The sequence below is a fragment of the Xenophilus azovorans DSM 13620 genome, assembly GCF_000745855.1.
GTDB lineage: Bacteria > Pseudomonadota > Gammaproteobacteria > Burkholderiales > Burkholderiaceae_C > Xenophilus > Xenophilus azovorans.
In genome coordinates this window covers 1-56871 of record NZ_JQKD01000033.1, presented here as the reverse complement: position 1 = coordinate 56871, position 56871 = coordinate 1, and the positions used below count along the sequence as shown (strand labels likewise).

Sequence of the window (56871 nt, the reverse complement as noted above, 5' to 3'; positions counted from 1 at the left end):
CGCCGCCTGGTTCGCCCAGTGGCTGGAGTCGCCCGAGTGCGCCCGCCAGCTCGCCTTCTGGAAGCAGCGCTTCGCCCAGGCGCCGCGGCCCGCGCCGCTGCCGACCGACCTGCCCCGCCGCGCCGGCATGACCGGCGCCGGCGGCAACCTGTGGGTGCGCGTCGACCAGCCGCTGGCCGAGCGGCTGCGCGAGGCGGCGCGCGGGCACGACGTGACCCTCAGCATGCTGTGCCTGGGCGTCTACGTGCTGATGATGGCGTCGCTCAGCCCGAACGGCTCGATCGTCGTCGCCACGCCGGTGCGCGGACGCGAGCAGCCGGGGCTGGAGCCGGTGATGGGCTTCTTCAACAACGTCCTGCCCCTGCCCTTCACGCTCGACCGCAGCCTGGACCTGGGCGCCTTCGTGCAGCAGCTCAAGCGCGAGCTGGTGGCGGCGATGGACCACCAGCAGGTGCCCTTCGAGCGCGTGGCCACCGAGCCCGAGTTCGCGGAGCGGATGCAGGGCGCCGGGCTGTACCAGGCGCTGTTCTCCTTCCAGGACGCGCGCGCCCGCCCGGCCGACATCGGCGGCCTGGGGCACCGCCAGATCCACCTGCGCCAGCAGGCCGCGACCGACGACCTGGGCCTGTGGCTGATGGACAAGCCCAATGGCCTGGAAGGCGCCATCAACTACAACGCCGACATCTACCTGCCCGAGACCGGCGAGGCCCTGTGCCAGCGCTACATGGAGCTGCTCGCCGCCGTGGCGGCCGACCCGCGCGCCCCGCTGGCGGCGCTGCTGGACGCGCCCGCCTCGCGCGCCGCGGCGCACCTGCGGGCGCTGGCCGAACGTTCGGCCGAGGCGCCGGCAGCCGCCGAGGCCGCCCCGGCGCAGGCCGCGCAGGCCGCGGCGCTGCTGCAGCCCGAGCAGGCCGAGCTGGCCCAGGTCTGGGCGAGCGTCATCGGCATCGACGTGAACGAGATCCGGCCCTCCGACACCTTCTTCGACCTGGGCGGCGACTCGCTGATGGCCATGCGGGTGATCCAGCAGGCGGAGGCAGCCATGGGCCTGCGCATCGAGCCGCGGCGCTACGTCTTCGAGACGCTGGCGCAACTGGCGGCCACGCCGCGCACCGCGGTGCCGGCAGCGGCAGCCGCCGTGGCGGCGCCCGGCGCGGCGAAGCGGGGCCTGCTGTCCCGCCTGTTCGCGGGCCGCGGCCAGTGAACGGCATGCACCGTCTCGCGACATCGATCGACAGCCCCTGGCCGGGTTGCCGGCTCTGGCGCATCGACCTGGCGCAGCCGGTGCCGGCCGAGGCGATCGCCCGGCTGTCGGCGCAGGAGCGTGCGCGCGCCGATGCCTTCGCCTTCGAGCAGGACCGCCGGCGCTACCTGTGCGCCCATGCGGCGCTGCACGGCATCCTCTGCGCGGTACGCGGCCCTCGCCGTGCCGCCCTGGCCGCCGAATGGCGCACCGGTCCCTTCGGCAAGCCGGCGCTGGCCGACGCGGCAACGCCGCACTTCAACCTCAGCCACAGCGGCGCGACGGGCGTGGTGGCGGTGTCCGACACGCACGAGGTGGGCGTCGACATCGAGCTGCTGCGGCCGGTGCCGGACGCGCTGGACCTGTCCGCCGCGTATTTCCGTGCCGCGGAGCACGCGGCGCTGCAGGCCCTGCCGCCCGCCCTGCGCGCGACGGCCTTCCTGCGCGCCTGGACCCGCAAGGAGGCCGTGCTCAAGGCCGTGGGCACCGGCCTCGGGCTGGACCCGCAGACGCCGTACACCGGCCTCGACGGCGACCTCGCGCGCGTGCAGGTCCCGGGCCCGTCGGGCCGGCAGGCCACGGTGGAACTGGCCACGCTCGACCTGCCCGGTGCCATCGTGTCCGTGGCGCGCTGCGCCGTCCGCGCGCCGGCACCCGTCTTCGCGGAGGCCGTGCCCGCATGACGCCGCTGACCTTCGGCCCCGCCGGGCGCCGCCTGTTCGGCATCTTCCATGCGCCGGCGACCGGCCTGGCACCGGCCTCGGCGGTGCTGCTGTGCCCGCCGATGGGGCAGGAGCTGTTCCGCGCGCAGCGCTTCCTGCGCGTGCTGTCGGACCGGCTGGCGCGCGCCGGCGTGGCCGTGCTGCGCTTCGACTACCACGGCACCGGCGACTCGCCCGGCGACGACGAGGACGGCGACATGGCGGGCTGGCAGGGCGACGTCGCGGCCGCCCATGCCGAGCTGCGGCGCCGCGCCGGCGCCGTCCCGGTGGCTTGGTGCGGCGCACGGCTCGGCGCCACGCTCGCCGCCGCGGCCGCGCACGCCGCGGCGCAGGGCCCGCAGCACCTGCTGATGTGGGACCCGGTCCTCGATGGCGCGGCCTATCTGCGCGCGCTGCGCGAGGCCCATGCCTCGGTGCTGATCAAGAGCTTCTGCCTGCCGGTGCCCGGGCTGCGCCGGCGCCTGGCCGCCGAGCCCGACGCCTACACCGAGGGACCGCTGGGCTACGGGCTGTCCGCACGCCTGCGCCAGGAGCTGCGCGAGCTCGTGCCGCAGCGCGTCGCGCTCTCGCCCGCGCACGGCACGACGGTGCTGGCGATGCCGCAGGACGCGACGGCGCAGGCCTGGGCCGAGGCGCAGCGCGCGCTGGCGCGGCCGGTGCAGCGGGTGCCCTTCGCCCACACCTGGGGCTGGACGGAAGACCAGCAGCGGCCCGGCCAGGCGACGATGGTGCCGGCCGAACCGCTGCAGCAACTGCTGCAGCGGCTGCGCGCCCCCGCGGAAGCGACGGCATGACCGAGACCCCCGTCCGCTTCGGCCCCGAGGACGCCCGGCTGATGGGCGTGCTGACCGTGCCCGACGCCCTGCCGGCCGCGCCGCTGGCCTGCCTGCTGATCAACCAGGGCGCCGGCCACCGCACCGGCCCCGCCCGCATCAACGTCAAGCTGGCCCGCCGGCTGGCGCAGCAGGGCATCGCCAGCCTGCGCCTGGACCTCGCCGGCCTCGGCGACAGCGACGCCCCGCGCGGCAACGGCGGCCACGTCGAGCAGGGCGTGGCCGACCTGCTGGCCGCCATGCAGCTGGTCGAGACGATGACCGGCATCCGCCGCTTCCTGCACATCGGGCTGTGCATGGGCGGGGTGTACGGCGCGGCGCTGGCGCAGCAGGACCCGCGCGTGGCGGGGCTGCTGCTGTTCGACAGCTTCGCCTTCCCGCGCCGCCGCGCCGCCCTGGCGCTGGCGCTGCGCCGGATCGTGGCGCTGCCCTTCAACGCCTCGCTGCGCGAGAAGATCGCCAACGCCCTGCGCGGCCGCATCCACGGGCGCGGCGCACAGCTCGCCGACGCGCCGACGCCGGAAGACCACGCGCAGCGCTTCCGCGCCGCCATGTCGGCCCTGGCCGCGCGCGGCACCCCGGTCCTCATGCTGTCCTCCGGGAGCCTGCACGTGGCCGACCGCGGACACGACCAGCTCGGCGAGATGGCCGGCGAGCCCTTCGCGCAGCACATCGAGTACCGCTTCGAGCCGGCGATCGAGCACACCCTGGTGACGCTGGCGTCGCAACGCGTCTTCCTCGACCTGGCCTGCGACTGGGCCCGACGCGTGCAGCAGCGCACGGCCGTGGCGCCGGCGGGCGCGGCGGCCGGCCGGGCCGCCCGGCCCGCCCCTGCGCTGGCCGGCTGCTGAGGGCGCCGCGGCGGAACGCGTCGCCCTCCTAGAATCGCGGGTTGCCAGCCTCTGGATGTACCCCATGAACCGCTGCCCCGCCCCCCACGATTCCCCTGCCCGTCCGACCCGCGCCGCCGTCCTGGCGGCGGCTGCCGCACTGGTGCTGGCCGCTGCGCCGGCGCATGCGCAGTTCCAGGTCCAGACCCAGAACGAGGCCGCCGTGGGCGGCCGCAACTTCCCCGTCAACACGCTGCGCGGCAGGCTGGTCATCACCGGCTTCCCGGAGGCCGCGCTGGACGGCCGGCCCGAGCGCCTGGCGCCGGGCGCGCGCATCCGCAACCCGCAGAACATGATCGTGCCGCCGGCCACCCTCACGGGGCAGGACCTGGCGGTCAACTACCGGCGCGACGCGGCCGGCCTGGTCAGCGAGGTGTGGATCCTCACGCCGACCGAGGCCGCCGCCGAGCGCGAGGCGGCGAACAAGCCCTTCCTGAACTTCTGGCCCTTCACCACGAAGGCGCAGAACGAGTAGCCGCGCCGGCTGGGGCCGTGCCCGCCGCTCGCCCCGCGGGCGGCGCACGCCATGGACTTTCACCGCAACCGCCACGGGAGTTGCCGCATGACCCGCAAAGTTTTCATCAAGACCTTCGGCTGCCAGATGAACGAGTACGACTCGGACAAGATGGCCGACCTGCTGGCCGCCGCCGAGGGCTACGAGCCCACGCAGGACGTCGAGGAAGCCGACCTGATCCTCTTCAACACCTGCTCGGTGCGCGAGAAGGCGCAGGAGAAGGTGTTCTCCGACCTCGGCCGCGTGCAGCACCTGAAGGCGCGCGGCGTGAAGATCGGCGTGGGCGGCTGCGTCGCCAGCCAGGAGGGCGCGGCCATCATCGAGCGCGCGCCCTACGTGGACGTGGTGTTCGGCCCGCAGACGCTGCATCGCCTGCCCGAGATGCTGGCGCGGCGCGACGCCGAGAAGCGCCCGCAGGTCGACATCTCCTTCCCCGAGATCGAGAAGTTCGACCATCTGCCGCCGGCGCGGGTGGAGGGCGCCACCGCCTTCGTCTCGATCATGGAGGGCTGCTCCAAGTACTGCAGCTACTGCGTGGTGCCCTACACCCGCGGCGAGGAGGTCAACCGCCCGCTGGACGACGTGCTGGTGGAAGTGGCCGGCCTGGCCGACCAGGGCGTGAAGGAGGTGACGCTGCTGGGCCAGAACGTGAACGCCTACCGCGGCAGGATGGGCGACACCAGCGAGATCGCCGACTTCGCGCTGCTGATCGAGTACATCGCCGAGATCCCGGGCATCGAGCGCATCCGCTACACCACCAGCCACCCGAACGAGTTCACGCCGCGCCTGATCGAGGTGTACGGCAGGGTGCCGCAGCTCGTGAGCCACCTGCACCTGCCGGTGCAGCACGGCAGCGACCGCATCCTGATGGCGATGAAGCGCGGCTACACGGCCATGGAATACAAGAGCACGATCCGCAGGCTGCGCGCCGTGCGTCCGCAGCTCGCGCTGTCGAGCGACTTCATCGTCGGCTTCCCCGGCGAGACGGAGGAGGACTTCGCGAAGATGATGAAGCTCATCGACGACGTGGGCTTCGACTCGAGCTTCTCCTTCATCTTCAGCCCGCGCCCCGGCACGCCGGCCGCCCAGTTCCCCGACGACACGCCGCACGCGGTGAAGCTCGCGCGCCTGCAGCACCTGCAGAAGACCATCGACGACAACGTGAAGCGCCTGTCGGAAGCGCTGGTGGGCACCACCCAGCGCGTGCTGGTGGAAGGCCCGTCGAAGAAGAACCCGGCCGAGCTGATGGGCCGCACCGACTGCCACCGCGTCGTCAATTTCGAGGCGCCGCCGCGGTTGACGGGGCAGATGGTGGAGGTGCGGATCACCCGTGCGCTGTCGCACACGCTGCGCGGCGAGGTCGTCACGCGCGTGACGGGCGCCGCGGACGAAAGCGAGCCGCTGGCCGCATGACCACTCCGCGCCGCGCCCGCGGCTCGTTCCAGCAGTTGCTGCTGTTCGCCTTCCTGCTCATCACGGCGCTGCTGGTGGGCGTGTCGCTGCGCGCGCTGGTGCAGTACGACCGGCTGATGGTGCAGAGCCGCGACGCCGCCAAGCGCGCGCTGCAACTGTCGGGCGCGGCACAGTCGCTGGCCGAGCGCAGCGCGGTGATGGAGCGGTCCGGGCGCCAGTCGCTGGTGCTCAACGACGCCGTGCTGCGCCGCCGCTTCGGCGAGGCCGCGCACGATGCGCAGGGCGTGGTGCAGCAACTGGTGGACAACGGCATGCTGCCGCAGTCGGCCGAGGCCTGGCGCACGCAACTGGACGTGATCGAGGGGCTGATGAACGGCCCGTCCGACACCGCCCTCACGCGCGAGACCTCGATGGCGGTGCAGTTCCGCGAGCTGGACGCGCTGAACACGCAGATCGCGCAGCAGGCGCAGTTCCTCATCGAGACGCAGAACAACGCCCTGGCCGAGCGGCTGGAGCGCGCGCGCCGGCGCCTGATGCAGCAGGTGCTGGCCGCCAGCGCGCTGGCGGTGGCGATGGCGCTGGCCTTCGGCATCTGGCTGGCGCGGCCCTTCAAGCGGCTGGAGCGCGCCATCCACGGCCTGGGCGAGAACCGCCTGGACGAGCCCATCGACATCCGCGGCCCGGCCGACGTGCGCCGCGTGGCGCAGGAGCTGGACTGGCTGCGCCTGCGGCTGACCGAACTGGACGCGGACAAGGCACGCTTCCTGCGGCACGTCTCGCATGAACTCAAGACCCCGCTGGCCGCACTGCGCGAGGGCGTCTCGCTGCTGGAGGAAGGCGTGACCGGCCAGCTCAGCCCGGCGCAGCGCGAGGTGGTGCAGATCCTGCAGCAGAACACGGTGGCGCTGCAGGGGCAGATCGAGGCGCTGCTGCGCTTCAACGCGGCCGCCTTCGAGGCGCGCCAGCTCAACCGCCAGCGCACGCCGCTGCTGCCGCTGATCGAGCAGCAGATCGAGGCGCAGCGCCTGCAGTGGCAGGCCGGCGGCCTCACGGTGCACGCCGAGGGCGAGCCGGTGGCGGTGTCGGTCGACCCGGTGAAGCTCGGCACGGCGCTGGGCAACCTGCTGTCCAACGCGATCCGCTTCTCGGCGCGCGGCGGCACCATCGCCTTCCACGTCTCCAGCACGCCCTCGCTGGCCGTCATCGAGGTGGCCGACGCCGGCCCCGGCGTGTCGGAGCAGGACCGCGACCGCATCTTCGAGCCCTTCTTCCGCGGCGAACGCCAGCCCGAGCACGCGGTCAAGGGCACGGGCATCGGGCTTTCGATCGTGCAGGAGTACATTGCGGCCCATGGTGGGCGCATCGAACTGCTGCCCAGCGGCCCCGGCGCGCGCTTCCGCATCGAGCTGCCGCGCAACGCTTGACATGACACACCCCCAGACTTCGCGGACCCCGCTCCGCTTCGCCGCTGCATCGGCCGCCGCCCTGGCGCTGATGCTGGCCGCCTGCACCACGCCGGCGCCGGCACCCGCGCCGCCGACACCCCCGCCGCGGATCAGCGTCCCGCCGCCGCCCCCGCCGGTGATGCCGGTCGAGGCCGAGCCGCAGGCGCCCGCCACGCAACTGATGCCGCCGCTGCCCGGCCCGATCGGCGCCATGCTCGCCTACGCCGACCGGGTGCGCGGCTTGCCGGGCGGCGAGCTGAACGCCGAGATCGCGCGCCTGGGCGAGCCGAACGACCCCGCCACCCAGATGCAATTGGGCCTGGCGCTGGCGCAGACGCGCAACCCGCCCGACCTGGCGCGCGCCGCCGGCCTGATGCAGCGGGTGGCCGGCAATGCCTCGCCCGAGGGGCTGTCGCTGGCGCCGCTGGCGCGGCTGCTGGCCGCGCGCTACCTGGAGCAGCGCCGCGTGGAGGACGACCGCGACCGCCAGGTGCAGCAGCTCAAGGACGCGCAGCGCCGCATCGACCAGCTCAACGACCGCATCGAGGCGCTGCGCGCCATCGAACGCAGCTTCGCGCGCCCGCCCGCGCCGCCGCCACCGCCCGTCAACGGAGGGCCCAGGCCATGAGCGCCGCCCGGCCGTTCCGAAGGCGCTCGCACCCGCAGTGCGAAGCACGGAGGGCAGTTCAGTGAGCGAAGCCACGGCCAAGGGCGCCCGCATCCTGGTCGTCGACGACGACCCGGACCTGCTGCGGCTGCTGTCGCTGCGGCTGACCGGCGCCGGCTACCAGGTCACGGCCGTCACCTCGGCCGAATCGGCGCTCACCCAACTGGAGATCGAGCACCCGCGCCTGGTGCTCAGCGACGTGCGGCTGCCCGGGCGCGACGGCCTGCAGCTCTTCGACGAGATCCGCAAGCGCCACCCCGCGCTGCCGGTGATCCTGCTGACCGCGCACGGCACCATCCCCGACGCGGTGGAGGCCACCTCGCGCGGCGTCTTCACCTACCTGACCAAGCCCTACGAGCCGCGCGAGCTGCTCGACAAGATCGGCCAGGCGCTGGCCCTGGGCGCGCCGGCGGCCACGCCCGCCGCCGCCGGCGACGAGACCTGGCGCAGCGAGATCGTCAGCCGCTCCAGCCGCATGGCCGAGGTGCTGGCCGAGGCGCGCATGGTTGCCCAGTCCGACGCCAGCGTGCTGCTGCGCGGCGACTCCGGCACCGGCAAGGAAGTGCTGGCGCGCGCCATCCACAAGGCCAGCGCGCGGGCGAAGAAGCCCTTCGTCGCCGTCAACTGCGGCGCGATCCCCGAGGCGTTGCTCGAGTCCGAGCTGTTCGGCCACGTCAAGGGCGCCTTCACCGACGCGCACGCCAACCACAAGGGCCTGTTCCAGCAGGCCGACGGCGGCACGCTGATGCTCGACGAGATCGGCGACATGCCGCCTGCTCTGCAGGTCAAGCTGCTGCGCGTGCTGCAGGAACGCGCGGTGCGCCCGGTGGGCGCCACCCAGGCCATCGCGGTGGACGTGCGCATCATCTCCGCCACCCACCGCGACCTGGACGCCGCCATGGCGGCCGGCCAGTTCCGCGAGGACCTGTACTACCGCCTGAACGTCGTCACCCTGACGCTGCCCTCGCTGGCCGACCGGCGCGAGGACATCCCGCTCCTGGCCAACCACTTCCTGCACAAGCTGGCCGGCAAGTACGGCAAGCGCCTCTCGGGCTTCGCGCCCGAGGCGCTGAAGGCGCTGACCACCGCGCCCTGGCCGGGCAACGTGCGGCAGCTCTTCAACGTGGTGGAGCAGGTGTGCGCCCTGTCCAGTTCGCCGCTGATCCCGCTGGCGCTGGTGCAGCGGGCGCTGCGGGTGCCCACCGTGGAAGTGCTCACCTATGCGGACGCCAAGCAGCGCTTCGAGCGCGAGTACCTGGTGGGCCTGCTCAAGCTGACCGACGGCAACGTCGCCGACGCCGCGCGGCTGGCGGACCGCAACCGCACCGAGTTCTATCGCCTGCTGCAGAAGCATGCGCTCACCCCCGGCCACTTCAAGGCCGAGGCCGGATCGCCCCCCGGCGACCCTGTCGCCGAGTAGCGACAGGGCTAAGTGCTTGATTTGATTCAGTTTCATCACCACCCGCCCCCCACCTGTCGGGCGGCGGCGACAGAAACAGGGGTTTTCCGGGCCGGGGGCCCGGAAACAGCCGTCGAAGCCTCTCGAAAATCGACCTAAGTCGTTGAGGTGAAATAAGATTTTCATGCTGGCACGGGCTTTGCCCCATAGCCGGCATGAACCACCTGATCAGCCCCTCTTCCGCACTGCGTCCGCAGCGCGGCGGTCTGCGTCAAAAACCCCATTTCGCCGCCGCGCGCCCGCGCGCCGCCGGCCATGCAGCCCCCTCCGGCGCCCTGAACGCCGCCGGCGCCGCCGCGGACTGCGTCTTCAAGCGCATGCCCTCCATCGGCGACACCGCCGCCCACGCCGTGTCGGCCCGCTGGTAAGGAGAAAGCCGTCCATGAAGCCGAACGACTTCTCCCACCTGAAGGTGCTCACCCCGGCCGACTTCGAGGCCGCGCCCGTGCCCTCCACCCGCAGCCCGCTGCGCGAGGAGCGCCATCCCAACGCCGTCACCGCGCCGCCGATCCACCGCGGCTCGATGACGCCCCGCCCCTGGCGCGGCTTCTGGAACAGCATCGGCACCGCCCTGCTGCTGAAGCTGGGCGTCGGCGGCGAGCCCGCGCCCGAGGCCGTGCACTTCCCGAAGCAGGCCTGGGAGCGCGCCGCGCGCCAGCGCCGCGCCGTCTTCATCCTGCTGGCCGTGCTCAGCACGGTGGTCGCCTCCACCCTGTTCGCGCAGGTGCAGCCCGACTACGACAACAAGTTCCTCGAATGGGGCCAGATCGCCCTGTACGGCCTGCTCTCGGGCTGGGTCGTGACCGGCTTCGTGACGGCGCTGATGGGCTTCTACGTCTCGCTCTTCGGTGACAGGCACGCCCTCTCGGCCAAGCAGGTGGCACACCACCCGATGAACCCCGAGGCGCGCACCGCCATCATCATGCCGATCTGCAACGAGGACGTGGCCACCGTCTTCGCCGGCCTGCGCGCCACCTGCGAGTCGGTCGCCAACACCGGCCACGCGCAGCAGTTCGACGTGTTCGTGCTCTCGGACAGCTACGACCCCGAGATCGCCAGGGCCGAGCGCGCCGCCTGGGAAGACCTGCGCGCCGCGCTGGCCGAGAACGGGAACCAGCCGCAGGTCGAGGTCTACTACCGCCTGCGCACCCGCCGCACGCACCGCAAGGCCGGCAATGTGGCCGACTTCTGCCGCCGCTGGGGCAAGGACTACCGCTACATGATCGTGCTGGACGCCGACTCGGTGATGAGCGGCGACTGCCTGGCGAACATGGTCAAGCTGATGGAGGCGAACCCCTCCGCCGGCATCATCCAGACCGCCACCCAGGCCATCGGCCACGTGACGCTGCACGCCCGCGCGCAGCAGTTCGCCAGCCGCGTGACGGGGCGCCTCTTTACCCTGGGCATGCAGTTCTGGCAGCTGGGCGAATCGCACTACTGGGGCCACAACGCCATCATCCGCGTCGAGCCCTTCATGCAGCACTGCGCGCTGGCCCCGATCAAGGGTACGGGCGGCATGTCGGGCGGCATCATGAGCCACGACTTCGTCGAGGCCGCGCTGATGCGCCGCGCCGGCTACCACGTGTGGCTGTGCGCCGACCTGGTCGGCAGCTACGAGCAGCAGCCGCCGGACCTGCTGGCCGAGCTGCAGCGCGACCGCCGCTGGTGCCAGGGCAACCTGCAGAACGCCCGCCTGATGGCCGAGCCCGGCATCCATTCCGTGCACCGCGCGATGTTCGTGACCGGCACCATGGCCTACGTCTCGGCGCCGCTGTGGCTGGCCTTCATGACCCTGGGCACCGCCCTGTGGCTGTCGGGCTCCAGCCTGGTGGACTACTGGATGGTGATGCCGATGGAACTGGCCGGCCTGTGGCTGTGGACGCTGTGCCTGCTGTTCCTGCCCCGCGTGCTGGGCCTGGTGGCCGTGCTGCTGCGCAAGGAGCAGCGCCAGTTCGGCGGCCTGTTCGCGCTCTTCAAGAGCTCGGTGCTGGAAGCCGGCATGGCGATCGTGCAGGCGCCGGTGCGCATGCTGGCCCATTCGCTGTTCGTCGTGGTGGCGCTGACCGGCATCAAGCTGGACTGGAAGTCGCCCCCGCGGGAAGCCGCCGCCGTGCCGTGGCGCGAGGCCGCCGCCCGCCTGCTGCCGATGAGCGGGATCGTCGCCGTGCTGGCCGCCGCCGTGGCCCTGGTCGACGCCAGCGCGCTGGTGTGGCTGATGCCGGTGGGCCTGCCGCTGCTGCTGGCCATCCCGATGGCCGTGGTCACCAGCCAGATCGCCCTGGGCAGCGCGATGCGCGAGCGCAGCTACCTGCTGATCCCCGAGGAATCGCGCTCGCCGGCCGTGCTGCGCCGCGCCTGGATGCACGCCGACCGCCTCTCGCAGCCCAAGGCGCTGCTGGCTGCCTGATCGAGAAAACTGCTGTCACACCCCCTGAAAAGGCCCGCCTCGGCGGGCCTTTTCCTTTGCGGGCGGCGTTCAGGCGTTGCCGGCCGCCAGGATGCTGCGGATGACGCTTGCGCGCGTCGCCTCGTCGTCGTCGAAGCCGCCGTGCGTGGTGCTGTTCGTCTCGCGGCTTTGCGCCGCCCACAGCTGCACGTTGGCACGGGCGGCCAGTTCGAGCGGCACGTACTTCGCCATGCCCACGACGGGCGTGCGCTTGCCGCCTTCGAAGGACTCGGACACCAGGTACAGCAGCGAACGCCCGTAGCCCAGGATCGGCCGGCAGGTGGCGTCGGCGCTTTCCAGCGGATCGGACAGGTGCCACTGGTTGTACTGGCGCACCTTGCCGCTCGTGATGTGCGGCAGCATCTTCTGCTCGAACAGGTCCACCCGCGCGGCCGGCGCCATCAGGTTGACGCTGTGGAAGCGCCAGCCCAGGCCGGCCAGCAGGTCCACCAGGTGGCAGTGGACGATGCCGCCGGCGGAGTGGCCGATCAGGTGCAGCCGGTCGCGCCCCAGCTTGAAGGCGCCGGAGCGCATCGCGCAGTCGTAGAGCACGCGCCCGCCGCTGTTGCGCGCCGACGAGATCAGCCGCCCGTTCTCCTTCATCTCGCCCCAGATGGCGGTGCCCGGGCGGGCCAGCGTGCGCTCCAGCCGCTCGTTCCACCAGTTCTGGATGCCGCCGGCGCGCTCGCGCTCGCCGCTGAAGATGTCCTTGACGATGTTGCCGAGCGTGGCGATCAGGCCCGTCTCCCACATGAAGAAGATCGGGAAGACGTGGCGCTCGTACAGCGCCGGGATCCACTGCGCGGCCGTCTTCGCCGCGTCGCCCTCGCTGGTCAGGCCGCCGTGCGCGTAGATGGCGATGTCCACCGGCGCGTTGGCCGGCAGCTTCCACTGCGCGCGGGCCCGCTCCAGGTAGGTGCCCACCAGCGCCTCCACGTCGGAGGGGTTGGTGCGGAAGTCGCCCGAGTCGGACAGGCGCCCGTTGTTCTCCATGTTGACGATGTAGGGCGCCAGCTCGTGGTTGCGCAGCCGCTCCTCGGTCGCCAGCTCGACCTTGCCGGCGCGCGGCATGCGCAGCGCCGGGCTGCGCGCGATGGCCAGGTGCAGCGAGGTCGCCACGCCCATCTGCACCACCCAGCAGTCCATCGCGTTGGCGCTCCAGTCCTCGTAGCGCAGCAGCGCCAGGCCGCCGCTGCCCCAGCCCTCGCCCCAGGAGTTCTGGATGATGAAGCCCTCGTGCGTGTAGCCCAGGATGACGAAGGCATGGCCGCCGTCGCCGGGCGCCAGCTCGCGCTGCGGGATGGCCCACGGCTCGTCGCCGCGCCGGGCGGCGTCCTGCCCTTCGCGCCAGCCGGCGTGGCACTGGGCGCTGGCATAGAGCACGCCGACGTCGGCCAACGCCACGTGCATGTCGGCGACGGCGCGCGGGTCGATGCGGTAGTAGGCGCCCAGCGGGCGGCGCATCGCGTCGGGCCACCAGTCGTCGCGCGGGTCGGCGGGCACTTCCTTGGGCATCGGCTCGCGCGGCCACAGCTCGCGCCGGCAGACGCCGTGCTTGTGCCAGCCCTTGAGCGCGCCGCGCAGGCTGGAGCCGGTGTCCTGCGTGGCGCCGCGGAATTCGTCGTAGCGCCGCGCCATCGAATAGATCATGAAGGGCGAGACCTGCTCGGCCGCCTCGCCGTCGGCCGAGAGCAGCCAGTGCACGACGGTGGCGAGCGCGAAGCCGGTGCAGGCGCTGGTGCGGCCCTGGTTCAGCACCGGCACGGCGCGCGCCGGCCGCAGTTCGGCGCCCGGGCGCAGGCGCACCGGCGGCACGTAGAGGCGGTCGCGGAAGTCGATCGGGTCGGCCTTGACGACATCGCGCGCGGGCAGCGCCTGGACGGCGGGCCGGCGGGCGGCTTTGCGGGTGGCCATGGCGCGCCTCCTCTTGCCTGGGATGGCGCGCATTGTGGGCAGGCGCGGCCCCGGCAGGCCATTCGCCGGAAGTGCTGGCCGGCGGCTTAGGCCGTTCGGCGGTGCGCAGGGATCAGAAGCGCGGCAGGCCGCCCGGCCCGCCGGGGCCGCCCATGCCGGGGAAGCCCTTGGCGCCGCCCAGGCGCTTCATCATCTTCATCAGGCCGCCGCCCTTCATCTTCTTCATCATCCCCTGCATCTGCTCGAACTCGCCCAGCAGGCGGTTGACTTCCTGCACCTGCACGCCGGCGCCGGCGGCGATGCGCTTCTTGCGGGTGGCCTTGATGATCTCGGGCTTGCGGCGCTCGGTCGGGGTCATGCTGTGGATGATCCCCTCCTTGCGGCGGATGTCGCGCTCGGCGCGCGTCAAGTCCGCGTCGGTGGCCTTGCCGGCCAGCTGCGCGGGCAGCTTGTCCATCAGGCCCGACAGGCCGCCCATCTGCTTCATCTGCTGCAGCTGGGCGAGGAAGTCCTCCAGGTCGAAGTGGCCGCTCTTGACCTTGCTGGCCAGCTTCTTGGCGGCTTCCACGTCCACGCCGGCCGAGACCTGCTCGACCAGCGCCACGATGTCGCCCATGCCCAGGATGCGGCCGGCATGGCGCTCGGCGTCGAAGGCCTCCAGGCCGTCGATCTTCTCGGAGACGCCCGCGAACTTGATCGGCACGCCGGTGATCTGCCGCACCGACAGCGCGGCGCCGCCGCGCGAGTCGCCGTCCATCTTGGTCAGCACGATGCCGGTGAGCGGCAGCGCGTCCTTGAAGGCCTTGGCGGTGTTGACCGCGTCCTGGCCCTGCATGGCGTCGACGACGAACAGCGTCTCCACCGGCTTGAGCGCGCCGTGCAGCGACTTGATCTCCTCCATCAGCACCTCGTCGATGGCGAGGCGGCCGGCGGTGTCGACCAGCAGCACGTCGAAGTGGTGCTTCTTCGCGTAGTCCAGCGCGGCGGCGGCGATGTCCAGCGGCTTCTGATCGGGCGTGCTGGGGAACCACTCGGCGCCGGCCTGCTTCGTCACCGTCTTGAGCTGCTCGATGGCGGCCGGGCGGTAGACGTCGCCCGACACCGTCAGCACCTTCTTCTTGCGCTTCTCGATCAGGTGCTTGGCCAGCTTGGCGGTGGTGGTGGTCTTGCCGGCGCCCTGCAGGCCGGCCATCAGGATCACGGCCGGCGGCTGCGCGGCGAGGTTGATGTCGGACACGCCCTCGCCCATCGTCGCCGCCAGCTCGCGGTGCACGATGCCCACCAGCGCCTGCCCTGGCTTGAGCGAGCCCAGCACCTCCTCGCCCATCGCCTTGTCCTTGACGCGGGCGACGAAGTCGCGCACCACCGGCAGCGCCACGTCGGCCTCCAGCAGCGCCATGCGCACCTCGCGCATCATGTCCTGCACGTTGGCTTCGGTGATGCGCGCCTGGCCGCTCATCTGCTTGACGAGGCGCGAGAACTTGTCGGAGAGGGCGGTGGCCATGGGGGAGTGTCCGGAGGGAAAGCGGAAGGGCGTGAGGGGCGGCGTTGCACCACCCGAAAAGGAAAGGGCGAGCCGCTAAACTCGCCCGGATGATTCTAGCGAGCCCCTCCCCGCTCAGCGTGGCACTGGGCATCGCCACCGCGGCCGCCTACGGCGTGGCCGCCGCCGCGGCGACGCGGCTCGGCCGCCAGGGCACCCAGGGCCTGTTCGCGCTCGCCTGGATCCTGCATGCGCTCACCCTCGGCACCGGCCTGCTCGGCCGCGAGGCCCGTTTCGGCTGGGCGCCCGCCCTGTCCGTCACGGCCTGGCTGGTGCTGACGGTCTACGCCGTCGAGAGCCGCCTCTTCCCGCAGCTCACCGTGCGCCGCGCGCTGGCCGTGCTGGGCGGCGTGGCGGTGCTGCTGGCGGCGGTCTTCCCGGGCGCGCCGCTGCACGTGGCGGCCTCGCCCTGGCTGCCGCTGCACCTGGCGCTGGGCATCGCCTCCTACGGCCTGTTCGCCGCCGCGGTGGTGCATGCCTGGCTGATGCGGCGCGCCGAGAAGCAGATCCGCCAGGCGGCCGAGCCGCAGGCCGGCCTGCCGCTGCTGACGCTGGAGCGCCTGACCTTCCGCTTCGTCACCGCCGGCTTCGTGCTGCTGACGGCCACCCTGGCCGCCGGCCTGCTGTTCAGCGAGCAGTTGTACGGCCCCTCGGTGCGCGGCTGGAAGTGGGACCACAAGAGCGTGTTCTCGGTGCTGGCCTGGCTGGCCTTCGCCGTGCTGCTGCTGGGGCGCGCGCGCTTCGGCTGGCGCGGCCGCATCGCGCTGCGCGTGCTCTACGCCGGCGCGGCCCTGCTGCTGCTGGCCTACGTGGGCTCGCGCTTCGTGCTGGAAGTGATCCTGGGGCGCGGCGTCGCATGAAGTACCTGATCGTGCTGGCGGTGGTCGTGGTGGCGATCTGGGTCTGGCGCCAGAACCGCCGCGAGGAAGCGCAGGAGCGCGCCGCGGCCCGTCCGCGCGCCGTGCCCGGCCCGCAGGCCATGCTGCGCTGCGCGCACTGCGGCGTGCACCTGCCCGCCGCCGATGCGGTGGCCGGCCGGCAGGGCAGCTACTGCAGCGAAACGCATCGCCGCCTCGGCGAAACATGAAAACACCCCCAGGCTTCGCGGACTTCGTTCCGCTTCGCCAACCCCCTCAAGGGGGCACACGCGACGGCCGGACAAAGCCCGTTCCGTGCGTGTTCGCGCATGGCCTGCTCCGCGGCCGCCAGTACCGCTTCGCCTCGTGCGATGCGGACGACGCCCGGCATCCTGGGTAGCTCGATGGCCTCCCCCTGGTCGCGCGGCGGTGCTCCGGCCACGGACTGGGCCGGCCTGGACACCGGCAGCGGCGCGCTGACGCCGCGCGGCTCGGGCGGGCTGGTGCGCCTGTGGCGCGGCTTCATGACAGCGCGCGTGTTCGTCGGCGTGGTGCTGGTGCTGCTGCAGGGCGTGACCTTCGCGCTGGGGCAGCCGCTCAACCACCTGGCGCTGGGCGTGTCGGTCGCGTATTTCGCGGCGGCGCTGCTGGGCACGCGCTACCTGCATCCGCGCCCGCCGCTGCGCGGCATGGGCCTGGCCTGGCTGGGCAGCATCGGGGTGGACCTGGCCACCTTCGCCGTGCTCCAGACCCTGCAGGCGGCGAGCATCAACTACACGCCGCTGTTCGCGCTGCCGGTGCTGATGGGCGCCGTGGTCGGCTCGCTGCCTGTGGGGCTGGCGACCACGGCCCTCGTCACGCTGCTGCTGCTGGGCGACGCGCTGCGCTACCAGCTGCTGCAGGGGGCCGACGCGCCCGCGCGCTTCCTGCAGGCGGCGCTCACGGGCACGGGCCTGTTCGTCGTCTCGCTGCTGGCGCACCAGTTGGCGCTGCGGCTGGCGCGCGAGGAGGAGCGCTCGCTGCACAGCCGCAGCACGGCGCAGATGCAGGCGCAGGTCAACGCGCTGGTGATCGAGGCGCTGGGCGAGGGCGTGCTGGTGATCGACCTGGACGGCCGCGTGCAGGCGGCCAACCCGGCGGCGGACGCGATCCTCGGGCGCGGCCTGGGCGCGGCCGACATGCCCTTCGCGCTGGAGAACCAGCCCGCCTGGCACGCGCTGGCGCAACTGGCGGCGCGCACCTTCCAGCGCCGCAGCGCGCAGTCGGCCGAGCTGCCGATCGCCCAGGCGCGCGGCGCCCCGCGCGAGCTGCGGGTGCGCACCCGCCTCACGCCGGCGGCCGGAGCGCGCACCGAGGGGCTGTGCGTGATGTTCCTGCAGGACCTGCGCGAGCTGGAGGCGCGCATCCGCACCGAGAAGCTGGCCGCGATGGGCCGCATGTCGGCCGCGGTGGCGCACGAGATCCGCAACCCGCTGGCCGCCATCGCGCAGGCCAGCGCGCTGCTGTCGGAGGACCTGACCGACCCCGGCCAGCGGCGCCTGAACGAGATGGTGCAGCACAACGCGCAGCGCCTAGCGCGCATCGTGGACGATGTGCTGGACGTCTCGCGCGCGCGCCAGCAGCGGGCGCTGCCGCTGGAGGGCGAGCAGCTCATGCTCGACCCGATGGTGCTCACCATGGTCGAGGAATGGGTGCAGCAGACCGGGCGCGCGGGCGTGCGGCATGCGCTGGGCGCCCAGGCGCAGGTGCGCTTCGAGGCCGAGCACCTGCGGCGCATCCTGGTCAACCTGCTGGACAACGCGGCGCGCTACGCCAGCCAGGAGGAAGGCGCGATCCAGGTCGTCACCGCCTGGCCGCCGCAGGGCCGGCCGCAGCTGCTGGTGTGGAGCGACGGCGCGCCGCTGGACCCGGCCGTGCAGCGCCACCTGTTCGAGCCTTTCTTCTCGTCCGAAAGCCGCTCCAGCGGCCTCGGCCTGTACATCTGCCGCGAGCTGTGCGGGCGCCACGGCGGCGCCATCGGCTACGAGCGGCGCACGCTCGACGGCGACGGGCCGGAAGGCAACGCCTTCGTGATCAGCTTCGCGCCGGCCGCGCAGACCGCACCGGCGGCGCAGGAGCGTTTGCCACAATAGCGGCGTGAACAGCCCCACCGCCCGCAGTGCAGCGCAGATCCTCGTCGTCGACGACGAGCCCGACCTGCGCACCCTGTACGAGATGACGCTGCTGCGCGAGGGCTACCGCGTCGAGGCCGCCGGCAGCGTGGCCGAGGCCTGGCAGCACCTGGAGGCCGGCCGCTTCGACGCCGTGATCACCGACATGCGCCTGCCCGACGGCCTGGGCATGGAGCTGCTGCACCGCCTGCAGCAGCGCCAGCGCGCCGAGCGCTGCGTGGTGATGACGGCCTACGGCTCGGCCGAGAACGCGGTCGAGGCGCTGAAGGCCGGCGCCTTCGACTACCTCACCAAGCCGGTGGACCTGAAGCAGTTCCGCGCGGTGGTCGCCTCGGCCGTGCACGAGCAGGCCACCGCGCCGCGCCCCGCGCCGGCGCCGCCGGGCGCGGCGCCCGACCCGGCACCGGTGACGACGCAGGCCACCGGCGCGCTCGAGCGGCTGGTCGGCGAATCGGAGCCGATGCGGCTGGTGAAGGCACGCATCGTCAAGGTCGCGCGCGGCATGGCGCCGGTGCTGGTGCGCGGCGAGTCCGGCACCGGCAAGGAGCTGGTGGCGCGCGCCGTGCACGCCTGCAGCCAGCGCGGCGACGGCCCCTTCGTCGCCGTCAACTGCGGCGCGATCCCCGAGAACCTGCTGGAGGCCGAGTTCTTCGGCGCGCGCAAGGGCTCGTACACCGGCTCGGCGCAGGACCGCGACGGCTACTTCCAGGCGGCCCGCGGCGGCACCCTCTTCCTCGACGAGATCGGCGACCTGCCGCTGGCGATGCAGTCCAAGCTGCTGCGCGCCATCCAGGAGCGCAGCGTGCGCCCCATCGGCTCCACGCAGGAGGACGCGGTGGACGTGCGCATCGTCAGCGCCACCCACAAGGACCTGCAGGCCGAGGTGCAGGCCGGCCGCTTCCGGCAGGACCTGTACTACCGCCTCAACGTGATCGAGCTGATGCTGCCGCCGCTGCGCGAGCGGCGCGAGGACCTGCCGACCCTGTGCACCGCGCTGCTGCAGCGCATCGGCCAGGAGGCCGGCATGCCCGTGCCGGCCCTGTCGGCCCGCGCGCTGGACGCGCTGCGCCGGCAGCCGCTGCACGGCAACGTGCGCGAGCTGGAGAACCTGCTGCACCGCGCGGTGGCGCTGAGCGAGGGCGGCGAGCTGTCGATGGAACTCGACGCCGGCGACGGCCTGCCTCCCGCCGACGACGAGGCATCGCACGGAGCCGGCGACGCGCCGGCACTGTTCCCGCCGGACGGCCTGCTGCCGGAGGCGGCGGCGCCGACGGCACGGCCGACGACCGACGCCATGCCCAGCGACCTGCAGCGCTACCTCGACGACAAGGAGCGCGAGATCCTGCTGCGCGCGCTGCAGGAGACCGGCTTCAACCGCACCGCGGCCGCCCAGCGCCTCGGCCTGAGCCTGCGGCAGATCCGCTACCGCATCGTGCGGCTGGGCATCCCCATGCCCTCGGGCGACGATGGCTGATGCGCCCGCCGCCACCACGCCGTGGCAGGAAGGCGGCTGGTACGCATCCGCGCACCGGCTGGCATCGCCCAACTTCGGCCCGCGCCCGGCCGGCGCCTGCGTCGACCTGATCGTGCTGCACTCGATCAGCCTGCCGCCGGGCCAGTACGGCGGCGACGAAGTGCAGCGGCTCTTCACCAACCGGCTGGACTGGTCCGCGCACCCCTACTTCGAGCAGATCCGCGGCATCGAGGTCTCGGCGCACTTCTACGTGCGGCGCGACGGCACGCTCTGGCAGTTCGTCGGCTGCGACGACCGCGCCTGGCATGCCGGCGCCTCGTGCTGGCGCGGCCGCGCCGACTGCAACGACGACTCTGTCGGCATCGAGCTCGAAGGGCTGGAGGGCGGGCCGTTCGAGCCCGCCCAGTACGAGGCGCTCGCGCACCTGTGCCCGGCCATCGCCCGGCGCTATCCGGTGCGGTACGTGGCCGGCCACGAGCACATCGCGCCCGGCCGCAAGCAGGACCCCGGCCCCGGCTTCGACTGGCCGCGGCTGCGGGCGGCGCTGGGCTGGCCGGCCGAGGCATTTCCCCCGGGGACGCGCTGAATTTTTTCTATCGGACGGCCGCCGCGGGAAGGGTCCCCTCCCGGCCGCACCCTGGCGCTGCAGCATCGCCCGCCATGCAGCAACCATGCGGCCTGCCGGCCTGAATCGCCTCCGAGGCCGCATCGCTGCTGGGTCGGAGCAAGCAGTGCCAACCCAGATGCGGCACAAGGCGCCGCTCCCGCGGGACAAGATTCGCAACGTTGCCGTTGACGTTCGTGAAAAACACTACATCTAGTGCCTTGAACCCCCATTCCCCCCTAGATATAGTGTGCCTCGCCTGACCAGCCCCGCCGTTCGCGACAGCGCCCGGCACGGTCCATGACAACCAACGCAGGAACCCGAGGAACACACCCAATGCAAGCTGCCCAGACCACCCCGACGACGCCCCGTGCCACGCCGCCCCAGGCCGCCTCGCCCGGGCGTGACGTGGCGGGCGCCGCCGGGCCTGCCCTCGCCCACTACCAGATCATCCGCCGCAACGGCGCCGTGGTGCCCTTCGCGCCCGACAAGATCGCGGTGGCGATGATGAAGGCCTTCCTGGCCGTGCACGGCACCCAGGGCGCGGCCTCGGCCAGCGTGCGCGAGACGGTCGAGGGCCTGACGCAGGCCGTGATCAAGGCACTGGTGCGCTCGCGCCCGGGCGGCGGCACCTTCCACATCGAGGACGTGCAGGACAGCGTCGAGCTGGGCCTGATGCGCGGTGGCCACCACGAGGTGGCGCGCGCCTACGTGCTGTACCGCGAGCGCCGCGCGCAGGAGCGCCTGAAGCAGGGCGAGCAGGCTGCGCCGGCGGCGCTGCCGCAGATCCACGTGCTGGACGGCGGCGAGCGCGTGCCGCTGGACGTGAACGCGCTGCACGCGCTGCTGCAGTCGGCCTGCGCCGGGCTGGGCGAGGGCGTCAAGGCCGAGCCCATCGTGGCCGAGACCATGCGCAACCTGTACGACGGCGTGCCGCTGGACGAGGTCTACAAGGCCTCGATCCTGGCCGCCCGCACCCTGATCGAGAAGGACCCGGACTACACCTACGCCACCGCGCGCCTGCTGCTGCACACCATCCTGAAGGAAGTGCTGGGCCGCGAGACCACGCAGGCCGAGATGGGCACCGCCTATGCCGACTACTTCCCGCAGTTCATCAAGCGGGGCGTGGAGGCCGAGCTGCTGGACGAGAAGCTGCTGCAGTACGACCTGGCCCGCATGGGCGCGGCGCTGAAGGCCGAGCGCGACCTGAAGTTCGACTACCTGGGCCTGCAGACCCTGTACGACCGCTACTTCCTGCACGTGCGCAAGACCCGCATCGAGCTGCCGCAGGCCTTCTTCATGCGCGTGGCGATGGGCCTGGCCCTGAACGAGATCGACCGCGAGGCGCGCGCCATCGAGTTCTACGAGGTGCTGTCGAGCTTCGACTTCATGTCCTCGACGCCCACGCTCTTCAACAGCGGCACGCTGCGCTCGCAGCTCTCGTCCTGCTACCTGACCACGGTGCCGGACGACCTGGACGGCATCTACGAGTCGATCAAGGAGAACGCGCTCCTCTCGAAGTTCGCCGGCGGCCTGGGCAACGACTGGACCCGCGTGCGCGCCCTGGGCAGCCACATCAAGGGCACCAACGGCGAGTCGCAGGGCGTCGTGCCCTTCCTCAAGGTGGTCAACGACACCGCCGTGGCCGTCAACCAGGGCGGCAAGCGCAAGGGCGCCGTCTGCACGTATCTTGAGACCTGGCACCTGGACATCGAGGAGTTCCTGGAGCTGCGCAAGAACACCGGCGACGACCGCCGCCGCACGCATGACATGAACACGGCCAACTGGATCCCCGACCTGTTCATGCGCCGCGTGATGGAAAAGGGCAGCTGGACGCTGTTCTCGCCCTCCTCCTGTCCCGACCTGCACGACCTGTTCGGCGCCGACTTCGAGCGCGCCTACGTCGCCTACGAGGAAAAGGCCGCCCGCGGCGAGATCAAGCCCAGCAAGACAGTGCCGGCCACCGACCTGTGGCGCAAGATGCTCTCGATGCTGTTCGAGACCGGCCATCCCTGGATCACCTTCAAGGACGCCTGCAACGTGCGCTCGCCGCAGCAGCACGTGGGCGTGGTGCACAGCTCCAACCTGTGCACCGAGATCACGCTGAACACCAGCGACACCGAGACGGCCGTGTGCAATCTGGGCTCGGTCAACCTGCTGCAGCACCTGAAGGACGGCGGCGTCGACCACGAGAAGCTGAAGAAGACGATCTCGACGGCGATGCGCATGCTCGACAACGTCATCGACATCAACTACTACGCCGTGAAGAAGGCGCGCGACTCCAACCTGCGCCACCGCCCGGTCGGCCTGGGCGTGATGGGCTTCCAGGACGCGCTGTACGAGCTGCGCATCCCCTACGCCAGCCAGGAGGCGGTCGATTTCGCCGACCGCTCGATGGAAGCCGTCTGCTACCACGCCTACTGGGCCTCCACCGAGCTGGCGGCCGAGCGCGGCAAGTACTCCAGCTTCAAGGGTTCGCTGTGGGACAAGGGCGTCCTGCCGATGGACTCGCTGGGCCTGCTGGAGCAGGCGCGCGGCGGCTACGTCGAGATCGACCGCTCCAGCACGCTGGACTGGGACGCCCTGCGCGCCAAGATCGCCCGCGACGGCATGCGCAACTCCAACTGCGTGGCCATCGCGCCGACGGCGACCATCTCCAACATCATCGGGGTGGACGCCTCCATCGAGCCCTGCTTCGGCAACCTGTCGGTCAAGTCCAACCTGTCGGGCGAGTTCACCGTGATCAACCACTACCTGGTGCGCGACCTCAAGCGCCTGGGCCTGTGGGACGACGTGATGGTGATGGACCTCAAGCACTTCGACGGGTCGCTGCGCCCCATCGACCGCGTGCCGCAGGACATCAAGCAGCTCTACGCCACCGCCTTCGAGATCGAGCCGCAATGGCTGGTCGAGGCCGCGGCGCGGCGCCAGAAGTGGATCGACCAGGCGCAGAGCCTGAACATCTACATGTCCGGCGCTTCGGGCAAGAAGCTGCACGACACCTACACGCTGGCCTGGACGCGCGGCCTGAAGACCACCTACTACCTGCGCACCATCAGCGCCACGCACGCCGAGAAGTCCACCGTGCAGTCGGGCCGGCTGAACGCCGTGTCCTCCGATGCGGGCGGCGGCCTCGCGGCAGCGGCTCAGCCGAGTGCGCTCGAGCGCGCCGCCGCCGCGGCGCAGGCACAGATGGCGCAGGCGCAGGCCGCCGACAACACGCCGGCCACCGACATCAAGTTCTGCGCGATCGACGACCCGGGCTGCGAGGCCTGCCAGTGAGTCGATGAATGAACAACGGTCCGCATGCGGACCGTTTTCTTCTCCACCTTCTCGGCATCGGCCGACACGCACGATGCCTTCGCACAACAGAATTCGAGCACGATGCATGCGGACAACTTTTCAACGCGCATCGGTTGCTCTGATAATTGAGCATTGGATTTTTCTATGTTGACCTGGGACGACGAAGTCAAGCCCTCCACGCCGAGGAGCCAGCCGCACACAGCATCGACCGCCACCGCTGGCGCATCGATGGCGGCCCCGCCGACTTCTTCCGCCGCGCAGCCGGCCCTCGCCACGCACAGCTTCGCGCCCGCCGCGCCGGCGCCTGCCGCCTCGGCACCTTCGCATTCCACCCGCCGCGTCAACGCCGCCGACAAGCGCATCATCAACGGCCAGACCGACGTCAACCAGCTGGTGCCGTTCAAGTACAAGTGGGCCTGGGAGAAGTACCTGGCCACCTGCGCCAACCACTGGATGCCGCAGGAAGTGAACATGAACCGCGACATCGCCCTCTGGAAGGACCCGAACGGCCTGACCGAGGACGAGCGCCGCATCGTCAAGCGCAACCTCGGCTTCTTCGTCACCGCCGACTCGCTGGCCGCCAACAACATCGTGCTGGGCACCTACCGCCACATCACGGCGCCCGAGTGCCGCCAGTTCCTGCTGCGCCAGGCCTTCGAGGAAGCGATCCACACCCACGCCTACCAGTACATCGTCGAGTCGCTGGGCCTGGACGAGGCGGAGATCTTCAACGCCTACAACGAGGTGCAGTCGATCCGCGACAAGGACGAGTTCCTGATCCCGTTCATCGACGCGATCATGGACCCCCAGTTCCACACCGGCACGCCCGAGAACGACCAGACGCTGCTCAAGAGCCTGATCGTCTTCGCCTGCCTGATGGAGGGCCTGTTCTTCTACGTCGGCTTCACCCAGATCCTGGCGCTGGGCCGGCAGAACAAGATGACCGGCGCGGCCGAGCAATACCAGTACATCCTGCGCGACGAGTCGATGCACTGCAACTTCGGCATCGACCTGATCAACCAGCTCAAGCTCGAGAACCCGCACCTGTGGACGCCCGAGTTCAAGGCCGAGATCAAGGCCCTGTTCCAGAAGGCGGTCGAGCTCGAGTACCGCTACGCCGAAGACACCATGCCGCGCGGTGTGCTCGGCATGAATGCCTCCATGTTCAAGGGCTACCTGCGCTACATCGCCAACCGGCGGGCCACGCAGATCGGCCTGGAAGCGCTCTTCCCGAACGAGGAAAACCCGTTCCCCTGGATGAGCGAGATGATCGACCTGAAGAAAGAGCGCAATTTCTTCGAGACCCGCGTGATCGAATACCAGTCGGGTGGCGCTCTGTCCTGGGATTGAATTTCCAAAAACAAGAACGAATGGATTCAAGAATCGCCCCGTCCGCTCCATGCACCGCAGAGTGCAGCGGCCGGGGTTCCCGTGTTCATGGCGCTGGAGTCTGCTCCAACGCCATGAATCGCTTCATGCTCGCAGACGATGCATGGAGTGCTTCCAGAGGTTGATGTTTTCAACTTGATCAAGGAGAAAGAAATGGCAACTGCAAAGAAAGCGCCGGCGAAGAAAGCGGCCGCGAAGAAGGCGCCGGCCAAGAAGGCCGCAGCCAAGAAGGCACCGGCGAAGAAGGTCGCAGCCAAGAAGGTCGTCGCCAAGAAGGCGCCGGCGAAGAAGGTTGCAGCCAAGAAGGTCGCGGCCAAGAAGGCGCCTGCGAAGAAGGTCGCAGCCAAGAAGGCGCCGGCCAAGAAGGTCGCGGCGAAGAAGGCTCCCGCCAAGAAGGCGGCGGCGAAGAAGGCGCCGGCGAAGAAGGTCGCTGCCAAGAAGGCGCCGGCCAAGAAGGCTGCTGCCAAGAAGGCCGTCGCCAAGAAGGCGCCTGCGAAGAAGGCTGCAGCGAAGAAGGCCCCCGCCAAGAAGGCGGCGGCGAAGAAGGCTGCGAAAAAGCCCGCTGCCAAGAAGCCTGCCGCCAAGAAGGCCGCCAAGCCTGCTCCCGCGAAAGCCGCCGCCCCTGCGCCCGCCCCCGCGGCGCAGACGACGCTGAACCCGCAGGCCGCCTGGCCCTTCCCGACGGCCAGCAAGCCCTGATCGGCTCGCCTTCCGTCCAAGGCCCGGTACCGAAAGGTGCCGGGCCTTTTTGCTTGGGTCAGAGGCCCAGGGCCTGCCGGTCCACCGTGTAGTTCTGCGGTCCGCGCACGGCGATCTTGAGCGCGCCCAGGCGGTTGCCGAGCTCCGCGCAGCGCCGCAGGTCCCAGCCCTGCTCCAGCCCGTAGAGCAGGGCGCCGCGCCAGGCGTCGCCGCAGCCCGTGGGGTCCACCACGGCCTCGGGCTGCACGGCCGGCACGCGGGTGGAGCGGCCGTCCTCCCACAGTTCGCATCCTTCCGCGCCGAGGGTGACGACCAGGCCCTTCACGCGGCGCGACATCTCCTCGCTGCTCCAGCCGGTGCGCTCGCTGAGCATCTTGCCCTCGTAGTCGTTGACCACCACCCAATCGGCCTGGTCGACGAAGCGCGCCAGTTCCTCGCCGCCGAACATCGGCAGGCCCTGGCCGGGATCGAACACGAAGGGGATGCCGGCGGCCTTGAACTGCTCGGCGTGCTGCAGCATCGCATCGCGACCGTCGGGGGCGATGATGCCCAGGCGGATGTCGGCGCGCGGCTCGACGCGCGTGAGATGCGCCTGCTGCATCGCGCCGGGATGGAAGGCGGTGATCTGGTTGTTGTCCCGGTCGGTCATGATCATCGCCTGCGCCGTGTAGGTGTCGCCGATCTCGCGGACGAACTCGGTGCCGATGCCCAGCTCGCGCAGGCGCTGCACATACTCCGCGCCGTCGCTGCCCACGGCCGCCATCGGCAGCGCCCGGCCGCCCAGCGCATTCAGCGCGTAGGCGATGTTGCCGGCGCAGCCGCCGAAGTCGCGGCGCAGCGACGGCACGAGGAAGGACACGTTCAGGATGTGCAGTTGATCGGGAAGGATCTGCTCGGCGAAGCGCCCCTCGAAGCCCATGATGGTGTCGAAAGCCAGGGAACCGCAAATCACTGCTGCCATGAGAGATCCAGACGAGGAAGGTGAGAAGAAGAAGGAAGAAGAGGGCTCAGGGATAGAAAAGCACCAGCCGATAGCCGATCACGGCAGGCAGCGCGGCACCGGCCGGCGGCTGCAGCGCCATCGGCAGCGACACCGCCTGCTCCGCGTGCGGGCCCAGCGTGGCCGGTGCGCCCATGTCCTGCGGATGCAGCACCCGCCGCACCACGGGGCGCTCGCTGCTGTCCAGCAGGGTGAGTTCGACGGACGGCATGCGCAGCGGCTGTGCCGACGCGCTGCGCAGGGTGAAGTCCAGCCGGTAGCCGGGGGCGTTGCGCTGCGGCGTGAAGCCCGAGCCCTCGATGTGCACGGCATCGATGCGGCGCAGCGGGCCGAGTTCGCAGCCGCTCAGCGCGCACACGGCGGCGAGCAGCGGCTGCCAGCCCGGCTGCGCGGCTGCCAGGGTTTCTCGCTCGTGGCGCAGCACCTGGAACACCAGCGCCAGGGCGGCCAGCACCACGGCCGTCCCCCACAGCGCCGTCTTCCCCCTGGCCGGCTTCGCCGGCGCGTCGGCGGCCGGCAGCGGCGCATCGAAGAAGGACGGCGCCGGCGCCACGGAGGGCGCCGCCACGGGCGCGGCGACGTCGCTCGACGCCTCGCGCAGGGCTGCCACCGCGACGGTGGTGGCGGGCAGTCCCGGGTCGGCCGGCTCGTCGGCCGGCGCAGCGGCAGCCGGCGCCTGTGCCGGTGCATCGGATGCGCTCGCTTCTCCCGGCTGCGCACGCTCCCGGCGCCGGGCTTCGCGCAGGGCCTGGATGCGGGCGCGCCGCAGGGCCTTCTGCAGTTGCGCGTCGACGGCCTCGTCCACCGGCGAAGGCGCTTCGGACCTGCCGGGCGCGGGGGCCTGCACGGGCAGCGCCGGCAGCTCGGGCCACGGCTCGTCGGCCACGATGACGGGCAGGTCGGGACGGCTGAACCAACTCGCCGGTGCGTCGCGCTCGGCAGCATCGTCCGCGGACGATGCTGCTTCGGTGGGCAAGGGGGAAGCGATGTCGGCCGGTGCCACGGCCGGCGCGGACGTGGAGAAATCCAGCAGCCGCGCGTCCGGCCAGGGCGACGGCACCGGCCGGGGCGCCGCGGGCGCCTCCGATGCTGTCGCGTCGACGGGCGCGGGGTCAGCCGGCTGCGACGCCGGCGGCGGCGAGATGTCTTCCGCCGGCGCGCCCTCGGCACCGTCGGCGTCATCCATCAGCCCGGGCATCGCGTCGAAGATCTCGCTGCAGCGCCCGCACCGCACCCATCCGTCGGAGATGCGCAACTGGTCGCGCACCACCTTGAAGGCGGTGCCGCAGGCCGGGCATCGGGTGACGAGGCTCACGCGGCGAGGCCCCGCACGCCGATGCGCACCGCGCCGCGGCGAGGTCTTCGCTTCGTGTGATCCGGCCCCGGCACTGCACTCATGGGGCAGGGATTGTAAGGAGCGGTTCCGCTGCGCAGGCGCGCCTTCAGCCGCGGCCCGTCATGAGGATCCAGCCGTCCTCCGCATCCGCCACCTCCAGCGCGAGGTGGGGTGCGTACGCGGCCTTGAGTTCGTCGGCCTGGCGCTCCAGGATGCCGGCCAGCACCAGCGAGCCGCCCTCGGCGACGTGCGCGCACAGCAGCGGCGCCAGCACCTTCAGCGGCGTGGCGAGGATGTTGGCGAGCACCGTGTCGTAGCGGCCCTCGGCCGCATCGGGCAGCGCGGCCTGCAGCCGCACGCCGTTGGCCTCGGCATTCAGCCGCGTGGACTCGACCGCCGCCGGGTCGATGTCGACCGCGTCGATCGCCTGCGCGCCGAACTTCGCCGCGCCGATGGCCAGGATGCCCGAGCCGCAGCCGTAGTCGAGCACGCGCCGGCCTGCGCCGCCCTCGCCCTGCCGGGCGATCCAGCGCAGGCACATGCGCGTGGTGGGATGCGTGCCGGTGCCGAAGGCCAGCCCCGGGTCGAGCCGGATGATGCGCTCGGCCTGCGCCGGCGGCTCGTGCCAGGTGGGCACGATCCAGAAGCTGGGCGTGATCTCCACCGGCGCGAACTGGGATTGCGTCAGGCGCACCCAGTCCTGGTCCTGCAGTTCCGCCACGCCGATCACCCGACAGTCCGCGAAGAAGTCCTGCGCCGCCAGCACCTGGGCCGCGTGGCGGGCCGGCGCCTCGGCATCGAAGAGCGCCACCACGCGCGAGCGCTGCCAGCCCTCGCGCGGCGGCGGCATGCCGGGCTCGCCGAACAGCGCCTGTTCGGCCTCGGTCTGCGCATCCGCGTCCTCCACGGACACGCTCAGCGCATCGAGTTCGTCCAGCGCCTCGCCGACGATCTCGACCCGCTCCTCGGGCACCAGCAAACGCAACTCAAACATGATGTCAGCCTTTTCACTTTGAGCGCCGCGCGCTTCCGATCAGAAGGCCGCGGAGCAGGCCATGCGCGAACACCCGCGGAACCGGCTCGGCCGGGCCGCCGGGTGTGCCCCCCTTGGGGGGTTGCCGGAGCGGAACGCAGTCCGCGCAGGCTGGGGGGTTATCTTTTGTGGGATGCCATCCACTCTTCCAGGTAGTGGATGTTGGTGCCGCCGGCCATGAACTTCGAGTCGACCATCAGCTCGCGATGCAGCGGGACGTTGGTGAGGATGCCTTCGATCACCGTCTCGTTCAGCGCGGTGCGCATGCGGGCCATGGCCTGCTCGCGCGTGTCGCCGTAGACGATGATCTTGCCGATCATCGAGTCGTAGTTGGGCGGCACGAAGTAGTTGGTGTAGACGTGGGAGTCCACGCGCACGCCCGGCCCGCCCGGCGGGTGCCACATGGTGATGCGGCCCGGCGACGGCGTGAACTTGTACGGGTCTTCCGCGTTGATGCGGCACTCGATGGCGTGGCCGTGCACCTGGATCTGGCGCTGGGTGAAGGGCAGCTTCTCGCCGGCGGCGACCATGATCTGCGTCTTCACGATGTCGATGCCGGTCACCAGCTCCGTCACCGGATGCTCCACCTGCACGCGGGTGTTCATCTCGATGAAATAGAACTCGCCGTTCTCGTACAGGAACTCGAAGGTGCCGGCGCCGCGGTAGCCGATCTTCTTGCAGGCGGCGGCGCAGCGCTCGCCGATGCGCTCGATCAGCTTGCGCGGGATACCCGGCGCGGGCGACTCCTCGATCACCTTCTGGTGGCGCCGCTGCATGGAGCAGTCGCGCTCGCCCAGGTACACGGCGTTCTTGTGCTTGTCGGCCAGCACCTGGATCTCGATGTGGCGCGGGTTCTGGAGGAACTTCTCCATGTACACGGCCGGATTGTTGAAGGCCGCGGCCGCCTCGGCCTTGGTCATCTGGATGGCGTTGATCAGCGCCGCCTCGGTGTGCACCACGCGCATGCCGCGCCCGCCGCCGCCGCCGGCCGCCTTGATGATGACCGGGTAGCCGATCGCCTTGGCGATGCGCTTGTTGGCCGCCGCGTCGTCCGACAGCTCGCCGTCGGAGCCCGGCACGCAGGGCACGCCGGCCTTGATCATGGCCTGCTTGGCCGAGACCTTGTCGCCCATGATGCGGATCGACTCGGGCGTCGGGCCGATGAACTGGAAGCCGCTCTGCTCCACGCGCTCGGCGAAGTCCGCGTTCTCGGAGAGGAAGCCGTAGCCGGGATGGATGGCCTCGGCGTCCGTCACCTCGGCTGCCGAGATGATGGCCGGCATGTTGAGGTAGCTCTGCGACGAAGGCGCCGGGCCGATGCACACTGCCTCGTCCGCCAGCTTGACGTACTTGGCCTCGCGGTCGGCCTCGGAATAGACCATCACCGCCTTGATGCCCAGTTCGCTGCAGGCGCGCTGGATGCGCAGGGCGATCTCGCCCCGATTGGCCACCAGGATCTTCTTGAACATCAGAGGCTCACTCGATGACGAACAGCGGCTGCCCGTATTCGACGGCCTGGCCGTTCTCGCCGAGGATCTGGGTCACGGTGCCGGACTTGTCGGCCTCGATCTCATTGAGGATCTTCATCGCCTCGATGATGCAGAGGGTGTCGCCCTCCTTCACCTGGCTGCCGACCTCGACGAAGGCCGGGGCACCGGGGCTGGCGGCGCGGTAGAAGGTGCCGACCATGGGCGACTTCACGATGTGGCCGGCCGGCGCGGCGGGTGCCGCGGCAGCCGGCGCAGGCGCAGCGGCCGTGGCGGGCGCGGCAGCAGCAGGCGCCAGCGCGGCGGGTGCTGCGGCGACCGTCTGCACATACTGGACGGGAGCGGGCTCGCCTCCCTTGACGATGCGGACCTTGCCTTCGGCTTCCGTGATCTCGAGTTCGGAAATATTGGATTCAGACACCAGGTCGATCAGTGTCTTGAGTTTGCGCAGATCCATGGGGCTCCCGCGCCGGCATCACCGGCCAAAAGGAATCAACTCACCTGAAAATCGGCTTACTGCGGCGTTTGAACGCCATCTACCGACCAAACCGCCGGATTCTAGCCGTGAACTGCACGGCGCCACGCCTCCAGGTCGGCGGGCTCGAGCTGGCCGATTTTACGCTTCGCAACCTGGCCGTCCTTGCCGATCAGCAGGCTGAACGGCAGTCCGCCGCCCGGATTGCCCATGGATTTGACCAGTTCCGTGCCCTGCAGGCCGGCCAGGCCCACCGGGAACGCCAGCGGCAGCCGGGCCAGGAACTTGCGCACGGCGCTGGGCTGGTCGATGGCCAATCCGATCACTTGCCAGCCGTTGGCCGCCTGATCGCGAAAGAAGCGATCGAGCATGGGCAACTCTTCCACGCAGGGGGGGCACCAGGTGGCCCAGAAGTTGACCAGCAGCGGCTGCCCGCGCAGCGCATCCATGCGCAGTTCGCCGCCCTCGGGGCGATCGAAGCGCAGCGCCCAGAAGGACGCATCCAGCGTCCCGCCGCCGGCGCCCCCCTCGGCCCGGCGGCGCCACCACATGCCGGCGCCCGCCGCGGCAGCCGCCACGGCCACTCCGGCACGGAGCCAGGATCGGCGGGATGCGCTCGCGGGCGCGGCTTCATCCCGAGGGGCTGCGCTGCCCGCGCCATCGGACGGCCCGGCGGTGCTCATTCCTCCTGCTCCAGCAGCCGGCGCACCGCCGCCAGGTCGCCGCGCGGCGTGCGCCCCTGCGAGTCCGGCCGCAGCGCGCCGCGCAGGTCGTCGAGGTCGTACACCAGCAGGTGCACGCCGACTTCGATGCCCAGTTCGCGGCACAGCGCGTGGATGCTCAGGGCCTCCACCCGCTCGCCGTGGAAGCCCGTGACCTGGCGCGGCTCGTAGTCGACGTGGTGGTCGATCAGGGCGATCTCGCACGACTTGGGGTCGTCGCAGAAGAGCTGGATGTAGATGTCGGACAGGTGCGTGGCGGTGCCGTGCCAGACGGCGCCGCCCAGGTGCGGGCGGAACTCGGCCAGCCGCTCCATCCATTGCAGCGCCAGCCGCCGCAGCGCGAGCAGCTCGCCCGGCTGGGTGTCGGCGCAGAACAGGCGGATGTGGTCGCGCACCTCGGCCTCGACCTCGTCGTTGCCCGGCAGCGCCGTGCGCACCGGCAGGCCCAGGTCGCGCAGCGCGCGGCGCTTGGCGGCGCCGTACTCCAGCCCCTCCTCGACCACGAGGCGGGCTGCAGCCGCGGCGATCTCACGCTTGCCGGTGTCCATCGGCGCATTGTGCCCGCGCACCCGGCGCCCCGCGGCAAGACCCGCAAAGGCCGCAGGGCGGGGTGCGGCGCTTCCTAGAATGCCGCGATGCACATCCACATCCTCGGCATCTGCGGCACCTTCATGGGCGGCGTGGCGGCACTCGCGCGCGAGGCCGGCCACCGCGTGACGGGCTGCGACGCCGGTGTCTACCCGCCGATGAGCGACCAGCTGCGCGCCCTGGGCATCGAGCTGATCGAGGGCTACGCGGCCGACCAGATGGCGCTGGCGCCCGACGTGTTCGTGATCGGCAACGTGGTCTCTCGAACGCGCCTGGCGGATGGATCGCCCAAGTTCCCGCTGATGGAGGCGATCCTCGATGCCGGCGCCCGCTACACCAGCGGGCCGCAGTGGCTGGCCGAGCACGTGCTGGCCGACCGCCACGTACTGGCGGTGGCCGGCACGCACGGCAAGACGACCACGACCTCCATGCTGACCTGGGTGCTGGAGCAGGCGGGCCTCGCGCCGGGCTTCCTGGTCGGCGGCGTGCCGCTGGACTTCAGCGTGTCGGCACGTCTCGGCCAGGGCAACGGCTTCGTCATCGAGGCCGACGAGTACGACACCGCCTTCTTCGACAAGCGCAGCAAGTTCGTCCACTACCGCCCGCGCACGGCGATCCTGAACAACCTGGAGTTCGACCACGCCGACATCTTCGACGACCTGGCGGCGATCGAGCGGCAGTTCCATCACCTGGTGCGCACCGTGCCGGCCAGCGGGCGGCTGGTCGTCAACGCCGACGAGGCGAGCCTGGCGCGCGTGCTGGCGATGGGCTGCTGGAGCGGCGTGGAAGGCTTCGGCAGCCGCGGCGAAGCGCGCTGGCGCGCCGAGGGCGCGCAGCACGCCTTCGCCGTGCTGCGCGACGGCCGGCCGGTGGGGCGCGTCGCGTGGGCGCTGACCGGCGCGCACAACCAGATGAACGCGCTGGCCGCCATCGCGGCGGCGGAGCACGTGGGCGTGGCGCCGGCCGACGCCGCGCAGGCGCTCTCGTCCTTCCGCAACGTGCGGCGGCGCATGGAGCTGCGCGGCGAGGCGGCACGGCCCGGCGAGGCGTCGATCCGCGTGTACGACGATTTCGCGCACCACCCGACGGCCATCCTCACCACGCTGGACGGGCTGCGCCGCCGGCTCGACGGCGAGGGCCGGCAGGCGGAGCGCATCCTGGCCGTGTTCGAGCCGCGCAGCAACACCATGAAGCTGGGCACCATGGCCGCGCTGCTGCCCGACAGCCTGCGCGACGCCGATCTCGCCTTCTGCCACACCGCCGGCCTCGACTGGGATGCCGCCGCGGCCCTCGCGCCGCTGGGCGCGCGCGCCGCCACCGCCGGGAGCATCGATGCGCTGGTGGCGCAGGTCAGCGCCGCCGCCCGGCCGGGCGACCACATCGTCTGCATGAGCAACGGCGGCTTCGGCGGCATCCACGAGCGGCTGCTGGCCGCGCTGCGGCACTGAAGAAGAAGCCAAAGGAGCCCGCCCATGCGCGCCCGCCACCTGATCGACACGCTGGGCCTGCAGCCGCACCCCGAGGGCGGCTGGTACCGCGAGATGTTCCGCTCCGGCGCGCAGGTGCAGTGCACCGACGGCCGCGCGCCCCGCGCGGCGCTGACCAGCATCTACTTCCTGCTGGAAGCCGGCCGGCACTCGCGCTGGCACCGGGTGGCGTCCGACGAGCTGTGGACGCATCTGGAAGGCGTGCCGCTGGCCCTGTGGACCGCCGACCCTGCCCTGCGCACCGCGCCGGCCCACGTGCGCCTCGGTCCGGTGGACGACCACGGCACCCGCCCGCAGCACGTGGTGCCGGCCGGCCAGTGGCAGGCGGCCGAGCCGCTGGCGCAGCACCCGGCCGGCGACTACAGCCTGCTGGCCTGCGCCGTGGCACCGGGCTTCGAGTTCGCCGATTTCGCGCTGATGGATGCGGCCGGCGACGAGGCCGCCGCATTGCGCCACCACTGGCCGGCGCTCGCGCGGTTCATCTGAACCCTCAGCCGCGGCGCTGCTTGACGGCCTGCGACAGCGTCTCGAGCAGTTCCCGCGAATCGTCCCAGCCCAGGCAGGCGTCGGTGATGCTCTTGCCGTATTCCAGCGCGGCGATCGAGTCCTTGCCGGGGGTGAACTTCTGCGCGCCGGGCTGCAGGTGGCTTTCCACCATCACGCCGAAGACGCGGCGGCTGCCGCCGGCGATCTGCCCGGCGATGTCGCGCGCCACGTCCATCTGCTTGCCGTGCTGCTTGCTGCTGTTGGCGTGGCTGCAGTCGACCATCAGCGTGGGCGGCAGCTTGGCGGCCTCCAGGTCCTTGCAGGCGGCCTCGACGCTGGCGGCGTCGTAGTTGGGCGCCTTGCCGCCGCGCAGGATGACGTGGCAGTCCTTGTTGCCCTTGGTCTGGACGATGGCGACCTGCCCGTTCTTGTGCACCGAGAGGAAGTGGTGCCCGCGCGCCGCCGCCTGGATGGCGTCGGTGGCGATGCGGATGTTGCCGTCGGTGCCGTTCTTGAAGCCGATCGGCGCCGACAGGCCGCTGGCCAGCTCGCGGTGCACCTGGCTCTCGGTGGTGCGCGCGCCGATCGCACCCCAGCTGATCAGGTCGCCGATGTACTGCGGCGAGATCACGTCGAGGAACTCGCTGGCCGCCGGCAGGCCGACGCGGTTGATGTCGATGAGCAGCTGGCGCGCGATGCGCAGGCCCTCGTCGATGCGGTAGCTCTCGTCCAGGTAGGGGTCGTTGATCAGGCCCTTCCAGCCGACCGTGGTGCGCGGCTTCTCGAAATACACGCGCATCACGATCTCCAGCGTGCCGGCGTACTTGTCGCGCTCGGCCTTCAGGCGCCGTCCGTACTCCACCGCCGCGGCCGGGTCGTGGATGGAGCACGGTCCCATGATCACCAGCAGCCGGTCGTCCTTGCCGGCCATGATGTTGTGGATGCTGCGGCGGGTCTGGCCGATCAGCGTCTCCACCGGCGTGCCGCGGATCGGGAAGAAGCGGATGAGGTGTTCGGGCGGGGGAAGCACGTTGATGTCCTTGATGCGCTGGTCGTCGGTCTGGCCTGTTTTCTCGACGGGCTGCGCATACCAGGACTCGCTGGTGCCGGGGGTCGCTTGGGGGCTCATGCTTTTTTCTTCCTCGGGTGCTGTGATGTGATTCGGAGCGGCCAAGAAAAAACCGCCGGGGCTTTCGCACCGGCGGTTCTTCGAGGTTCGGTCTGTCTGCTTTTACGCGCGCGCCACTCGTCCGCCGGAGTCCGGGAACCAAAAGTAGGCAAAGTAGAAAGCGCGTGCGGCGGGCATAGGGGCCGACTCTAGCACACGGCGGCGGGAAAGACTGTTGCGGATTGCCATCATCCGGGCCGTCAAGCCGTGCCGCCGACCGTCAGCCCGTCGATGCGCAAGGTCGGCTGGCCGACGCCGACGGGCACGCTCTGGCCTTCCTTGCCGCAGGTGCCCACGCCGCTGTCCAACGCCATGTCGTTGCCGATCATGCTCACGCGCGTGAGCGCGTCGGGGCCGTTGCCGACGATGGTGGCGCCCTTCACTGGATAGAGCTTCTTCCCGTTCTCGACCCACCAGGCCTCGCTGGCGGAGAAGACGAACTTGCCGCTGGTGATGTCCACCTGGCCGCCGCCGAAGTTGGTGGCGTACAGGCCCTTGCCGATGCTGGCGACGATCTCGTCGGGGTCCTTGTCGCCGCCGAGCATGTAGGTGTTGGTCATGCGCGGCATGGGTACGTGGGCGTAGCTCTCGCGCCGGCCGTTGCCGGTGGGCCTGACGTTCATCAGCCGGGCGTTGAGCGCGTCCTGGATGTAGCCCTTGAGGATGCCGTCCTCGATCAGCACGTTGCGCTGGCTGGGGTTGCCCTCGTCGTCCACGTTGAGCGAGCCGCGCCGGTCGGCGATGGTGCCGTCGTCCAGCACCGTCACGCCCTTGGCCGCCACGCGCTGGCCGATGCGGCCGGAGAAGGCGCTGGACTCCTTGCGGTTGAAGTCGCCCTCCAGGCCGTGGCCGATGGCCTCGTGCAGCAGGATGCCGGGCCAGCCGGGGCCGAGCACCACCGTCATCTCGCCGGCCGGGGCGGGGCGCGACTCGAGGTTGGTGAGGGCCGCGCCGACCGCCTGCTCCACGTACTCGGCGATCTGCGCCTGGCTGAAGTACGCCAGCCCGAAGCGCCCGCCGCCGCCGCCGAAGCCCATCTCGCGCCGCCCGTTCTGCTCGGCGATCACCGTCACCGACAGGCGCACCAGCGGCCGCACGTCGGCCGCCAGGGTGCCGTCGGCGCGCGCCACCAGCACCACGTCGTACTCGCTGGCCAGGCCCGCCATCACCTGCACGACGCGCGGGTCGCGCGCGCGGGCGAGCTGCTCGACCTGCTCCAGCAACTGCACCTTGGCCGTGCTGTCCAGGCTGGCGATCGGGTCGATGCCGCCGTAGAGCTGCCGGCTGGGCGCCACCTTGCGCGCCGGCGCCTTCACCCGGGCCGACTTGCCGGCCGCGGCGATGGCGCGCACGGTGCGCGCGGCGTCCAGCAGCGAGGCCTCGGAGATGTCGTCCGAATAGGCGAAGGCGGTCTTCTCGCCGCTGACCGCGCGCACGCCCACGCCCTGGTCGATGCTGAAGCTGCCGGTCTTGACGATGCCCTCCTCCAGGCTCCAGCCCTCGGCGCGGGTGTACTGGAAGTACAGGTCGGCGTCGTCCACCTTGTGGGCGCGGATCTCGGCCAGCGCCTTCGCCAGGTGCGTCTCGTCCAGCCCGAAGGGGGCGAGCAGGAGCTGCTGCGCCGTGGCCAGGCGCTCGAGGGTGGGTTCGCGGGAGATCATGAAGGCCATTCTAGGAAGACGCGGGCCGGCGCGTCGCCTAGCACCGGCAAGCCCATGCGCGCGCGGGCCGGATCGAATGCCCACCGTGTCCTCATGGCGATCCCGCGGGCGGGCGATGTTCCCTAGAGTCGGCGCGGTCTCGACTTGAAACAAGGGAAAGCATGCTTGTCGTATCGCGTGTGTGGGCGCTGCTGGTGGCGCTCATGGGTCTGGGTCTGGCGCTGGGCGGCGCCCGGCTGCTTCTGCTCGGGGGGTCGCCCTACTACGTGGCCGCGGGGCTTGTCCTGCTGTGGGCGGCGCTGCAGATGTGGCGCCGGCGGCGCAGCAGCGCGCTGTGGGTGGCGGCGCTGGCGGTCCTCACCCTGCCCTGGGCGCTGTGGGAGAGCGGCCTCGATTTCTGGGCGCTGTTCCCGCGCCTGATGGCGCCGCTGGCGCTGGCCGCCGTCTCCCTGCTGCTGGCGCCGCGCGCGCCCGAGGGCGGCAGCGCCGCGCCCTGGCGCCTCGCCGGCGCCGTGTTCGCGCTGCTCTTCGTGCTCGGCTTCGGGCTGGCCTTCATGCCGCACGGCGTGGTGCGCCCCGATGCATCCATGGCCTATACGCCGCCGGGCGGCGACAACCGGCCGGTGGACTGGAGCGCCTACGGCCGCACGACGGAAGGCCGACGCGACGCGCCCTTCGACCAGATCAACCGCGAAACGGTGTCGCAGCTCAAGCTGGCCTGGAGCTACCGCACCGGCGACACGCAGCCGGGCGTGGACCAGAACACGCCGCTGCAGATCGGCGACCTGGTCTACAGCTGCACGCGCAACGACAAGCTGATCGCGCTCGATGCCGACAGCGGCCAGGAGCGCTGGGTCTTCGACCCGCAGGCCAAGTCGCCTTTCTGGCAGCGCTGCCGCGGCCTGGGCTACTGGAAGGCGCCGCAGGAAGCCGCCGCCGCGCCGGAGGGCGCCTGCCGCGAGCGCATCGTGCAGACCACCATCGACGCCCGCCTGATCGAGCTGGACGCCCGCACCGGCAAGCCCTGCGAGGAATTCGGCGACAAGGGCACGGTGTCGCTGGCGCACGGCATGGGGACGGTGCGGCCCGGCTTCTATTTCCAGACCTCGGCGCCGCTGGTGGCGCGCGACCTGATCGTCGTCGGCGGCTGGGTGGTGGACAACCAGATGCGCGGCGAGCCCTCGGGCGTGATCCGCGCCTTCAGCGCCCGCACCGGCGAGCTGGTCTGGGCCTGGGACCTGGGCAACCCGGACATCACGAAGCTGCCGCCCGAGGGCCAGACCTACACGCCGGGCACGCCCAACATGTGGACCACGGCCGCCTACGACGACAAGCTCGGCCTGATCTACGCGCCGCTGGGCAACGCCACGCCCGACTACTTCGGGCAGGGCCGCCCGGCGCATTCGGACGAATACAACGCCACGCTGGTCGCGCTCGACGTGGCCACCGGCCGCCCGCGCTGGAAGTTCCAGACGGTGCACCACGACATCTGGGACTACGACCTGCCCTCGCAGCCCGCCCTGATCGACCTGCCCGACGGAAAGGGCGGCACGGTGCCCGCCGTGCTGCAGACCACCAAGCGCGGCCAGCTCTTCCTGCTCGACCGCGCCACCGGCCAGCCGCTGGCCGAGGTCGCCGAGAAGCCCGTGACGCAGGAAGGCGCCGTGCCCGAGGAGACGCTCTCGCCCACCCAGCCCTACTCGGTCGGCATGCCCACCGTCGGCGCCGAGCGGCTGGACGAACGCAGGATGTGGGGCATGACGATGTTCGACCAGTTGCTGTGCCGCATCGAGTTCCGCACCCTGCGCTATGACGGCGACTTCACCCCGCCCGGGCTGCAGCGCGCCATCGAGCACCCGGGCAACGTCGGCGGCCTGAACTGGGGCAGCGTGTCGGTGGACACCGCCAACCAGCGCGTCTTCCTCAACGACATCCGCGTGCCCAGCGTGTTCCAGCTCGTGCCGCGCGACGACTACCCCGCCTTCGCCAAGAAGTACCCGCCGGTGAGCGACGGGCACGGCCCCTCGACGCAGGCCGGCACGCCCTACGGCATCTACACCACCATCTGGTTCTCCAGGCTGGGCGTGCCCTGCGTGCAGCCGCCCTTCGGCACCCTCACCGCCATCGACCTGAAGACGCGCAAGGTGGCCTGGCAGGTGCCGGCCGGAACGGCCGAGCAGCTCGGCCCGCTGGGCGTGCGGCTGGGGCTGCCCATGCCGATCGGCATGCCCACCTATGCGGGCACGCTGGCCACGGCGGGCGGGCTGGTGTTCTTCGCGGGCACCCAGGACTTCTACCTGCGCGCCTACGACGCGCAGACCGGCGCCGAAGTCTGGAAGCACGCGATGCCCGTGGGCAGCAGCGCCACGCCCATGACCTACGTGTCGCCCAGGACGGGCAAGCAGTACGTGGTGATCTCGGCCGGCGGCGCCGCCTACTCCAAGGAGCGCGGCGACTACGTCATGGCCTTCGCGCTGCCCTGAAGGCGGGCGGCTTCAGCGCACCGCGTCGGCGATGGCCTGGAAGGCCCGCATGTGCAGCGGGTGCGCCGGGCCGTTGGCCGCCACGGGCGAGGAGCCCAGGCGCACGATCACCACCTCGGCCGCCGGGTTGACGTGGATGTACTGGCCGTGGATGCCGGAGGCCTCGTAGGCGCCGTCGGCGTTGTGCAGGACCCACCACTGGTTGCGGTAGGAGTAGCCCGGCCGCGCCGCCTGGTTGCCGGCCTTGAACTTCTCGCGGTCGCCGCCGGCGCGGATCATGTCCACCGCCGCCTTGGGCACCAGCTGCTCGCGGCTGAAGAGGCCACCGACGCGGCCCTCGTTGCGCAGCATCTCGCCGAAGCGCGCCAGGTCGCGCGCGGTGGCGTTGAAGCCCGAGCCCATCGACTCGAAGCCCAGCCGGTCGATGTTGATGCTGGCGTCGTTCTCGGTGCCCATGCGCGACCAGATGCGCTCCGACAGGTTCTGCGAGAAAGGCTTGCCCGTGACCTTGAGCACCAGCCAGCCCACCACCTCGGAGTGGACCGTCTTGTAGGAGAAGCCGACCCCGTGCTCGCCCTCCTTCTTCAGCGTGCGCAGGAAGCTGATGGTGTCGCGCGGCCCGTTCCAGCTGGGCGGCGAGGGCACCAGGCCGGAGGCCATGGCGTACTGGATCACCTCGGAGGTCGGGTCCGCGTAGTCCTCGCGGAAGTGCACGCCGGCGGTCATGTCCAGCGTCTGCTGCACGGTGGCGTCGTCCCAGGCGGTGCCGGCCAGCTCGGGGATGTACTGCGTGACCCGGGCGTCCGGGTCCAGCTTGCCTTCGGCGATGAGCTGCGAGGCCAGCACGCCGGTGATCGACTTGGTGACGGAGAACACCGAGTGCGGCGTGTTCGGCGTCATGCCGCTCCAGTAGCGCTCCAGCACCACCCGGCCCCGGTGCAGCACGAGCAGGGCATCGGTGTAGGTGCCGGCGGCGTAGGCGTCGATGTCCATCGGCTGGCCGTCCACGCCGGCGAAGCGGAAGGCGGACCAGTCGCGCTCGCCGCGCGGCAACTCGAAGGCGGCGCCGCTGCCGCGCCACACGTTGCGGCTGGGCACCAGCTCGCGCATGTGCTGCAGCGCCCAGCGGATCTGCGGGAAGCGGCCGGCGTTCTGGAAGGTGACCTGCTTGTCGGGGGGCACCGGCGCGCCCTGCATCCAGCCCAGGCGCACGGGGTCGCTGTCGGCGGCCGAGAGGGGTGGCGCGGCGGGCGGCATCTGGGCGGCGCTCACGAGGGCCGTACCGGCGAGCAGGGCGCCGGCGGCGCATCGGGCGAGGGACGGGTGCATGGCGGGAGCTCTCCTTGTGGTGGTGTCTCGGGCGCCATTCTGCCCAGGGCCTTCAGGTCTGCATCAACCGCCTGGCCCGCGCGATCGACATCAGGATGCCCAGCGCCAGCCCCAGCGTGACCATCGCCGTGCCGCCGTAGCTGATGAAGGGCAGCGGCACGCCCACCACCGGCAGGATGCCGCTGACCATGCCCATGTTCACGAAGGCGTAGGTGAAGAAGATCATCGTCACCGCGCCGGCCAGCAGGCGCGAGAACAGGGTCGGCGCCTCCAGCGCGATCATCAGCCCGCGGCCGATGAGGAAGAGGAAGGAGAACAGCAGGAACAGGTTGCCCGCCAGGCCGAACTCCTCGGAGTAGGCGGCGAAGATGAAGTCGGTGGTGCGCTCGGGGATGAATTCCAGGTGCGTCTGCGTGCCCTGCATGAAGCCCTTGCCGCCCACGCCGCCAGAGCCGATGGCGATCATGCCCTGGATGATGTGGAAGCCCTTGCCCAGCGGGTCCTTGGTCGGGTCCAGCAAGGTGCACACGCGCTGCTTCTGGTAGTCGTGCAGCACCTTCCAGTCCACCCCGTCGGCGCACAGCTGCGACTCGAAGCCGACGATCAGCGACACCGCCACGATGCCGACGGCCACCGGCGGCACGATCAGCTTCCAGGGCAGCCCGGCGAAGAAGATCACCGCCAGCCCCGCCGCCAGCACCAGCAGCGAGGTGCCCAGGTCGGGCTGCTTCATGATCAGGCCCACCGGCAGCGCCAGCAGGAAAAAGGAGACGGCGAAGTCCAGCGGCCGCAACTGTCCCTCGCGCCGCTGGAACCACCAGGCCAGCATCAGCGGCGTGGCGATCTTGAGCAGCTCGCTGGGCTGCACGACGATGCCGATGTTGATCCAGCGCGTGGCGCCCTTCTTGGTGATGCCGAACAGCAGCACCGCCACCAGCAGGCCGACGCCCAGCACGTACAGCGGCAGCGCCAGGCTCATCAGCCGCTGCGGCGGGATCTGCGCCACCACGAACATGATGCCCGCGGCCAGCAGCATGTTGCGCCCGTGGTCCATGAAGCGGCTGCCGTGGTCGTAGCCGGAGGAGTACATGGTGACCAGCCCGGCGCCGCACAGCATCAGCACGGCCAGCGCCAGCAGCCCGTCGAAACCCTGGAACACCGGCAGGATGCGCCGGAAGAGGGAGGGCTGCTGGAAGACGGCGGACATGGCGGCGCGATTATCCGCGCGGCGCCGGCCGGATTCAGGCGGCGGGCAGGGTGAACGCCACCTCGGTGCGGCCGGGCGCGGAGCGCACGCCCAGCCGCGCGCCCAGCGACGCCGCGCGCACCTGCAGCGCCCGCGGCGCGCGGCCGGCATCGAAGCCGCACCCGTCGTCGACGATGCGGATCGCCAGCCCGCCGGGGCCGGCGCCGGCCTCCAGCCGCAGCACGCGGGCATGCGCGTGCTGCAGCACGTTGGAGATGGCCTCGAACAGCAGGAACTGCAACTGCCGCATGGCCTGCGCGTCCAGCCCGGGCCACGGGGGCAGTTCCTGCACCGCCCATTCCAGCGCGAGGCCGGCGCCCGCCAGGCGCGGCTCCAGCCGGTAGCGCAGGCCGGCCAGCAGCGCCTGCACGTCGCCCGGCGGCAGCTGCATGGCGTCGATCGACAGCTTGAGCTGGTCCATGGAGTCGCGCAGGGTGCGCAGCACCTCGTCCGAGGTGGAACGGCCCGACTGCAGTTGCCGGATGGCGGCGCTGATGTGGGAGCCGACGCCGTCGTGCATGTCGCGCAGGATGCGCTCGCGCTCGTGGTTGCGGGCCTGCTCGCGCGCCGCCGCCTCCAGGCGGCCGTAGGTGCTGGCCAGCTCCTGCTCGCGCGCGGCCACCCGCGCCTGCAGCGTGCCCAGCAGTTCGCGCGCCTGCCCGCTGGCCTGCTGGAAGCGCCGCAGCACGATGTACAGCAGCGCCAGCCCGAAGGCGATCGAGACGTAGCGGTTCCAGGTGACGGCGCCCAGGTCGTTGCCGAGGCGGATGGTGACCCAGTCGCGCACGCCGACGGCCACGTTGAGCACGCCGGCGGCCGCCAGCAGCACGCGCGCGGTGGTGGGGCGGCGCACCGTGGCCGCCATGTAGACCAGTGCGTACAGGGCCGCGCACAGGTTCACCGCGCCCAGCCAGCCGGTCAGCAGCACCGGGCGGAACCAGGCGAAGGACAGGGCCGAGCACACCAGCCCGGCAACCACCAGCGCGCCCGCCGCGGCCTGCATGAAGCGCATCGAGCGCCGGTGCTCCCAGCCCGCCGCGCGGTGGCAGAACAGCAGCACGCCGCCGACCCAGCCGGCGTAGGTGCCGGTCATCAGCACGCCCCACAGGGGCCAGGCCAGCGGCGGGTGCTCGATCAGCGCGTCGAACACCCGCACCGACCAGCACAGCTCGGCCAGCCCGGCCCACAGGTACAGGGTCTCGCGGCGCAGCCGGCCGTCGGCGTCCACCACGCGCTGGCTGGCCCAGCACATCAATGCGATGAAGCCCACCACCAGGCTGAAGGCGCCCAGGAACAGCGAGCCCGCGTAGCGCAGCGCGCCGGCGCGGGCCGCGGGATGGGCCTGCACCTGCTCGGTGGGGCCGATGTAGATCTCCGACAGGCCGCCGCGCCGCCCGCCGTCGGCGCGCAGCTCGATGCGCAGGAGATTGTGCGCCGCCAGCAGGGCGGGCGGCACCGCCACCTGGCGGGCGATCTTCCCGTAGTCGTCGCGGCCGGCCGCGTCCAGGTCGCCGTAGCGCACCAGCAGCTTGCCGTTGAGCCAGACGGCCGCGGCATTGCCGATCAGCGGGAAGTACAGCGTGTAGGGCTGGGCGGACGGGCCGCCGGGCAGGTCGAAGCGGGCCTCGACCACGGCCCGGCCGCCGTGGTTGCGGTGCAGGCGGTCCCAGTGGTAGGGCAGCGGCACGGTGCGCCAGTCCTGCGGCCGGCCGTCGATCACGGCCTGGATGCGCGCCATGCGCAGGGCCTGCACCGGCTCGTCCTGCGCCGCCCGCGCCGCCGGCGGCAGCAGGGCGGCCAGGCCCCAGCAGCACAGCCAGGCGGCCACGCAGGCCGCGCGCCGCCATCCGCTCACAGCAGGCCGAGCCGGGTCGCCTCGAACACCGCCTCGTTCTTCGAGTGCACGGCCAGCTTGCCGTACAGGTTCTTGATGTGCGTCTGCACGGTGTGCACGCTCAGGCCCTTCAGGCGCGCGATCTCGGCGTAGGAGAAGCCCCGCGCGATCAGCGTGAGCACTTCCTGCTCGCGCACCGACAGCAGCGACGGCACGACGTCCGCCGCCTGCTCCGGCGGGGCCGCGCCCGGCTCCGCGGCGCGCAGGCTGCGGTACTTGGCCAGCACGCGGCGCGCAATCATGGGCGAGATGGGAGAGGCGCCGCGCTTGACCTCCAGGATGGTCTGGGCGATGTCCTCGGGCGCCGAATCCTTGTGCAGGTAGCCGACGGCGCCGGCCTCGATGCTGGCCAGCACGCTCTCCTCGTCGCCGAACACCGACACCACCAGCGGCTCGCAGTCCGGGCAGCGGGCGCGCACGGCCCGGATCACCTCCACGCCGCTGCCGTCCGGCAGCCCCAGGTCGACCAGTAGCACGTCGGGCCGCTGCGGCGCGCCCTGCAGCCACGCCAGCGCCTCGGCCACGCTGCCCAGCCCCGCCAGCCAGCGCAGCCCGGCGCAGGCCCGCACGCTGGACTCGAAGAACGCCCGGGCGCGCAGGTCGTCCTCCACGGCCAGCACGCCCCAGGCCTCGGCCGGGGGGCGGGCGTCGATCGGCGGCATGCGCTCCATGGCGGCGGAGGATACACGTCGCAACAGCGGCGTCGCCGGTGCGCGACGTCGGCTCACATGTTCATGGGATGGGGACTTCCGGAGGATTTCCGGACACTCGCCGCGCCTCGATAACAACTTTTCACATTTCCGGAGATCCTCCATGCGCGCACCCCGTCCCGCTGCGTCCCGCCTCGCCAGCGCCGCCGCCCTGCTCCTGACCCTGGCCGCCTGCGGCGGCGGAGGCGGGGGCGGCGGCGGCCTGGCCTTCCTGCCGCCGACCGGCGGCACCGGCGGCGACCCGACCACGCCGGGCACCCCCACCACGCCGGAACCCTCCGGCGGCGCCGTGCTGCGCGGCGTGGCGGCCACCGGCGCCGCCTTCGCCGACGCCCGGCTGGAGGTGCTGGACCAGCGCGGCCAGACCGTGTGCAGCACCGTCACCGACGCCGCCGGCAGCTACGACTGCGAACTGCCCGTCGACACCGCCGCGCCGCTGGTGGTGCGCGTGCTGCGCGACGAGCAGGCGCTCTACAGCATCAGCGCCAGCGCGGAAGGCGGCACGCTCAACATCACCCCGCTGACCACCATCGTGGCGGCCCAGTTGGCGCCGGACGGCAACCCCGCCAGCCTCGCCCAGGCGATCCAGAGCAACCCCGATCTGGTCAACGACGATGCGATCCGCAGCGAGGTGCAGGCCCTGCTGGCGACCCTGGAGCCGCTGCTGCAGGCGCTGGGGCAGGCAGGCATCGATCCCTTCGGCGGCCCCCTGGTGGCCGACGGCACCGGCCAGGACCGGGTGCTGGACGCAATCACCGTCAGCGTGCGCCCGGACGGCACCGCCGCCAACATCGAGATCACCGTCAAGGCGCCCAGCGCGGACGGCCAGCCGGTCTCGCTGAGCTACCGCACCTCCGACGAGGCCGCCCCCGTGCTGCCCGCGGTCACGGCCGACCAGCTCTCGGCCATCCCGACGCCGGCGCAGGTGGCCGGCTTCTTCCAGCGGCTGGACGCCTGCTTCGCCCTGCCGGTGACGCAGCGCGTGGACACCGCCACCAGCGACGACGCCGACGCGACCGGCACCGCGGCGAACGTCACCGCGCCGGCCTGCCGCACGCTGTTCGTCGACGACGACCCGGCCACCTATGCGGCCAACGGCGGGACCGTCGGCCGCAATGCGCAGGGCCGCGGCGCCTGGTCCTCGCTGTTCCGCTTCGGCCCCACCGGGCTCAGGCACGACCGCGGCAACTTCGAGTTCTTCCGCGTCCAGGGTGGACAGACCGACCTGGTGCTGAGCTACCGCTGGACCGACCGCCTGGGCAACACCGACAACGAGACGCTGGTGGTGCGCAACCAGGACGGCGCGCTCAAGCTCACCGGCAACAGCTACGGCTACGGCGCCACGGTCCGCCCCGTCTCCGAAGACCGGGAGTACCTCAACATGCCGGCCTACAACGCCTTCACCACCGGCTACAACATCAGCATCGACAACCGCATCAACGGCAGCGGCCAGCCGGTGCTGAGCCACGTGCTGGTGACGGCGCCGTGGGGGCAGGTGATCAAGTTCTCGCCCGAGAGCGGCCTGTCCTACTTGGTGGCGCACCGCGCCGACGACAGCAGGACGGTGACCAGCATCGTCCGCCTGGCCACCGGCTACGCCGACCCGGCCACCGCGGGCAACCTGGCCGACGAGGAGCCCAACATCTTCTTCGTCGATCCGCAGTACGGCGAGGCGCAGATCCGCGCGCTCAAGGACCAAGGCGTGTGGAAGATGGAGTTCTTTCCGGTGGCCGGCAGCCCGGTGGTGCAGAGCTACCGCACGCTGGCGCGGGCGCAGACCATCAACGAGGTGCGGCAGCTGAAGTTCGCGCAGCTCGCTCCGGCGCAGCGGGCCGAACTGCTGGCGGCCACCGCCGTGACCGGCCGCATCACCTTCGGCGCCCCCAGCGACAGCGACCCGAACAACATCGACTTCAGCAGCGAAGGCGGCGGCGACGCCTGGACGGTGCCGGCGGGTGCGCTCGCCCCGACCAGCTTCTCGGTGACCGGACGCGTGGGCGCCCAGGGCAGCCAGCGCTTCAACGACGGCACGCTGGTGCGCAACACGGCCCGCACCGCCATGCTGTATTGCTCGCCGCAGTCGGCCGCGGACGTGCACTGCTACAGCGCCGTGCCCGGCGTGGGGCCCTTCCAGTACGCGCAGGGCGTCTCCTTCAACTCGATGGAGCTGTGGGCGCGCAGCGCGCGGCAGGTGGAGATGAAAAAGCAGATCGCGCTGTACAAGAGCTTCTGAGCACGCGCCGTCCCTGCAGCCCCGCTCCGGCGGGGCTTTTTCGTGGCCGCGGCAGCATCTAGAGTGGCGCCCATGCAAGCGACCCACCTGCTGTACCTGCACGGCTTCCGTTCCTCTCCCCGCTCGGCCAAGGCGCAGGCCATGGCGCGCGCGGTGGCCGCACGCCACCCGGCGGCGCACTGGTGGTGCCCGCAGCTTCCGCCCTCGCCGCGCGAGGCGGCGGCGCTGATCGAGGCGGGCATCGCCGGCTGGCCGCGCGAACGGATGGCGGTGGTCGGCTCCTCGCTGGGCGGCTTCTACGCCACTTGGGTGGCCGCGCGCACCGGCTGCCGCGCCGTGCTGCTCAACCCGGCGGTGCACCCCGAGCGCGACCTGCAGAAGTACATCGGCGAACAGACCGCCTGGCACGACCCGCAGGAGCGCTTCTTCTTCCGCGCCGATTTCGTGGACGAGCTGCGCGCCCTGCAGGCCGGCCCCCTGCCCCGGCCGGAGCGCGCGATGGCCGTGATCGCCAAGGGCGACGAGGTGCTGGACTGGCGCGAGATGACCGCCCGCTACCCCGACAGCCGCGTGCGCCTGATCGAGGGCGGCGACCACGCCATCTCCGATTTCGAGACGGCGCACCTGGAGGCGGTGCTGGCGTTCCTGGACCTGGCCTGAGCCCGCCGGGCCGCGCCAGGGGCGAACGCAGCCGGCAGGGGCTCTGCGCTCCCGGGCGCATGGGACAATCGCGCGATGTTCGTGTTGTTCGAAGAAGCCGGTAAATACCTGGGTGGCCGCGTGCTTTCCGAGGCGGAAGCCTCGGCCCAGGTGGAACTGGAGACCGGCAAGCGGGTGAAGGTCAAGGCAGCCAACGTGGTGCTGCGCTTCGACAAGCCCACGCCCCCTGAACTGATCGCCGAGGCGCGCACGCTGGCCGCCGGCGTGGACCTTCAGCTCGCCTGGGATTTCGCCCCCGAGGAGGAATTCGGCTTCGCCGACCTGGCTGCCGACTACTTCGGCGACAAGCCCTCGCTGGCGCAGCAGGCGGCGGCGCTGTTCGCGCTGTTCGACGCGCCGCACTACTTCCGCCGCGCCGGCAAGGGGCGCTTCCGCAAGGCGCCGGCCGAGATCGTGCAGCAGGCGCTCGCCGCCATCGAGAAGAAGAAGGCGGTGCAGGCGCAGATCGCCGCCTGGGCCGGCGAACTGGCCGCGGGCCGCTGCCCGGACGCGATACGCGAGCAGCTCTACCGCATCCTGTTCAAGCCCGACAAGAACGCGCCCGAGTACAAGGCCGTGGTGGAGGCCGCCCGCAGCACGCAGACCGCGCCGCTGGCGCTGCTGGAGCGCGCCGGCGCCATCGACTCGGCCTACCAGTTCCACTGGCAGCGCTTCCTGTTCGAGAACTTCCCCAAGGGCCCGGGCTTCCCCGGCGGGCTGGCGGCGCCGGCCATCACCGAAGCGCTGCCGCTGGCCGAGGGCGTGCAGGCTTTCTCCATCGACGACTCGCACACCACCGAGATCGACGATGCGCTGTCGGTGCAGGGCCTGGGCAGCGGCACGGTCACGGTCGGCATCCACATCGCCGCGCCGGGGCTGGCGCTGGCGCCGGGCGACGCGCTCGACCAGGTGGCGCGCAACCGCCTCTCGACCGTCTACATGCCCGGCCACAAGATCACCATGCTGCCGGACGCCGTGGTGGACGCCTACACGCTGCTGGACGGCGGCGACCGGCCGGCCGTCTCGCTGTACGCCCGCTTCGACGAGGCCACGCTCGAACTGCAGGGCGCCGAGACGCGCCTGGAGCGCGTGCCGGTGGTGGCCAACCTGCGCCACGACCGGCTCGACGGCGTGATCGACGAGGCCTGGCTGGACCTGGCCCATGCCCCCGCCGAGCAGGGCCCGCCCGAGGCCTGGGCGCTGCGCGCGCCGCTGGCCTTCCTGTGGCGGCTGGCGCGGCACCTGAAGGCCGCGCGCGAGGTGGTGCGCGGCAAGCCGGAGAGCTTCTCGCGGCCCGACTACACCTTCCGCCTGGTCGGAAGCGAAGGCGAACCGAACGGCAGCGAGCAGGTGCAGATCACCACGCGCCGGCGCGGCGCGCCGCTGGACCTGATGGTCTCCGAGGCCATGATCCTGGCCAACAGCCACTGGGGCTGCTGGCTGGCCGAGCTGGGCGTGCCGGCGCTCTACCGCAGCCAGGCCAGCCTGGCGCCGGGCATCAAGGTGCGCATGGGCACGCGCGCGCTGCCGCATGCCGGGCTGGGCGTGAAAAGCTACGCCTGGAGCACCTCGCCGCTGCGCCGCTACACCGACCTGGTGAACCAGTGGCAGATCATCGCCGCCGCCCGCCACGGCCGCACGGCCGCGCTGGCCGCGCCCTTCAAGCCGAAGGACGCGCAGCTGATGGCGATCCTGTCCGCCTTCGACGCCGCCTACACGGCCTACAACGCCCACCAGGCCGGCATGGAGCGCTTCTGGACGCTCAAGTACCTGCAGCAGCAGGGCATCCGCGAACTGGAGGCCACGCTGATCCGCGATGCCGGCGCCGGTGAGGCGCTGGCGCGGGCCGACGCGCTGCCGCTGGTGCTGCCGGTGCTGGGCGCGCAGGGCCTGCCGCGCGGCAGCCGGCTGCGCGTGCGCCTGGGCGACGTCGACGAGATCGCATTGGCCGTCAACGGCACCGTGGTCGAGCGCCTCGACGCCGCCGCGGCGCCCGCCGCCCTCGACGAGGAAGCGGCCGACGAGGAGGAAGCCACCGCCGGCCCGCTGGCCATCGCGGTGGACGTCGACGATGCCGAGGCCGGCGAGCGCCCCGCCGGCGCCGAGGTGAACCCCGCCTGACCCGCCCGCCGAACGCATGAACATCCGCGACCTCAGCACGATGCAGATCGCGCTCGGCCTGTCGGTGGCCGTGCACCTGGGGCTGCTGGCCGTGCGCTTCGCCGACCCGGAGCGCTTCGACCGCCTGCTGCAGGAATCGCCGCTGGAGATCATCCTGGTCAACGCGCGCGGCCAGGGCGAGGTGCCCGACAAGCCCGCCGCGCTGGCCCAGACCTCCCTGGCCGGCGGCGGCGACCTGGCCAAGGGCCGCGCCACCAGCCCGCTGCCGCCGTCGGCCTTCACCGCCATCGGCGACTCCGCCGAAGAGGCGCAAAGGCAGATCGAGGCGATGCAGGAGCAGCAGACCCTGCTGCTGGCGCAGATCAAGCGCCAGCTCGCCGCCATGCCGCAGCCCGACCCGCGCCGCACCGGCCAGACCGCCGAGCGGGCGGCACAGGAGGAAAAGCGCCGCCAGTTGCTGGAGCTGCTCGCCCAGATCGAGCGCCGCGTCAACGAGGAGAACGCGCGGCCCAAGCGCCGCTTCGTCAGCCCCGCCACCAAGGAGGCCACCTACGCCGTCTACGTGGACGCGCTGCGCCGCCGCATCGAGGCGCGCGGCACCGAGCGCTTCCCCGAGGCGGGCGGCAAGAAGCTCTACGGCGAGCTGACGATGATCGTGGCGGTCAACCACGACGGCACGCTGCTGGGCACCGAGATCGTCGAGAGCTCCGGCAACAAGGAGCTGGACCGCCGCGCGCAGGCCATCGTCGCCAGCATCGGCAACTTCGGCCGCTTCACCGACGCCATGCGCCGCCAGACCGACCAGTTGCTGATGCCCTCGCGCTTCAAGTTCACGCGCGACCAGACGCTGGAAACGGCCGTCTCCACGCAGCCGCAGAACTGACGAGAACGCCATGGACCGCTACTGCGTGATGGGCAACCCGGTGGAGCACTCGCGCTCGCCGTGGATCCATGCCCGCTTTGCCGAACTGACCGGCCAGCCGATGGACTACGGCCGGCGCCTGGTGCCGCTGGGCGGCTTCGCCGAAGCGGTGGCCGCCTTCCGCGAGGAGGCCGCGGCACAGGGCGGCCGCGCCGGCGGCTGCAACGTCACCGTGCCCTTCAAGTTCGACGCCGCCGCGCTGGCCGACCGCCGCAGCGAGCGCGCCGAGCTGGCCCAGGCGGTGAACACGCTGCGCTTCGAGGCCGACGGCAGCGTGTACGGCGACAACACCGACGGCGTCGGCCTGGTCAACGACATCGAGCGCAACGCCGGCCGGCCGCTGGCGGGCGCCGAGCTGCTGCTGGTCGGCGCCGGCGGCGCCGCGGCCGGCGTGCTCGGCCCGCTGCTGCACGCCGGCGTGCGCCGGCTGGTGGTCGCGAACCGCACGCGGGACAAGGCCGTCGCGCTGGTGCAGCGCCACGCCGCGCCGGCCCGGGCGCAGGGCGTGGTGCTGGAGGCGCAGCCGCTCGACGGCGTGTCGGGTCGCTTCGACGTGCTGGTCAACGGCACTGCCGCCAGCCTGGCCGGCGACGCCGTGCCGGTGCCCGCCGGCGTGCTGCGCGAGGGCGCGCTGGCGGTGGACATGATGTACGGCCCCGCCGCCGCCGGCTTCCTGGCCTGGGCGCGCGCGCAGGGCGCCGAGCCACGCGACGGGCTGGGCATGCTGGTGGAGCAGGCGGCCGAGTCCTTCACGCTGTGGCGCGGCGTGGCGCCGCCGGCCGCCGAGGTGCTGGCCGAGCTGCGGCGCATCGTCGATACCAGGGCATGAGAGCGCTGGCGCGTTGGATCAGCTGCCTGATCGTCGCCGGCATCGCGCTGGAGCTGTTCTTCCTCGTGCGCATCGCTGCCATGGCGGCCATCGACCCGCAGTCCACCACCTTCCAGCGCTCCGAGATGTGGCGCATCGCGCTGCGCGACGGCGGCGAGGCGAGCTGGCGTCAGCAGTGGGTGCCCTACGAGCGCATCCACGACAACCTCAAGCGCGCCGTCATCGCCAGCGAGGATGCCGCCTTCACCGACCACGAGGGCGTGGAATGGGAGGCCATCGAGCGCGCCCGCCAGCGCAACGCCAAGGCCGAGGAACTGGCCGCCAAGCGCGCCGCCCGCGCCGCCGCGCGCGGCAAGCCAGTGCGCCCGCCGCAACTGCGCGGCGGCTCCACCATCACGCAGCAGCTCGCCAAGAACCTGCTGCTCTCCGGCGAGCGCACGCTGCTGCGCAAGGGCCAGGAACTGGTGCTCGCCTACGCGCTGGAGACCTTCCTCGGCAAGCGCCGCATCCTGGAGATCTACCTCAACAGCGTGGAATGGGGCGACGGCGTCTTCGGCGCCGAGGCGGCGGCGCAGCGCTACTTCCGCAAGAGCGCGGCGCAGCTCACGGCCCGCGAGGCGGCGCGGCTGGCGGTGATGCTGCCCAGCCCGCGCTTCTACGAGCAGCGGCCGAACTCGCCCTACCTCAACGGCCGCAGCGCCACCATCACGGCGCGCATGGGCGCCGTCGAGGTGCCGTGACATGCGCATCCTCGGCATCGACCCCGGCCTGCAGACCACCGGCTTCGGCGTGGTGGACGCGGACGGCGCCGCACTGCGCTACGTGGCCAGCGGCACCATCAGCACCAAGCACCTGGCGCGAGGCGAGCTGCCGGCGCGGCTGAAGGTACTGTTCGACGGCATCGGCGAGCTGGCCGCGCGCTACCGGCCCGACGCGGCGGCGGTGGAGATCGTCTTCGTCAACGTCAACCCGCAGTCCACCCTGCTGCTGGGCCAGGCGCGCGGCGCCTGCCTGACGGCGCTGGTGGCCCACGACCTGGCGGTGGCCGAATACACCGCGCTGCAGATGAAGCAGGCCGTGGCCGGCCACGGCAAGGCGGCCAAGACGCAGGTGCAGGAGATGGTGCGCCGCCTGCTCGACCTGCCCGGCCTGCCCGGCACCGACGCGGCCGACGCGCTGGGCCTGGCCATCACCCATGCCCAGGTGGGCCGCACGCTGGCCCGGCTGGCGCAGGCGACGCCGCTGCAGCGCAGCGCCACCGGCATGTACCGACAAGGAAGAACACGATGAACCCACCGATGAAGCGCCCCGGACCGGTGCGGGCGGCGCTGGCCGCCGCCGCGCTGCTGCTGGTGGCCGGCTGCGGCGCGCCGGCCTCCGCGCCCAATGCCTTCATGCCACCGCTGCGCGCCGAATGCGGCGGCGGCTTCGCGGCGCTGTTCCACGGCATCGAGGCGCAGCCGGACGGCCGCATCAGCACCTTCACCCGCGGCATCGGCCGTGCCGACCCGCCGGCGCTGCTGCGCACCGACCCGGCGCTGGTCGCGCGCTGGAACAAGGCGCTGGACGAGGCGCGCTTCGGCCAGCAGGACGACGCGGGCGGCGGCAACATGAGCTGCGCGCTGGTGCGCGGCGTGGGCGCGTCGGCGCAGACGGTGCGCTGGCGGCAGGACGAGGCGCCGCCGGCGGCCGTCGCCGGCGTGTTCGGCGAGATGATGGCGCTGCGGCCGGCCGTGGAGCGCTGAGGGGATCAGGCGCCCGCCGGGCCTGCCGCGGCGCCCAGGCCGCCGACGCGGCGATGGGCCGCCAGGCACGACAGCACGCTCAGGACCACGCATCCGAGCGCCAGCGTCTCGGCCAGGGTCGGCGCACGGCGCTCCCACATCCATCCGTAGACGAGCGCGAACAGCGTCTCGAACAGGATCATCTGGCCGACGAGGGTCAGCGGCAGCAGGCGGCTCATGCGGTTCCAGCAGGCGTTGCCGAGCATGGACGCCAGCACGGCCACCGCGACGGACACCGCGGCGAAGCGCGTCCACTCGGCCGCGCCCTGGCCCGTGCTCTCCAGCGCGAACGCCAGCGGGATCAGCACGAGGCTCTGCGCCCCCGTCACGAGCCCGGTCAGCAGGTTCCAGTCGTGCGCCGACACCTCGTGCAGGTGCGCCAGGCAGCGCGCGTTGCCCACCGCGAAGGCGGTCCATGAGACCAGCGCGCCGACGGCGCACGCCAGCGCCACCGCCTGCCGGCCCGGCGACCCCGCCGCCGGCGCCACGAGCGCCTGCCAGCCGATGCACAGGGCGCCCAGCGCGCACAGGGACAGGGAAGGCAGCAGGCGGCCGAGGGGAACGGCGCCCCGGTCACGGCTGCCGATGACGGTGACGGCCACCGGCAGGAAGCCGATCACCAGCGAGGTCATCGCGATCCCGCCCATCTGCACGGCCGCGGACAGCAGGATGTAGTAGAGCGTGTTGCCGGCCAGCGCCAGCCAGAACAGGTTGACCCACTGGCGCCGCGACACGAAGCCGCGGATCGCGCGCCACCGAGGCGCGATCAGCACCGCGGCGATGAGTCCGTAGAAGGCGTAGCGCCCTGCGCTCAGCTGAAGCGGACCGAAGCCCCGCACCAGCTCGGGAGCGAGAAAGACGAGGCCCCACAAGGCCCCCGCACCCGCCCCGTAGGCGATGCCGGCGGCCGCCCTCGTGGGCGCGGCGGTCATGGGCATGGCGGGGTCCGGGGTCATCGATGAATCTTATTCTCGACGTCGCGCTGAATTGGCTCGAAACTCGGACCTCCAACGCAAAAATCACTCGCACATGCCCGGCAAGCGCGCGTCGCCACCGTTCGTTCTCGACAGGTATGACAGGGCCATCCTGCGCCTGGTGCAGCAGGACAACAAGACGCCGCAGCGCGTCATCGCCGAGGCGGTGGCGCTGTCCACCGCGGCCATCCAACGCAGGATCGCCGCCATGGAGGCGGCCGGCGTCATCGTGGCGAATGTCGCGCTGGTCGACCCCGAAGCCCTCTCCGCCACCATCACCTCCATCGTCGAGGTGCACCTGCACGACGAGCGCGCCGCGACCGTCGACGCCGCCAAGGCCCTGTTCCGTGGCACGCCGGAAGTGCAGCAGTGCTACTACGTGACGGGCGGCACGAGCTTCGTGCTGGTCATCGTCGCCTCGGACATGCGCACCTACGAGCGCCTGACCCGGCGCCTGTTCGCCGAGAACGAGGCCGTCAAGAGCTACCGCAGCCTCGTCGCGCTGGACCGCGTGAAGACCGGGGCGGCGGTGACCGTTCCGGAGGAGCGGCCCTCACCTCCGGATCAGTTCACCACGTAGCGCAGCGGCCCCAGCCGCGCCCGCAGCGCCTTCACCTCCTCGCGCACCTGCGCCCCCTCGCCGGCCAGCGCGCGGGCGATCCAGCCGGCCAGCATCGGCATGTCCTGCGGGCCCAGGCCCAGGCGCACGATCTCGGGCACACCCAGGCGCAGGCCGTTGACGTCGCCCTCCACCGGCGCCACCGGCAGGCCGATGCCGCAGGCGAGCAGGCCGCCTTCGGCCAGCGTCCTGGCGGCCCGCTGGCCGCCGCCCCAGCGGGCGGCCTCCAGCGCGAGCTGGTGCGACTGCGTGAAGCCGCGCGAGCGCGCGAACACCGGCAGGCCCAGCGCGTCGAGCGCCGCGGCCAGCGCCTGCGCCGTCTCGCGCATGGCGGCGCCGTAGGCCCGGCCGTGCACCTTCCAGTCCAGCAGCGAACGGGCCAGCGCGGCCACGCGGCCGGCGTCGAAGTTCGCCGTGAGGCCGGGGTAGGCGATGGCGTCGATGCGCTCCATCAGCGCCGCGTCGTTCGAGACGACCAGCCCGCCGGCCGGGCCGCCCAGGCTCTTGTAGGTGCTCATGGTGATGACGTCGGCACCCTCGGCCAGCGGGTCCGGCCAGGCGCGGCCGGCCACCATGCCCGACAGGTGCGCCGCGTCGAACATCAGCCGCGCGCCCACGGCGTCGGCGATCCCGCGCAGGGCCGCCACCGGATGCGGGAACAGGTTCAGGCTGCCGCCGATGGTGACCAGGCGCGGCCGCACCTCCAGGGCCAGCGCGCGCAGCGCGTCCACGTCCACGGTGTAGCCGTCCGCCTGCACCGGCGCGGGCACGGTGTTCAGGCCGTACAGGCCCGCCGCGCCCGCGGCGTGGTGCGTCACGTGGCCGCCGATGCTCGGCGGCGGCGCGATGATCGTGTCGCCCGGCCGGCAGGTGGCCATGAAGACGTACAGATTGGCCAGCGCGCCCGAGGCCACGCGCACCTCGGCGAAGCGCGCGCCGAAGACCTCGGCCGCCAGTTCGGCGGCGACGACCTCGATGCGCTCGATGGCCTCCAGGCCCATCTCGTACTTGTCGCCGGGATAACCCAACGATGCACGCGAGCCCAGGCCGCAGGCCAGCAGGCGCTCGGCCGCCGGGTTCATCACGTTGGTGGCGGGGTTGAGGTTCAACCCCTCGGTGTCGTGCAGGCGGTGGTTCTCGGCGACGAGCCGGTTGATCTCGCCGGCCAGGGAGGCCGCGTCGCGCTCGGCGGCATCAGCGGCGATGGACTGGACGAGGTCCTCCGAGGCGGCGGGCACCCAGGGACGGGCGAGCAGGGCGTGAGATGTGGCGGGCTTCATGGCAAGGTAACCCCTGACTGGCAAATGGCGTCTATGACCATTTTGTGCTCCGCATCTCCACCCTTGGAACCTCCATATTCACGCTTTTTGACGTTGAGCGGACGAAAGCTCGGATGAGTAAGACACACGACGGAGCATGGCGCCATATCGTTGCCATTGAAACGCACCTCGTGTCGAACCGGGCCGGCACGGTCGATCGCATTGAGGCTCGTCAATGACTTCCAATCAGAAAGACGCTCGGCCAGAGGGGCCAAAAAGCTCGGCACCCACTGTCCCAGCGTCAAGATCAGCCTTGGCCGCTGTGCTCGGAGTTGCAACTCAAGGAATGTGCGACACCTCTCGACGAATGTGGCATCTCTGGCGCCGGGAAATTTTGTTGATGTCCCAGGAAGTGGTGTAAGTCTTCTTTCACTCGCTGGGCGGCAAGGCGCGTAGGGCGTAGCCCGAAGCGGCTTGCCGCCCAGCGGCGGCGCTCCTGTTCGGGGTGGCCATCGTGAGGTCCGGATAAGGTTTGAGGTGCGACCCACCAAACCTGTCCTCGAAGGAAATCACGATGACCAACGCCACTATGGCATTGACCGAGCTTGCCGAGAAGGGAGCCGACATCGACGTGCTGCGCCAGATGGTGCAGTTCATGGCCCAGCGCCTGATGGAACTGGATGTCGAGGGCCGCTGCGGCGCGGCCTACGACGAGAAGAACCCCGCCGAGCGGCTGAACA

At 71.7% G+C, this 56871-nt stretch carries 48 protein-coding genes and 1 pseudogene (1 of these 49 only partly in view); 32 read left to right on the top strand and 17 right to left on the bottom strand.

All coding sequences use genetic code 11. The annotated features are described in order from the left end of the window. The 11 genes from Q392_RS17660 to mdoH all read left to right on the top strand — a co-directional run. A protein-coding gene (locus Q392_RS17660) for a non-ribosomal peptide synthetase (protein WP_051953647.1) crosses the window boundary here: on the top strand, positions 1–1204 show its 3' end. The gene continues 3830 nt to the left of window position 1, outside the view; the window shows 1204 of its 5034 coding nt (coding positions 3831–5034); its start codon lies beyond the left edge, outside the window; the stop codon is at positions 1202–1204. Between the two features lie 5 nt (positions 1205–1209). Continuing rightward, entirely contained in the window at positions 1210–1926 is a 717-nt protein-coding gene (locus Q392_RS17655; RefSeq protein ID WP_051953644.1) for a 4'-phosphopantetheinyl transferase family protein, read from the top strand. Next, positions 1923–2759 carry a serine aminopeptidase domain-containing protein gene (locus Q392_RS17650; RefSeq protein ID WP_051953642.1) on the top strand — a complete coding sequence of 279 codons (837 nt, stop codon included), beginning with the start codon at positions 1923–1925 and terminating at the stop codon, positions 2757–2759. The genes Q392_RS17655 and Q392_RS17650 overlap by 4 nt, the downstream gene beginning before the upstream one ends. Further along, the gene (locus Q392_RS17645) at positions 2756–3649 is read left to right on the top strand and encodes an alpha/beta fold hydrolase (RefSeq protein WP_051953639.1); all 894 of its coding nucleotides are present in this window, start codon (positions 2756–2758) and stop codon (positions 3647–3649) included. The genes Q392_RS17650 and Q392_RS17645 overlap by 4 nt, the downstream gene beginning before the upstream one ends. Before the next feature lie 64 nt (positions 3650–3713). Beyond that, a complete protein-coding gene (locus tag Q392_RS17640; protein ID WP_038210562.1) occupies positions 3714–4163 on the top strand; it encodes a hypothetical protein in 450 nt (149 codons plus the stop codon). An 87-nt stretch (positions 4164–4250) separates the two neighbouring features. Beyond that, a complete protein-coding gene (gene miaB, locus Q392_RS17635; RefSeq protein ID WP_038210560.1) occupies positions 4251–5615 on the top strand; it encodes a tRNA (N6-isopentenyl adenosine(37)-C2)-methylthiotransferase MiaB in 1365 nt (454 codons plus the stop codon). Continuing rightward, positions 5612–7039, top strand: coding sequence for a sensor histidine kinase (locus Q392_RS17630; protein WP_038210558.1), 1428 nt, complete (start codon positions 5612–5614; stop codon positions 7037–7039). Before miaB ends, Q392_RS17630 begins: the two co-directional genes overlap by 4 nt. A 1-nt stretch (position 7040) precedes the next feature. After that, entirely contained in the window at positions 7041–7688 is a 648-nt protein-coding gene (locus Q392_RS17625; RefSeq protein ID WP_038210557.1) for a hypothetical protein, read from the top strand. A gap of 61 nt (positions 7689–7749) precedes the next feature. After that, positions 7750–9147, top strand: a complete 1398-nt coding sequence (locus Q392_RS17620) for a sigma 54-interacting transcriptional regulator (protein WP_038210555.1) — start codon at positions 7750–7752, stop codon at positions 9145–9147. Positions 9148–9341: 194 nt separating this feature from the next. After that, entirely contained in the window at positions 9342–9554 is a 213-nt protein-coding gene (locus Q392_RS17615) for a hypothetical protein (RefSeq protein WP_038210548.1), read from the top strand. A gap of 14 nt (positions 9555–9568) precedes the next feature. Further along, the gene (mdoH, locus tag Q392_RS17610) at positions 9569–11593 is read left to right on the top strand and encodes a glucans biosynthesis glucosyltransferase MdoH (RefSeq protein WP_038210546.1); all 2025 of its coding nucleotides are present in this window, start codon (positions 9569–9571) and stop codon (positions 11591–11593) included. 69 nt (positions 11594–11662) lie between these two features. Here mdoH and Q392_RS17605 read toward each other — a convergent pair whose 3' ends face one another. Together Q392_RS17605 and ffh are read right to left on the bottom strand one after the other, a co-directional pair. After that, positions 11663–13546 (bottom strand): C1 family peptidase, encoded by a 1884-nt coding sequence (locus tag Q392_RS17605; RefSeq protein ID WP_038210545.1) that lies wholly within the window; start codon positions 13544–13546, stop codon positions 11663–11665. A 112-nt stretch (positions 13547–13658) separates the two neighbouring features. Further along, positions 13659–15050, bottom strand: coding sequence for a signal recognition particle protein (gene ffh, locus Q392_RS17600; RefSeq protein ID WP_038210539.1), 1392 nt, complete (start codon positions 15048–15050; stop codon positions 13659–13661). A gap of 89 nt (positions 15051–15139) precedes the next feature. On the opposite strand from ffh, the gene Q392_RS17595 reads away from it, so the two are divergent. The 8 genes from Q392_RS17595 (at position 15140) to Q392_RS17560 (ending at position 25586) form a co-directional block, all read left to right on the top strand. Then, positions 15140–15949: a cytochrome C assembly family protein gene (locus Q392_RS17595; RefSeq protein WP_038210537.1), complete on the top strand. Its 810-nt coding sequence runs from the start codon at positions 15140–15142 to the stop codon at positions 15947–15949. Beyond that, positions 15946–16176 carry a PP0621 family protein gene (locus Q392_RS17590; RefSeq protein ID WP_038210536.1) on the top strand — a complete coding sequence of 77 codons (231 nt, stop codon included), beginning with the start codon at positions 15946–15948 and terminating at the stop codon, positions 16174–16176. Before Q392_RS17595 ends, Q392_RS17590 begins: the two co-directional genes overlap by 4 nt. 174 nt (positions 16177–16350) lie before the next feature. Beyond that, positions 16351–18078, top strand: coding sequence for a sensor histidine kinase (locus Q392_RS17585; RefSeq protein WP_038210535.1), 1728 nt, complete (start codon positions 16351–16353; stop codon positions 18076–18078). A gap of 4 nt (positions 18079–18082) precedes the next feature. Next, on the top strand, positions 18083–19591 hold the full coding sequence (locus tag Q392_RS17580; RefSeq protein WP_038210533.1) for a sigma-54-dependent transcriptional regulator: 1509 nt from the start codon (positions 18083–18085) through the stop codon (positions 19589–19591). Beyond that, positions 19584–20177, top strand: coding sequence for a 1,6-anhydro-N-acetylmuramyl-L-alanine amidase AmpD (gene ampD, locus Q392_RS17575; RefSeq protein WP_038210531.1), 594 nt, complete (start codon positions 19584–19586; stop codon positions 20175–20177). Before Q392_RS17580 ends, ampD begins: the two co-directional genes overlap by 8 nt. Positions 20178–20531: 354 nt before the next feature. Continuing rightward, entirely contained in the window at positions 20532–23477 is a 2946-nt protein-coding gene (locus Q392_RS17570) for a ribonucleoside-diphosphate reductase subunit alpha (protein WP_038210529.1), read from the top strand. Between the two features lie 165 nt (positions 23478–23642). Beyond that, complete coding sequence (locus Q392_RS17565; RefSeq protein WP_038210528.1) at positions 23643–24848, top strand: ribonucleotide-diphosphate reductase subunit beta; 1206 nt, start codon at positions 23643–23645, stop codon at positions 24846–24848. 192 nt (positions 24849–25040) lie between these two features. Then, positions 25041–25586 carry a histone H1-like DNA-binding protein gene (locus Q392_RS17560; protein WP_038210526.1) on the top strand — a complete coding sequence of 182 codons (546 nt, stop codon included), beginning with the start codon at positions 25041–25043 and terminating at the stop codon, positions 25584–25586. Between the two features lie 58 nt (positions 25587–25644). On the opposite strand, the gene Q392_RS17555 is transcribed toward Q392_RS17560, so the two are convergent. The 7 genes from Q392_RS17555 to Q392_RS17525 form a co-directional block, all read right to left on the bottom strand. Next, entirely contained in the window at positions 25645–26547 is a 903-nt protein-coding gene (locus Q392_RS17555; protein ID WP_038210525.1) for a carbohydrate kinase family protein, read from the bottom strand. Positions 26548–26593: 46 nt separating this feature from the next. After that, positions 26594–27901 carry a DUF3426 domain-containing protein gene (locus Q392_RS17550; protein WP_038210523.1) on the bottom strand — a complete coding sequence of 436 codons (1308 nt, stop codon included), beginning with the start codon at positions 27899–27901 and terminating at the stop codon, positions 26594–26596. A gap of 127 nt (positions 27902–28028) precedes the next feature. Beyond that, positions 28029–28916 (bottom strand): 50S ribosomal protein L11 methyltransferase, encoded by an 888-nt coding sequence (prmA, locus tag Q392_RS17545; protein ID WP_038210522.1) that lies wholly within the window; start codon positions 28914–28916, stop codon positions 28029–28031. 158 nt (positions 28917–29074) lie between these two features. After that, a complete protein-coding gene (gene accC, locus Q392_RS17540; protein WP_038210521.1) occupies positions 29075–30424 on the bottom strand; it encodes an acetyl-CoA carboxylase biotin carboxylase subunit in 1350 nt (449 codons plus the stop codon). A gap of 7 nt (positions 30425–30431) precedes the next feature. Next, positions 30432–30899: an acetyl-CoA carboxylase biotin carboxyl carrier protein gene (accB, locus tag Q392_RS17535; RefSeq protein WP_038210519.1), complete on the bottom strand. Its 468-nt coding sequence runs from the start codon at positions 30897–30899 to the stop codon at positions 30432–30434. Between the two features lie 101 nt (positions 30900–31000). Then, complete coding sequence (locus Q392_RS17530; protein WP_038210517.1) at positions 31001–31600, bottom strand: TlpA family protein disulfide reductase; 600 nt, start codon at positions 31598–31600, stop codon at positions 31001–31003. Beyond that, positions 31597–32187: a hypothetical protein gene (locus Q392_RS17525; RefSeq protein ID WP_038210516.1), complete on the bottom strand. Its 591-nt coding sequence runs from the start codon at positions 32185–32187 to the stop codon at positions 31597–31599. Before Q392_RS17525 ends, Q392_RS17530 begins: the two co-directional genes overlap by 4 nt. Positions 32188–32274: 87 nt before the next feature. Here Q392_RS17525 and mpl point away from each other — a divergent pair, with 87 nt between their 5' ends. Both mpl and Q392_RS17515 read left to right on the top strand, forming a co-directional pair. Further along, positions 32275–33675: a UDP-N-acetylmuramate:L-alanyl-gamma-D-glutamyl-meso-diaminopimelate ligase gene (gene mpl, locus Q392_RS17520; RefSeq protein ID WP_038210514.1), complete on the top strand. Its 1401-nt coding sequence runs from the start codon at positions 32275–32277 to the stop codon at positions 33673–33675. A gap of 24 nt (positions 33676–33699) precedes the next feature. Beyond that, positions 33700–34200: a cupin domain-containing protein gene (locus Q392_RS17515; RefSeq protein ID WP_038210513.1), complete on the top strand. Its 501-nt coding sequence runs from the start codon at positions 33700–33702 to the stop codon at positions 34198–34200. Positions 34201–34204: 4 nt separating this feature from the next. Here the strand turns inward: Q392_RS17515 and Q392_RS17510 are convergent, their stop codons facing one another. Together Q392_RS17510 and tldD are read right to left on the bottom strand one after the other, a co-directional pair. Then, on the bottom strand, positions 34205–35329 hold the full coding sequence (locus Q392_RS17510) for a 3-deoxy-7-phosphoheptulonate synthase (RefSeq protein ID WP_038210512.1): 1125 nt from the start codon (positions 35327–35329) through the stop codon (positions 34205–34207). Positions 35330–35568: 239 nt separating this feature from the next. Next, entirely contained in the window at positions 35569–37029 is a 1461-nt protein-coding gene (tldD, locus tag Q392_RS17505) for a metalloprotease TldD (RefSeq protein ID WP_038210578.1), read from the bottom strand. Positions 37030–37190: 161 nt separating this feature from the next. Here tldD and Q392_RS17500 point away from each other — a divergent pair, with 161 nt between their 5' ends. Beyond that, positions 37191–39512 carry a membrane-bound PQQ-dependent dehydrogenase, glucose/quinate/shikimate family gene (locus Q392_RS17500; protein WP_038210510.1) on the top strand — a complete coding sequence of 774 codons (2322 nt, stop codon included), beginning with the start codon at positions 37191–37193 and terminating at the stop codon, positions 39510–39512. A 12-nt stretch (positions 39513–39524) separates the two neighbouring features. Here the strand turns inward: Q392_RS17500 and Q392_RS17495 are convergent, their stop codons facing one another. From Q392_RS17495 to Q392_RS17480, 4 genes are read right to left on the bottom strand one after another with little or no spacing between them, the layout of a single operon-like run. Further along, positions 39525–40841, bottom strand: coding sequence for a serine hydrolase domain-containing protein (locus Q392_RS17495; protein ID WP_038210507.1), 1317 nt, complete (start codon positions 40839–40841; stop codon positions 39525–39527). A gap of 52 nt (positions 40842–40893) precedes the next feature. Continuing rightward, complete coding sequence (rodA, locus tag Q392_RS17490) at positions 40894–42048, bottom strand: rod shape-determining protein RodA (RefSeq protein WP_038210506.1); 1155 nt, start codon at positions 42046–42048, stop codon at positions 40894–40896. Between the two features lie 34 nt (positions 42049–42082). Further along, on the bottom strand, positions 42083–43915 hold the full coding sequence (locus Q392_RS17485) for a sensor histidine kinase (RefSeq protein ID WP_245610744.1): 1833 nt from the start codon (positions 43913–43915) through the stop codon (positions 42083–42085). A gap of 23 nt (positions 43916–43938) precedes the next feature. Then, entirely contained in the window at positions 43939–44652 is a 714-nt protein-coding gene (locus tag Q392_RS17480; protein WP_038210503.1) for a response regulator, read from the bottom strand. A 142-nt stretch (positions 44653–44794) separates the two neighbouring features. Here Q392_RS17480 and Q392_RS17475 point away from each other — a divergent pair, with 142 nt between their 5' ends. From Q392_RS17475 to Q392_RS17440, 8 genes are all read left to right on the top strand, one after another. Next, positions 44795–46924, top strand: coding sequence for a hypothetical protein (locus Q392_RS17475; RefSeq protein ID WP_038210501.1), 2130 nt, complete (start codon positions 44795–44797; stop codon positions 46922–46924). A gap of 72 nt (positions 46925–46996) precedes the next feature. Continuing rightward, entirely contained in the window at positions 46997–47584 is a 588-nt protein-coding gene (locus Q392_RS17470; protein ID WP_038210499.1) for a YqiA/YcfP family alpha/beta fold hydrolase, read from the top strand. A gap of 75 nt (positions 47585–47659) precedes the next feature. Next, positions 47660–49744 (top strand): ribonuclease catalytic domain-containing protein, encoded by a 2085-nt coding sequence (locus Q392_RS17465; RefSeq protein WP_038210498.1) that lies wholly within the window; start codon positions 47660–47662, stop codon positions 49742–49744. Between the two features lie 16 nt (positions 49745–49760). Next, positions 49761–50627 (top strand): energy transducer TonB, encoded by an 867-nt coding sequence (locus tag Q392_RS17460; protein ID WP_038210496.1) that lies wholly within the window; start codon positions 49761–49763, stop codon positions 50625–50627. 10 nt (positions 50628–50637) lie between these two features. Then, on the top strand, positions 50638–51495 hold the full coding sequence (gene aroE, locus Q392_RS17455; RefSeq protein WP_038210494.1) for a shikimate dehydrogenase: 858 nt from the start codon (positions 50638–50640) through the stop codon (positions 51493–51495). After that, positions 51492–52235, top strand: coding sequence for a transglycosylase domain-containing protein (locus Q392_RS17450; RefSeq protein WP_038210492.1), 744 nt, complete (start codon positions 51492–51494; stop codon positions 52233–52235). Before aroE ends, Q392_RS17450 begins: the two co-directional genes overlap by 4 nt. A gap of 1 nt (position 52236) precedes the next feature. Beyond that, positions 52237–52785 (top strand): crossover junction endodeoxyribonuclease RuvC, encoded by a 549-nt coding sequence (ruvC, locus tag Q392_RS17445; protein ID WP_038210490.1) that lies wholly within the window; start codon positions 52237–52239, stop codon positions 52783–52785. Continuing rightward, a complete protein-coding gene (locus Q392_RS17440; protein ID WP_157008045.1) occupies positions 52782–53240 on the top strand; it encodes a hypothetical protein in 459 nt (152 codons plus the stop codon). Before ruvC ends, Q392_RS17440 begins: the two co-directional genes overlap by 4 nt. Before the next feature lie 5 nt (positions 53241–53245). Here the strand turns inward: Q392_RS17440 and Q392_RS17435 are convergent, their stop codons facing one another. Next, the gene (locus Q392_RS17435; RefSeq protein ID WP_051953635.1) at positions 53246–54235 is read right to left on the bottom strand and encodes a DMT family transporter; all 990 of its coding nucleotides are present in this window, start codon (positions 54233–54235) and stop codon (positions 53246–53248) included. 73 nt (positions 54236–54308) lie between these two features. On the opposite strand from Q392_RS17435, the gene Q392_RS17430 reads away from it, so the two are divergent. Beyond that, positions 54309–54833: an Lrp/AsnC family transcriptional regulator gene (locus Q392_RS17430; RefSeq protein WP_051953631.1), complete on the top strand. Its 525-nt coding sequence runs from the start codon at positions 54309–54311 to the stop codon at positions 54831–54833. Here Q392_RS17430 and Q392_RS17425 read toward each other — a convergent pair. Next, positions 54818–56152 (bottom strand): serine hydroxymethyltransferase, encoded by a 1335-nt coding sequence (locus tag Q392_RS17425; protein WP_038210485.1) that lies wholly within the window; start codon positions 56150–56152, stop codon positions 54818–54820. The genes Q392_RS17430 and Q392_RS17425 overlap by 16 nt on opposite strands. 553 nt (positions 56153–56705) lie before the next feature. Here Q392_RS17425 and Q392_RS32860 point away from each other — a divergent pair. Next, positions 56706–56871, top strand: a pseudogene (locus Q392_RS32860) (IS256 family transposase); the annotation flags it as partial.

What these genes read in the sequence shown, in the direction of transcription:
- Q392_RS17655 (WP_051953644.1), top strand. Translation starts at nt 1,210, where the DNA reads ATGCACCGTCTCGCGACATCGATCGACAGCCCCTGGCCGGGTTGCCGG.
- Q392_RS17650 (WP_051953642.1), top strand. Translation starts at nt 1,923, where the DNA reads ATGACGCCGCTGACCTTCGGCCCCGCCGGGCGCCGCCTGTTCGGCATC.
- Q392_RS17645 (WP_051953639.1), top strand. Translation starts at nt 2,756, where the DNA reads ATGACCGAGACCCCCGTCCGCTTCGGCCCCGAGGACGCCCGGCTGATG.
- Q392_RS17640 (WP_038210562.1), top strand. Translation starts at nt 3,714, where the DNA reads ATGAACCGCTGCCCCGCCCCCCACGATTCCCCTGCCCGTCCGACCCGC.
- miaB (WP_038210560.1), top strand. Translation starts at nt 4,251, where the DNA reads ATGACCCGCAAAGTTTTCATCAAGACCTTCGGCTGCCAGATGAACGAG.
- Q392_RS17630 (WP_038210558.1), top strand. Translation starts at nt 5,612, where the DNA reads ATGACCACTCCGCGCCGCGCCCGCGGCTCGTTCCAGCAGTTGCTGCTG.
- Q392_RS17625 (WP_038210557.1), top strand. Translation starts at nt 7,041, where the DNA reads ATGACACACCCCCAGACTTCGCGGACCCCGCTCCGCTTCGCCGCTGCA.
- Q392_RS17615 (WP_038210548.1), top strand. Translation starts at nt 9,342, where the DNA reads ATGAACCACCTGATCAGCCCCTCTTCCGCACTGCGTCCGCAGCGCGGC.
- mdoH (WP_038210546.1), top strand. Translation starts at nt 9,569, where the DNA reads ATGAAGCCGAACGACTTCTCCCACCTGAAGGTGCTCACCCCGGCCGAC.
- Q392_RS17605 (WP_038210545.1), bottom strand. Translation starts at nt 13,546, where the DNA reads ATGGCCACCCGCAAAGCCGCCCGCCGGCCCGCCGTCCAGGCGCTGCCC.
- ffh (WP_038210539.1), bottom strand. Translation starts at nt 15,050, where the DNA reads ATGGCCACCGCCCTCTCCGACAAGTTCTCGCGCCTCGTCAAGCAGATG.
- Q392_RS17595 (WP_038210537.1), top strand. Translation starts at nt 15,140, where the DNA reads ATGATTCTAGCGAGCCCCTCCCCGCTCAGCGTGGCACTGGGCATCGCC.
- Q392_RS17590 (WP_038210536.1), top strand. Translation starts at nt 15,946, where the DNA reads ATGAAGTACCTGATCGTGCTGGCGGTGGTCGTGGTGGCGATCTGGGTC.
- Q392_RS17585 (WP_038210535.1), top strand. Translation starts at nt 16,351, where the DNA reads ATGGCCTCCCCCTGGTCGCGCGGCGGTGCTCCGGCCACGGACTGGGCC.
- ampD (WP_038210531.1), top strand. Translation starts at nt 19,584, where the DNA reads ATGGCTGATGCGCCCGCCGCCACCACGCCGTGGCAGGAAGGCGGCTGG.
- Q392_RS17570 (WP_038210529.1), top strand. Translation starts at nt 20,532, where the DNA reads ATGCAAGCTGCCCAGACCACCCCGACGACGCCCCGTGCCACGCCGCCC.
- Q392_RS17565 (WP_038210528.1), top strand. Translation starts at nt 23,643, where the DNA reads ATGTTGACCTGGGACGACGAAGTCAAGCCCTCCACGCCGAGGAGCCAG.
- Q392_RS17560 (WP_038210526.1), top strand. Translation starts at nt 25,041, where the DNA reads ATGGCAACTGCAAAGAAAGCGCCGGCGAAGAAAGCGGCCGCGAAGAAG.
- Q392_RS17555 (WP_038210525.1), bottom strand. Translation starts at nt 26,547, where the DNA reads ATGGCAGCAGTGATTTGCGGTTCCCTGGCTTTCGACACCATCATGGGC.
- prmA (WP_038210522.1), bottom strand. Translation starts at nt 28,916, where the DNA reads ATGTTTGAGTTGCGTTTGCTGGTGCCCGAGGAGCGGGTCGAGATCGTC.
- accC (WP_038210521.1), bottom strand. Translation starts at nt 30,424, where the DNA reads ATGTTCAAGAAGATCCTGGTGGCCAATCGGGGCGAGATCGCCCTGCGC.
- accB (WP_038210519.1), bottom strand. Translation starts at nt 30,899, where the DNA reads ATGGATCTGCGCAAACTCAAGACACTGATCGACCTGGTGTCTGAATCC.
- Q392_RS17530 (WP_038210517.1), bottom strand. Translation starts at nt 31,600, where the DNA reads ATGAGCACCGCCGGGCCGTCCGATGGCGCGGGCAGCGCAGCCCCTCGG.
- Q392_RS17525 (WP_038210516.1), bottom strand. Translation starts at nt 32,187, where the DNA reads ATGGACACCGGCAAGCGTGAGATCGCCGCGGCTGCAGCCCGCCTCGTG.
- mpl (WP_038210514.1), top strand. Translation starts at nt 32,275, where the DNA reads ATGCACATCCACATCCTCGGCATCTGCGGCACCTTCATGGGCGGCGTG.
- Q392_RS17515 (WP_038210513.1), top strand. Translation starts at nt 33,700, where the DNA reads ATGCGCGCCCGCCACCTGATCGACACGCTGGGCCTGCAGCCGCACCCC.
- Q392_RS17510 (WP_038210512.1), bottom strand. Translation starts at nt 35,329, where the DNA reads ATGAGCCCCCAAGCGACCCCCGGCACCAGCGAGTCCTGGTATGCGCAG.
- tldD (WP_038210578.1), bottom strand. Translation starts at nt 37,029, where the DNA reads ATGATCTCCCGCGAACCCACCCTCGAGCGCCTGGCCACGGCGCAGCAG.
- Q392_RS17500 (WP_038210510.1), top strand. Translation starts at nt 37,191, where the DNA reads ATGCTTGTCGTATCGCGTGTGTGGGCGCTGCTGGTGGCGCTCATGGGT.
- Q392_RS17495 (WP_038210507.1), bottom strand. Translation starts at nt 40,841, where the DNA reads ATGCACCCGTCCCTCGCCCGATGCGCCGCCGGCGCCCTGCTCGCCGGT.
- rodA (WP_038210506.1), bottom strand. Translation starts at nt 42,048, where the DNA reads ATGTCCGCCGTCTTCCAGCAGCCCTCCCTCTTCCGGCGCATCCTGCCG.
- Q392_RS17480 (WP_038210503.1), bottom strand. Translation starts at nt 44,652, where the DNA reads ATGGAGCGCATGCCGCCGATCGACGCCCGCCCCCCGGCCGAGGCCTGG.
- Q392_RS17475 (WP_038210501.1), top strand. Translation starts at nt 44,795, where the DNA reads ATGCGCGCACCCCGTCCCGCTGCGTCCCGCCTCGCCAGCGCCGCCGCC.
- Q392_RS17470 (WP_038210499.1), top strand. Translation starts at nt 46,997, where the DNA reads ATGCAAGCGACCCACCTGCTGTACCTGCACGGCTTCCGTTCCTCTCCC.
- Q392_RS17465 (WP_038210498.1), top strand. Translation starts at nt 47,660, where the DNA reads ATGTTCGTGTTGTTCGAAGAAGCCGGTAAATACCTGGGTGGCCGCGTG.
- Q392_RS17460 (WP_038210496.1), top strand. Translation starts at nt 49,761, where the DNA reads ATGAACATCCGCGACCTCAGCACGATGCAGATCGCGCTCGGCCTGTCG.
- aroE (WP_038210494.1), top strand. Translation starts at nt 50,638, where the DNA reads ATGGACCGCTACTGCGTGATGGGCAACCCGGTGGAGCACTCGCGCTCG.
- Q392_RS17450 (WP_038210492.1), top strand. Translation starts at nt 51,492, where the DNA reads ATGAGAGCGCTGGCGCGTTGGATCAGCTGCCTGATCGTCGCCGGCATC.
- ruvC (WP_038210490.1), top strand. Translation starts at nt 52,237, where the DNA reads ATGCGCATCCTCGGCATCGACCCCGGCCTGCAGACCACCGGCTTCGGC.
- Q392_RS17440 (WP_157008045.1), top strand. Translation starts at nt 52,782, where the DNA reads ATGAACCCACCGATGAAGCGCCCCGGACCGGTGCGGGCGGCGCTGGCC.
- Q392_RS17435 (WP_051953635.1), bottom strand. Translation starts at nt 54,235, where the DNA reads ATGACCCCGGACCCCGCCATGCCCATGACCGCCGCGCCCACGAGGGCG.
- Q392_RS17430 (WP_051953631.1), top strand. Translation starts at nt 54,309, where the DNA reads ATGCCCGGCAAGCGCGCGTCGCCACCGTTCGTTCTCGACAGGTATGAC.
- Q392_RS17425 (WP_038210485.1), bottom strand. Translation starts at nt 56,152, where the DNA reads ATGAAGCCCGCCACATCTCACGCCCTGCTCGCCCGTCCCTGGGTGCCC.